The following is a 50,613-nucleotide window of genomic DNA, read 5'->3' on the forward strand; positions in this document are numbered from 1 at the left end:
CGCGTGACGGTCACCCGCTGTTCAGCGGCTTCGTCAAGGCAGCCCTGGCACAGAAGAACAAGGCCTGATCCATGACTCAGAAGATCATTCGCGTCGGTAACATCGAGATCGCCAACGACAAGCCGTTCGTCCTGTTCGGCGGCATGAACGTCCTGGAATCCCGTGACCTGGCCCTGAAGGTCTGCGAGGAGTACGTGCGGGTGACCGAGAAACTCGGCATCCCGTACGTGTTCAAGGCCAGCTTCGACAAGGCCAACCGCTCGTCGGTGACCTCGTACCGTGGCCCGGGCATGGAAGAAGGCCTGAAGATCTTCGAAGAGATCAAGCAGACCTTCAACGTGCCGGTGATCACCGACGTACACGAGCCCTACCAGTGCGAGCCGGTGGCCAAGGTGTGCGACATCATCCAGTTGCCGGCCTTCCTGTCGCGCCAGACCGACCTGGTGGTGGCGATGGCCAAGACCGGTGCGGTGATCAACATCAAGAAGGCGCAATTCCTTGCGCCCCACGAGATGAAGCACATCCTCGCCAAGTGCGTCGAAGCCGGCAACGACCAGCTCATCCTGTGTGAGCGCGGTTCGAGCTTCGGCTACAACAACCTGGTGGTCGACATGCTCGGCTTCGGCATCATGAAGCAGTTCGAGTACCCGGTGTTCTTCGACGTCACCCACTCGCTGCAGACGCCGGGCGGCCGTGCCGACTCCGCCGGCGGCCGCCGTGCCCAGGTCACCGACCTGGCCAAGGCCGGCATGAGCCAGGGCCTGGCCGGGCTGTTCCTCGAAGCCCACCCGGACCCGGACAACGCCAAGTGCGACGGCCCGTGTGCCCTGCGCCTGGACAAGCTGGAGCCGTTCCTCGCCCAGCTCAAGCAGCTGGACGACCTGGTGAAAAGTTTTCCGACGGTAGAAACCGCGTAAAGCTCATTTCTCGGGTAAAGTACCGCCCGTTCCACCCCCTGACCTATCGGTCAGGGGGCTCCCTTCATCAGGCCTGCCCGTGCCATGTCGCCTGGTGAACGGCAAGAATTCCCAAAAGTTGCGTTAGTTTCGTCAATTCTGGAGTGCTTACAACAATGGCAAAGATCGTCGACATCAAAGGTCGTGAAGTTCTCGATTCCCGTGGCAACCCCACCGTGGAAGCCGACGTGCTGCTCGACAACGGCATCATCGGCAGCGCCTGCGCGCCGTCGGGTGCTTCCACTGGCTCGCGCGAAGCGCTGGAGCTGCGTGATGGCGACAAGAGCCGTTACCTGGGCAAGGGCGTGCTGAAGGCCGTCGCCAACATCAACGGCCCGATCCGCGAGCTGCTGCTGGGCAAGGACCCATCGGACCAGAAAGCCCTGGACCGCGCCATGATCGAACTGGACGGTACCGAGAACAAGGCCAAGCTGGGCGCCAACGCCATCCTGGCCGTCTCGCTGGCTGCCGCCAAGGCCGCCGCCCAGGACCACGACCTGCCGCTGTATGCGCACATCGCCAACCTCAACGGCACCCCGGGCCAGTACTCCATGCCGGTCCCGATGATGAACATCATCAACGGCGGTGAGCACGCCGACAACAACGTCGACATCCAGGAGTTCATGGTGCAGCCGGTTGGCGCCAAGACCTTCTCCGACGGCCTGCGCATGGGCACCGAGATCTTCCACCACCTCAAAGCCGTGCTCAAGGCCCGTGGCCTGAACACCGCCGTCGGTGACGAAGGTGGCTTCGCGCCGAACCTGGCGTCCAACGAAGACGCCCTGGCCGCCATCGCCGAAGCCGTCGAGAAAGCCGGCTACAAGCTGGGCACCGACGTGACCCTGGCCCTGGACTGCGCCGCTTCCGAGTTCTACGAAGACGGCAAGTACAACCTGTCCGGTGAAGGCAAGTCGTTCGACGCCGAAGGTTTCGCCGAGTACCTCAAAGGCCTGACCGAGCGTTTCCCGATCATCTCGATCGAAGACGGCCTGGACGAGTCCGACTGGGCTGGCTGGAAAATCCTCACCGACAAGATCGGCAAGAAAGTCCAGCTGGTGGGCGACGACCTGTTCGTTACCAATACCAAGATCCTCAAGGAAGGCATCGAGAAGGGCATCGGTAACTCGATCCTGATCAAGTTCAACCAGATCGGCTCGCTGACCGAAACCCTGGAAGCCATCCAGATGGCCAAGGCCGCCGGCTACACCGCGGTGATCTCGCACCGTTCGGGTGAAACCGAGGACTCGACCATCGCCGACCTGGCCGTGGGTACTGCTGCTGGCCAGATCAAGACCGGCTCGCTGTGCCGCTCCGACCGCGTCAGCAAGTACAACCAGCTGCTGCGTATCGAAGAGCAACTGGGTGCCAAGGCCGTCTACCGTGGCCGCGCCGAGTTTCGCGGCTGAGCAAGAGATGGTAAAAAGGCAGCAGCCGAGGCAGCCTGAACATTCGTACTGAATGTTCAGATGCTTCACACGGGTTTCTGTCGACGAAGCCTGGCCTCGGCCAGGCTTCGTGCTATCGGAAGCTCGCTGCGGCGGCCTTATACCCTGGATATCTTCATGCGCAGTCCCTATTGGTTGTTTCTCGTTCTGCTCCTGCTGCTCGGCGGCCTGCAATATCGCCTTTGGGTGGGCAATGGCAGCCTGGCGCAAGTGACCGAGCTCAAGCAGCAGATTGACGAACAGCACGCCGAGAACGAACGGCTGCTGGAGCGTAATCGCGTGCTCGATGCGGAAGTCACGGAGTTGAAGAAAGGTATGGAGACCGTGGAAGAACGGGCTCGACATGAACTGGGGATGGTCAAGGAGGGCGAAACCCTCTACCAGCTGCCGCAAAAATGACCCAGCAATTGCCGGCCTTCTGGGCCGTGATTCCTGCCGCGGGCGTTGGTGCCCGCATGGCTGCCGACCGGCCCAAGCAGTATCTGCAATTGGGCGGGCAGACGATCCTCGAGCATAGCCTCGACTGTTTTCTAGGCCACCCCGCGCTCAAGGGCGTGGTGGTCAGCATTGCCGATCAAGACCCTTACTGGCCCGGCCTGCGCTGTGCCAGCGATGGGCGCATCCAGCGTGCCCCGGGCGGGCGCGAACGTGCCGACTCGGTGCTCAATGCCTTGCTGTTGCTGCATGCCCAGGGGGCGTCGGACGACGACTGGGTATTGGTGCACGATGCGGCGCGGCCGAACCTGGCACGTAGCGACCTGGACCGCCTGCTGGCTGAGCTTGCCGACGATCCGGTGGGCGGCCTGCTGGCGGTCCCGGCCCGAGATACCCTCAAGCGTGCCGGCGCCGATGGCCGGGTGAGCGCCACGGTGGATCGCAGTACCGTCTGGCAGGCGTATACGCCGCAGATGTTCCGTTTGGGCATGCTGCACCGGGCGCTGGCCGAGTGCCTGGTGTCGGATGTGGCGGTCACCGATGAGTCCTCCGCCATCGAGTGGGCCGGCTACGCACCACGGCTGATCGAAGGGCGCAGCGACAACATCAAGGTGACCCGGCCGGAAGACCTGGAGTGGTTGCGCCAGCGCTGGGCGACTCGCCGCTAAAGGTCATTTGCCTGTACCGGCCTCTTCGCGGGTAAACCCGCTCCCACAGGACCTTCGCTGACTTCAGGTGCGGTGAAATCCTGTGGGAGCGGGTTTACCCGCGAAGAGGCCAGCAAGGCCGCCACTGCACTTCAGTCCTGCCGATACTCCGGCAACTGCGCCAACCCTTCCTTGAGATAGTCCACCAACCGTCGCACCTTCGGCGACAGATGCCGCTGCTGCGGATAGAGCGCCCATACCGCCGTATTGGGCGGCTGGTGCGCCTCCAGCAACGACACTAGCGCGCCACTGTGCAGGTGCTCCAGCACGTAATAATCCGGTAGCTGACACAAGCCCATCCCCTGCAACGCCGCATCCAGCACCGCCTGCCCGCTGTTGCAACGCCAGTTGCCCTGCACTCGCTGGCTGAATTCACGCCCATCCTGCTGCAGCGCCCACAGGTCGGAGCTGCCGATCAGGCAATTGTGCCGCGCCAGTTCCGACAGGCTGTGGGGGCGGCCATAACGCTCAAGGTAGGCGGGCGAGGCGCACAGGTACATGCGCCGAGGCGCCAGGCGCGTGGCGACCAGCCGCGAGTCCTGCAGGCGGCCCAGGCGGATCGCCATGTCCATGCCTTCATGCAGCAGGTCGAGGGTGCGGTTGGTCAGTTCCACCTCGACCCGCAATTGCGGGTACTGCGCCATGAACCGCGTCACCAGCGGCACGATGAACCGTTCGCCGTAGGCAACGGCGCAGGTCATGCGCAGCAGGCCTTTGGGTTCGCTCGCCAGGTCGCCCATGGCGCGCAGCGCTTCCTCACGGCCATCCTGCAGGCGCTGGCAATGCTGCAGGAAAGTCTGCCCGGCTTCGCTCAGGGTCACCCGCCGGGTGCTGCGGTACAGCAGGCGGGTCTGCAGGCGTTCTTCAAGGCGGGCGATCTGCCGGCTGATATGGGACGAGGACACCCCCAGGCGCTCGGCGGCCGCGGTGAACTGGCCTGACTCGGCGACCGCGACGAACTCGTCGATGCCTTCCCAGCGACTGCTCATGGATTATCCCTGTATGGCAATAATGTTTTTTAGTTGGCCTGATTATTCATCAAATAGGCATGAATTACACTGCGAGACTGATATCGACACTCTGTCTGGAGACCCATGATGATCAAGTCCCGTGCTGCCGTAGCCTTCGAGGCCAAGAAACCCCTGGAAATCGTCGAAGTGGACGTGGCCATGCCCAAGGCCGGTGAAGTGCTGTTGCGCGTGGTCGCCTCCGGGGTCTGCCACACCGACGCCTACACCCTGTCCGGCGCCGACCCGGAGGGTATCTTCCCGTCGATCCTCGGCCATGAGGGCGGGGCGATCGTCGAGGCGGTTGGCGAGGGCGTCACCTCGGTAGCGGTCGGTGACCACGTGATCCCGCTGTACACCCCGGAATGCGGCAAGTGCAAATTCTGCCTGTCGGGCAAGACCAACCTGTGCCAGGCGATCCGCGCCACCCAAGGCAAGGGCCTGATGCCCGACGGCACCACCCGCTTCAGCTACAAGGGCCAGCAGCTGTTCCACTACATGGGTACCTCGACCTTCTCCGAGTACACCGTGCTGCCGGAAATCTCCGTGGCCAAGATCCAGAAGGAAGCGCCGCTGGAGAAGGTCTGCCTGCTCGGCTGCGGCGTGACCACCGGCATCGGTGCGGTGCTCAACACCGCCAAGGTCAAGCCGGGTGACACCGTGGCCATCTTCGGCCTGGGCGGCATTGGCTTGTCGGCGGTGATCGGTGCCGTCAAGGCCAAGGCCTCGCGCATCATCGCCATCGACATCAACCCGGCCAAGTTCGAGATCGCCCGCCAATTGGGCGCCACCGACTGCATCAACCCGAAGGACTACGACCGCCCGATCCAGGAGGTCATCGTCGACCTGACCGACGGCGGCGTGGACTTCTCCTTCGAGTGCATCGGCAACGTGCAGCTGATGCGTGCGGCGCTGGAGTGCTGCCACAAGGGCTGGGGCGAGTCGGTGATCATCGGCGTGGCCGGTGCCGGCCAGGAAATCGCCACCCGTCCGTTCCAGCTGGTCACCGGCCGCGTCTGGCGCGGTTCGGCGTTCGGTGGCGTGCGTGGCCGCAGCGAGCTGCCGAGCTACGTGGAGATGTCCGAGAAGGGCGAGATCCCGCTGGACACCTTCATTACCCACACCATGGGCCTGGAAGACATCAACAAGGCCTTCGACCTGATGCACGAAGGCAAGAGCATCCGTAGCGTTATCCACTTCTGAGGCCCCTGCCATGACGCTGGAAAACATCTCCTGCCAGAAAAGCTTCGGCGGCTGGCACAAGCGCTACCGGCACAGCTCCAAGGTGCTCGGCTGCGACATGGTGTTCGCCGTGTACCTGCCGCCCCAGGCCGAGCAGGGCGAGAAGCTGCCGGTGCTGTACTGGCTCAGCGGCCTGACCTGCACCGACGAGAACTTCATGCAGAAGGCCGGCGCCCAGCGTCTGGCCGCAGAGCTTGGGCTGATCATCGTCGCCCCTGATACCAGCCCGCGTGGCGAAGGTGTGCCGGGTGATCCGGAGGGCGCCTGGGACTTCGGCCTGGGTGCCGGCTTCTACCTCAACGCCACCCAGCAGCCCTGGGCCCAGCACTACCGCATGCACGACTATGTGGTGGACGAACTGCCGGCACTGATCGAGGCGCACTTCCCTGCGTCCGATCAGCGCAGCATCAGTGGCCACTCCATGGGCGGGCATGGCGCGCTGGTCTGCGCCCTGCGCAACCCGGGGCGTTACCGCTCGGTGTCGGCGTTCTCGCCCATCAGCAACCCGATGGATTGCCCTTGGGGCGAGAAGGCCTTCAGCCGCTACCTGGGCGAAGACCGGGCGCGCTGGCGCGAGTGGGATGCCAGCGTACTGCTGGCCGAGGCGGGTGAATGCCCGCCGTTGCTGGTGGACCAGGGGGATCGCGACGACTTCCTCGAAAAACAGCTCAAGCCAGAGGCGCTGGAGCAGGCCGCCCGCAAGGGCGGGCATGGGCTGATCCTGCGTTTGCAGCCGGGTTACGACCATAGCTACTACTTCATCGCCAGCTTCATCGATGAGCACCTGCGCCATCATGCGGTGGCACTGGGCAGGGTCTGAAAACCTCGCGGGGCAAGCCCGCTCCCACTCCGAGCGTGGGAGCGGGCTTGCCCCGCGATAGGCCTGCTCCAACCCCCCAATCCCCTGCAAAGCAGGTAGAATCACGCCCTGTCTCAATCAGGGCGTTTTTCTATGCGTATTGGCCATGGCTACGATGTCCACCGTTTCGCCGACGGTGATTTCATTACCCTGGGCGGGGTGCGTATCCCCCACAAATACGGCCTGTTGGCCCATTCCGATGGTGACGTGCTGCTGCACGCCCTGAGCGATGCCCTGCTTGGCGCTGCGGCGCTGGGCGACATCGGCAAGCACTTCCCCGACACCGACCCGCAGTTCAAGGGCGCCGACAGCCGCGTGCTGCTGCGCCATGTGCTGGGTGTCGTGCGCAACAAGGGCTGGAAGGTCGGCAACGTCGACGCCACCATCGTCGCCCAGGCGCCGAAAATGGCCCCGCATATCGAAACCATGCGCCAGCGCATCGCCGAAGACCTGCAGGTCGAGCTCGACCAGGTCAACGTCAAGGCCACCACCGAAGAAAAGCTGGGCTTCACCGGCCGTGAGGAGGGGATCGCCGTGCACGCGGTTGCCCTGTTGCTGCCAGTATGAACGAACTGCAACTGCTGGGGCCGCGCGCCTCGGGTGAGGCCCTGGGTACTGCGGTGCTCAAGGCGGTGGCCGAAGATTTCCAGGTCGACGAAGTGCTCGACATCCCGCTGTCCGGCCAGGGCGAGCACCTGTGGCTGTGGGTCGAGAAGCGTGACCTCAACACCGAAGAAGCCGCCCGCCGCCTGGCGCGCGCTGCCGGCGTGCCGGTGCGTTCGATCAGCTATGCCGGCCTCAAGGACCGTCAGGCCCTGACCCGCCAGTGGTTCAGCCTGCACCTGCCGGGCAAGTCTGACCCAGACCTGTCCCGTGCCGAAGACGAAACCCTGCGTGTGCTCAAGCAGGTACGCCACCAGCGCAAGCTGCAGCGTGGCGCCCATGCGGCCAACGGTTTCACCCTGCGCCTGACCGCGCTGCAGGCCGATCACCAGGCCCTCGATGCGCGCCTCGAGCAACTCAAGCAGCACGGTGTGCCCAACTATTTCGGTGGCCAACGTTTCGGCCATGCCGGAGGCAACGTATACGATGCCCAGGATTGGGCGGCGCGCCAGGCGTTGCCGGAGCAACGCAACGTCCGTTCGCGATTGCTCTCGGCGGCGCGCAGCTACCTGTTCAACCAGGTGCTGGCCGCGCGCGTGGCCGATGGCAGCTGGCAGCGCGCCCAGGTCGGCGATTTGCTGGCCTTCACCGACAAACGCAGCTTCTTCCCGGCAGGAGAGGCCGAATGCAGCGATCCGCGGCTGGCGATTCTCGACCTGCACCCAACCGGCCCTCTGTGGGGCGAAGGCGATGCCCCGAGCAGTGGCGCCACGCTGGCGCTCGAATCGGCCATCGCCGAAACGCACCCGGCACTGTGCCAATGGCTGGCGCGTGCCGGCATGGATCACGAACGACGCATTCTGCGGCTCCCTATTGGGCGGCTGACGTGGCATTATCCCGAGCCTGATATCCTGCAACTGGAATTCGTCCTTCCGGCCGGATGCTTCGCCACCGTGGTGGTGCGCGAACTCGTCGATCTGGTGCCGGCAGGGCAGACGGACAGCCCATGCGTATTCTGATTTCGAATGACGACGGTGTTACCGCACCCGGCCTCGCCGCGCTGCATGCTGCGCTGGCGGATTACGCCGAGTGCGCGGTGATTGCCCCGGATCAAGACAAGAGCGGCGCCGGCAGTTCGCTGACGCTGGACCGGCCCCTGCACCCGCAGACATTGGCCAATGGCTTCATCAGCCTCAACGGTACCCCGACCGACTGCGTGCACCTGGGGCTCAACGGCCTGTTGCCGCAAACCCCTGACATGGTGGTGTCCGGTATCAACCTGGGCGCCAACCTGGGCGATGACGTGCTGTATTCCGGCACGGTTGCCGCCGCGCTCGAAGGGCGCTTCCTGGGGGGCACGTCACTGGCCTTCTCGCTGCTCTCGCGGCAAACCGACAACCTGCCGACGGCGGCCTACATAGCCCGTCGCCTGGTCGAGGCGCAGGCACGCCTGGAGCTGCCGCCGCGCACCGTGCTCAACATCAACATCCCCAACTTGCCGTTGGAGCATATCCGCGGCATCCAGCTCACCCGGCTGGGGCATCGGGCACGCGCGGCGGCACCGACCAAGGTGGTCAACCCGCGGGGCAAGGAAGGCTACTGGATCGCCGTGGCCGGCGATGCCGAGGATGGCGGGCCGGGCACTGACTTCCACGCGGTGATGCAGGGTTATGTGTCGATCACCCCGTTGCAGCTGGACCGCACCTTCAATGACGCCTTCGAGCGCTTCGAGGGCTGGCTGGAGGGCGTGCTCTGATGCGCGAACAGGACGATCTGATGCGCCGAGGTATCGGCATGACCTCGCAGCGTACCCGGGAGCGGCTGATCCAGCGCTTGTGCGAGGAAGGCGTGTCGAACCCCAAGGTGCTCGACGCGATTCGCCGTACCCCGCGTCACCTGTTCGTCGACGAGGCCCTGGCGCACCGTGCCTATGAAGACACCGCGTTGCCGATCGGCCACAACCAGACCATCTCGCAGCCGTTCATGGTTGCGCACATGAGTGAACTGTTGCTGGAGGCCGGGCCGCTGGACAAGGTGCTGGAGATCGGCACCGGTTCCGGCTACCAGACCGCGATCCTGGCGCAGCTGGTGGAGCGGGTGTTCTCGGTGGAGCGCATCAAAGTCCTGCAGGACCGTGCCAAGGAGCGTCTGGTCGAGCTCAACCTGCGCAACGTGGTGTTCCGCTGGGGCGATGGCTGCGAAGGCTGGCCGGCGCTGGCACCGTACAACGGCATCATCGTCACCGCGGTGGCGCCGGAGGTGCCCCAGGCGCTGCTTGACCAACTGGCGCCCGGCGGGCGCATGGTCATCCCGGTCGGGCCGGCAGGAGAGGTGCAGCAGTTGATGCTGATCGTCCGCGAAGAGCACGGGTTCTCGCGCCGTGTGCTGGGGGCGGTGCGCTTCGTGCCGTTGCTCAACGGCCCGCTGGCCTGACAAAACACGGAATATTTGCGTCAGCAGCGAATTCCCGCGGTCGGGCCCTGTCTATCTGGCGGGGTATCTGGCGTTAGCCGGTTCACTACGGGCCACCCCAAGCGAGGCGGCTCGGTTATAATTGCAACATTATTGCATTTTGCATCGTCATCTTTCGGCACCATGAGGGGAGCGCGGGTGGGTCACACAGGCATTCGGCAGCGCAAGGAACGATCGGTTTTGAAGCTTGTGGTGATTGCGCTGGCCATGGGAACCCTGTTGGCCGGCTGCTCCAGTACCGGCTCGAGCGGCGCGCGCGTGGTCGACCGCAACAATGCTGCGCCCAAGCGCCCGGCCGTCACCTCTGGGCAGTACGTGGTCAAGCCCGGCGACACGCTGTTCTCCATCGCCTTCCGCTATGGCTGGGACTACAAGGAGTTGGCGGCGCGCAACAATATTCCCCCGCCCTATACCATTCGTCCGGGCCAGCCGATTCGCTTCAGCAGTGGTGCCGGTGGCAGCACCACGGTGGTCACCAGCGGCCCATCGTCGTCGAGCAAGACCACCGTCACTCGCCGCCCGGTCGGTACCCCGCCGCCGCCGGCGAACAATGGCAAATCGGCCACTTCGGCGGCTTCGTCTTCCTCGCAAACGGTTGCCCAGGTGCCCGCCGCAGAGCGCGCCGTTGGCGGCTGGACGTGGCCGGCGAACGGCGTGCTGATTGGAAAATTCGCTTCAAACGGCAGTTTGAATAAAGGCGTTGATATCGCCGGTGATTTGGGACAGCCTGTTTTTGCTGCCGCTGATGGTGCAGTGGTTTACGCGGGGAGTGGCTTGCGGGGCTACGGCGAGCTGATCATCATCAAGCACAGCGATACCTACGTCAGTGCCTACGGTCACAACCGCAGGCTTTTGGTTCGGGAGGGGCAGCAGGTCAAGGCAGGGCAGACGATCGCAGAGATGGGATCCACGGGCACTGATCGGGTGAAGCTGCATTTCGAGATTCGCCGCCAGGGCAAACCCGTCGACCCACTCCAGTTCCTGCCACGCCGTTGATCATTGTCCCAGCCTGTTCCTCCGACGTAGAGGGGACAGGCTCCAGCGCTACCACGGAAAGGTGACGCTCGAGTCTGAGTTCGAACTCAGCAAAGGACTATAACAATGGCTCTCAGTAAAGAAGTGCCGGAGTTTGACATCGACGACGACCTGCTCTTGATGGAGACAGGCATCGTTTTGGAAACGGATGTGGTGTCAGACGAACCTGCTGTACCTTCGGTTCGGACCAAGTCGAAACAGAGCACATCGCTAAAGCAGCACAAGTACATCGATTACAGCCGGGCGCTCGATGCCACCCAGCTGTATCTCAACGAAATCGGCTTCTCGCCTCTGCTCTCGCCGGAGGAAGAAGTGCATTTCGCGCGCCTGTCGCAGAAGGGCGACCCCGCAGGGCGCAAGCGCATGATCGAAAGCAACCTGCGCCTGGTGGTGAAGATCGCCCGTCGTTACGTCAATCGTGGCCTGTCGCTGCTCGACCTGATCGAGGAAGGCAACCTGGGCCTGATTCGTGCGGTGGAGAAGTTCGACCCCGAACGCGGCTTCCGCTTCTCGACCTATGCCACCTGGTGGATCCGCCAGACCATCGAGCGGGCGATCATGAACCAGACCCGCACCATCCGCCTGCCGATTCACGTGGTCAAGGAGCTCAACGTCTACCTGCGTGCTGCGCGGGAGCTGACGCAAAAGCTCGACCATGAGCCGTCGCCGGAAGAGATCGCCAACCTGCTGGAGAAACCGGTAGCCGAGGTCAAGCGCATGCTCGGTCTCAACGAGCGGGTCTCGTCGGTGGACGTCTCGCTGGGCCCGGACTCCGACAAGACCCTGCTGGACACGCTCACCGACGACCGCCCCACCGACCCTTGCGAGTTGCTGCAGGACGATGATCTGTCGCAAAGCATCGACCAGTGGCTGGGTGAGTTGACCGACAAGCAGCGTGAGGTCGTTGTGCGCCGTTTCGGTCTGCGAGGCCATGAAAGCAGTACCCTGGAGGACGTGGGGCTGGAGATCGGCCTGACCCGTGAGCGGGTGCGGCAGATCCAGGTCGAGGGCCTCAAGCGCCTGCGCGAAATCCTCGAGAAGAACGGTTTGTCCAGCGAGTCCTTGTTCCAGTAGCACTGACGCCGTTGCAAAAAACGCCCCGATAATTTCGGGGCGTTTTTGTTCGCGCAGGCGAAATGTTTAGTTATCTACCCTTGTGCTATCGCGTGTAAGCGATCGCTTACTCGTTATGTAAGTAATCGTTGTAGGGGTTGGTAAATCAATGTCGTTTTCACTGGCGTACATTTTCTAAGTTGCTGAATATAAAGCTATTTTATGGTGTTAACGATTGTTGCGCCTGAAATCTCTTGAGAGATTCGTCGCTTGCCGGCCCCGTGGGAATCGCTAGTATTCGAACTGTGCCGACGGACAGGCACAGGTGCTCAGGATGAGTGCCAGGACATCGCAGGAAGCGATTCATCAGGACGATGAGTGGGATATACAGGGACTACGGAAAAAATGTGGGCGGGTCAAACCGCCCCTTTTTTTTGCCCGCTGAAAATGAAAAAAGGCCCGTTACGGGCCTTTTTTGTATCTGGACGATCAGCGCTCCAGATCGGCGATCTTGCCGGTCTTGCCGTCCCACTCTTCAGCGTCGGGCAGGGCGTCCTTGCGCTCGGTGATGTTCGGCCAGATCTCTGCCAGCTCGGCGTTCAGCTCGATGAAGTTCTCCATGCCGGACGGCACTTCGTCTTCAGAGAAGATCGCCTGGGCCGGGCACTCTGGCTCGCACAGCGCACAGTCGATGCACTCGTCCGGGTGAATCACCAGGAAATTCGGGCCTTCGTAGAAGCAGTCCACCGGACAGACTTCCACGCAGTCGGTGTATTTGCATTTGATGCAGTTGTCGGTGACGACGAAGGTCATTTCTAATTCTCTCCTCAGGCGACGGCAGCTTGCCCTTCCTTCCAGGGCAGCACGGTTCACGGTGGTGGCTGCAGGCCAGGCTAATAACCTGCAGCGCTCGCGAACCGCGCCGGATTCTACCAGCTTGTTTGGGTGGCCGTTATAACAGGTTCTTCAGTTGATATAGCATTTCGATAGCTTGGCGCGGGGTCATGTCGTCCAGCTCCAGCTTGCCCAGCTTCTCGATGGCCGGGTGTGGCAGGCTGGCGAACAGGTCGCTCTGGTGCGGCACGCCCGGCTCGCCCTTGCTCTTGCTGGCAATCGGCGTTTCATGGGGCAGGCTGGCGGTTTCCAGCCGGCCCAGGTGCTCACGGGCACGCTGGATCACCGGCCCCGGCACGCCCGCCAGTTGCGCCACGGCCAGGCCATAGCTCTGGCTGGCAGGGCCAGGCAGCACGTGGTGCAGGAAGACGATGCGTTCATTGTGTTCGGTGGCGTTCAGGTGCACGTTGGCCACCAGCGGCTCGCTCTCCGGCAGCACGGTCAGCTCGAAGTAGTGCGTGGCGAACAGCGTGTAGGCACGCAACTGGGCCAGGCGCTCGGCGGCGGCCCAGGCCAGCGACAGGCCGTCGAAGGTACTGGTGCCGCGGCCCACTTCGTCCATCAGCACCAGGCTGCGGTCGGTGGCGTTGTGCAGGATGTTGGCGGTCTCGCTCATCTCGACCATGAAGGTCGAGCGCCCGCCGGCCAGGTCATCGCTGGAACCGATACGGGTGAAGATGCGGTCGACCAGCGACAGCTCGCAGCTGGCGGCGGGCACGAAGCTGCCGATATGGGCCATCAGCACGATCAGGGCGGTCTGGCGCATGTAGGTGGATTTACCGCCCATGTTCGGGCCGGTAATGATCAGCATGCGGGTACTGTTGTCGAGCCCCAGGTCGTTGGCCACGAACGGCGTGGTCAGTACCTGCTCGACCACCGGGTGACGGCCCTGCTCGATGCGCAGGCAGGGTTCGTCGACGAAGCTCGGGCAGTTCAGGTCAAGGTTCAGCGCGCGCTCCGCGAGGTTGCTCAGCACGTCCAGTTCAGCCAGGGCGGCAGCGCTGTCCTGCAGCGGTGCCAGGTGGCCGATCAGGGTTTCGAGCAGGGCGTCGTAGAGCATCTTCTCGCGGGCCAGGGCGCGGCTCTTGGCCGACAGCGCCTTGTCCTCGAAGGCCTTGAGCTCAGGGGTGATGAAGCGCTCGGCGCCTTTGAGCGTCTGGCGGCGAATGTAATCGCCCGGTGCCTGCTCGGCCTGCTTGGTCGGCAATTCGATGAAATAGCCGTGCACGCGGTTGTAGCCGACCTTGAGGTTGGCCAGGCCCGTACGGGCTTTCTCGCGGGCTTCCAGGTCGATGAGGAACTGGCCGGCGTTCTCGCTCATCGCCAGCAGCTCGTCGAGCTCGCTGTCGTAGCCGGTCTTGAGCACACCGCCATCGCGGATCACCGCGGGCGGGTTGTCGATGATCGCCCGCTCGAGCATGCCGGCCAGTTCGGGGTAGGTGCCGGTGATCGCGGCCAGGCGCGCCAGGTGCGGCGCTTCAAGCTCGGCCATGGCGTTCTGCAGCTCGGGCAGGGCGCCGAGGGCGTCGCGCAGGCGCGCCAGGTCCCGCGGGCGCGCATTGCGCAGGCCGATACGCGCCAGGATGCGTTCGAGGTCACCGATCTCCTTGAGCTGCGGTTGCAGCTTTTCGAAGCGGTAGCCGTCGAGCAGGCAGCGGATCGAGTCCTGGCGCGCCTTGAGTACCTTGAGGTCGCGCAGCGGGCGGTTCAGCCAGCGGGTCAGCAGGCGGCTGGCCATGGCGGTCTGGCAACGGTCCAGCACCGACTGCAGGGTGTTGTCGCGGCCACCGGCCAGGTTGATGTCCAGCTCCAGGTTGCGGCGGCTGGCGGCATCCAGGATGACCGTGTCGTCCATGCGCTCGTGGCGCAGGCTGCGCAGGTGGGGCAGGGCGGTGCGCTGGGTTTCCTTGGCGTAGGTCAGCAGGCAGCCGGCGGCGCCGATGGCCAGGGTCAGCTTGTCGCAGCCGAAACCTTTGAGGTCCTTGGTCGCAAACTGCTGGCACAGGCTCTTGCGCGCCGAGTCGCGGTCGAAGTCCCAGGGTGCACGGCGGCGAGCGCCCGGGCGCTTCTCGGCCGGCAGGCCCTGGGGCCAGTCATCGGGGATCAGCAGCTCGACCGGGTTGATGCGCTCGAGCTCTGCCAGCAGGTTCTCCCAGCCCTTGATTTCCTGCACGCTGAAGCTGCCGCTGGTGATGTCCAGCACCGCCAGGCCGAACAGGCGCTCATCGCCCAGCAGGGCGGCGATCAGGTTGTCGCGGCGCTCGTCGAGCAGGGCCTCGTCGCTGATCGTGCCGGGGGTGATGATGCGCACCACCTGGCGCTCCACCGGGCCCTTGCTGGTGGCCGGGTCACCGATCTGTTCGCAGATCACCACCGATTCGCCGAGCTTGACCAGCTTGGCCAGGTAGCCTTCCAGCGAATGGAACGGAATCCCGCACATGGGGATCGACTGGCCTGCCGACTGGCCGCGGGCGGTCAGGGTGATATCCAGCAGTTTCGCGGCTTTCTTCGCATCTTCGTAGAAGATCTCGTAGAAATCGCCCATGCGGTAGAACATCAGCTGGTCCAGGTGCTGGTTCTTCAGCTTCCAGTACTGCTGCATCATCGGGGTGTGTGCGGAGAGATCAGACATTCAGGGCCTTACAGCGGGTGGTCTGGTGGCAAATTGCGAAACGCGTAATGGTACAGGCTTTTTACGCCTGCTGCAGGGCGTATGGGTGGGGCAAAACTACGCGCCGCGGGGTGATTGCATTTACCTTGGCTGGGCGGCATTATGCACGCTATGCAAAAACGCAACGTAGCATCCACTCTCAAAGCGCTGCTCGAGCGCCACGGCCTGTCCCCGACAGAGCTGCACCGGCGCACGGGCATTCCGCAATCCACGCTTTCGCGCATTCTCAGCGAAAAGATCGCCGACCCTTCCGACAAGCACGTGTCGAAGATCGCCGAGTATTTCGGCGTGAGCACCGATCAGCTGCGCGGCCGTGCCGAGCTGGGCGACACCCGTGAAGCGGCGCCGCGCATAGAGGCGCATGCGGCGCTGAGCGATATCAGCCTGTGGGACGATGAAACCCCCGTCGAGGACGACGAGGTGTCTGTTCCTTTTCTTCGTGAGGTCGAGTTGGCAGCAGGATCAGGAAGATTCGTCATCGAAGAAAGCGAGCATGCACGCTTGCGCTTCGGCAAACGCAGCCTGCGCCACAACGGCGTGCAGTTCGACCATGCCAAATGCGTGACGGTGCGCGGCAACAGCATGCTGCCGGTGCTGCGTGACGGCGCTACGGTAGGGGTCAACACTGGCAGGTGCACCATCGGCGATATCATCGATGGCGATCTTTACGCCATCAACCACAACGGCCAACTGCGGGTGAAGCAGGTCTACCGGTTGCCCACCGGCATCCGTCTGCGCAGCTTCAACCGCGATGAGCACCCGGACGAGGACTACAGCTTCCAGCAGATGCAGGACGAACAGATCAGCCTGCTGGGCCACGTATTCTGGTGGGGCATGTACGCGCGCTGACCCACCTTGATCCCCGACGAAAACCCGCCCAGGCGGGTTTTTTTTCGTCTGCAGAAAAGCCCTACACCCCGCGTCCAGCAAGCCCTTCATGCATTTCAGCAAAATCCAACGCATAAACATTTGAATAAATGCATTGACTGCATATGCATTGATGCATAACCTGTGTCTCAAGCCGGTCAGCAACCGGTTGTTACACAGGCAGCGATGAACAGGCCTCAACTGTTCAGAGGGTTGGCAACTGGCCCGGGTGTGCAGCGTAAAGCACCACGATCAGTTATCCGGCGGGCAGGCGGCCGCGGTCGGAGACACCAAATTGAAGCGGAACCGCGCGGCGTCACCAGTCGTGGCCAGCGGTTCGCCAACGCATTACTGAAAAGCCTGCAAGCCGGGCTTTTTGGAATGCCGAAGGCAACAAACATCCGTTCGCCGGCATGTCGCCGGCGGGCATCACACAAGGAGTACAGGACAGTGACGAACGAGCAACAGACGTTGCTGGAAATGCCGCTCTGGCTGGTGATCGTCCTGGCATTGCTGGGCGGCCTCAGCGGCGAAATGTGGCGCGCCGACAAGGCCGGTGCCCGGGGCTGGTCGCTGATCAGGCGGCTGGCGCTGCGATCCGGGGCCTGCATGGTCTGCGGGGTGTCAACGGTCATGCTGCTGTATGCAACGGGCATGTCGATATGGAGCGCCAGCGCCTTTGGTTGCCTGACGGCGATGGCCGGCGCCGATGTGGCCATCGGCCTTTACGAACGATGGGCCGCCAGGCGCCTGGGTTTGCGCGAACCGATCAACGGTGATCAACCCTGGAAGGAGGATGCATGAGCCAGCTGGCGATGTTGCAAACGACGCTGACCCAGACCATTCGTGAGGCGATACCCAATCTTGCGTCGGTAGAGGCCCAAGCAACTGTAGGAAGCAACTCGGCGTTACCGGCCCTGCGCCACGGCATCGTCGCCATGGTCGCCGACACCGCCCCCCGGGATGGCCGTTCGGTACTGGCGGTGACTTTCGAGGCCGATATCACCCTTGACGCAGCCAGCACGGATGCTCGGTTGCAAGGCAGCGAACTGGCGGCGCAACTGATGGACCTGCTGCGCCAGCAACTCTGGGGCCTGGAATTCGTCGAAGCGACCCGCAACGTCCAGGCGCAGTACCTCGGGGCCCAGTGGAAGGTGCGCTGGGAGCAGCCGGTGCTGTTGGGCGAGCCACGCTGGGAGTGGCCTGACCAGCCGCCGGGCAGCCTGGTGCTGGGCTTCGAGCCGGATACCGGGCCGGGCAACGAAGGCCGCTATATCAACCCGGAGGATCTGGCATGAGCTACGCCAGTGCCATGCACGATCGCATGCTGGCCGCCCTAGTGATCCCGTGCCGGGTAGTGGCGGTGGACCTGGCCGCTGCCCGGGTACGTGTGAGTGACGGCGGAGGCTGGACCAGCACCTGGGTGCGCTGGCATGCACTCGCTGCCGGCAAGGCCCGCCACTGGCGGGTGCCCAGCCTGGATGAACAGGGGGTCCTGGTAAGCCCCAGTGGCGAACCCGCGCAAGGCACCTTCGTGCCGGGCCTGTATGGCAATGCCGGGGCTGCGCCGGACAACCGCGAACATGTCGAGATCTGGCGTTTCGACGATGGCGGCTCGCTGAGCTACGACTGGCAGGCCAGCCGCTACGAGATCCAGCTGCCCAATGGCAACGCCAGCATCAAGGTGGGCGCCAGCACACTGCAGGTCAGCGATGCCGGCATCACGCTCGAGACGACAGCCATCACGCTGGATGCCTCGTCCATCAACCTGGATGCCACGTCCATCACCCTCACTGGCAACGTCGCCATCGAGGGCCCGCTGCTGGTCAGCGGTGACATCAACGGCGGCGGTCGGATCATCGATACCGCCGGCAACACCGCCAATCACAAGCACTGAGCCCATCCAATCGGTGCCAGGGAGGCACGCCCATGCTCAAAGACCTGCGTTGCGGCCATTGCGCGCGACTGCTCGCCCGCACGGGCGATTTCACCGAACTGCAGATCAAGTGCCCGCGCTGCGGCACCTTGAATCATGCCAAGGCCTCGAGCCCTGCGCGATCGCCTGCGAGCGACCAGAGTGCGCAGCTTTGTGCACGCCATCACGCTCTTCTACAGGTAGAGAACGCCATGCATATTCATGAACGGGATGCGCCTGCGTCGGGAGGTGCCCCATGATCGGCCTGGACCGCCGTACGGGGCAGCCCCTGAGCGGCATCGCCCACCTTCGCCAATCCATCGAAGACATCCTCACCACCCCCCTCGGCAGCCGGCGCATGCGCCCCGACTATGGCAGCCAGTTGCGCCGCTACGTCGACCTGCCGGTCAACGACGGCTGGAAGAGCGCCGTGCAGGCCGAAGTTGCCCGGGCCCTCGGGCGCTGGGAGCCGCGCCTGGCACTTGAACGAGTCCGCGTGGTGGCGGTGCTCGATGGCCAGGTCAGCCTGGCCCTGAGCGGCCGTTATCTGGGCGACGACGCACTGCTGGAGGTGAGCGTATGAGCCAGGTCGACCTGTCCAGGCTGCCGGCACCCCAGGTGCTCGAAGACCTCGATTTCGAAGCGATCTACCAGGATGACCTGGACACCTTCCGCAGCCGTCTGGGCGACGGCTGGAACGCCTCGCTTGAGAGCGACCCGGTCACCAAGCTGCTGGAAGTCGGGGCTTACCGCAAGCTGCTCAACCGGGCGCGGATCAACGACGCGGCCAAGGCGCTGCTGCTGGCCTACGCCGAAGGCAACGACCTGGAGCAGTTGGCCGGCAACGTCGGCCTGCAACGTCTGGTCATCCAGACAGCGGACCCAACCGCCTCGCCACCTGTCGAGGCATTGCTCGAATCCGACGACGCCCTGCGCGAGCGGGTGCAGTTGGTCTACGAAGGCCTGACCACCGCCGGCCCGCGCAACAGCTACATCCTGCATGCCCGCAATGCCTCGGGGCAGGTTGCCGATGCCACGGCCGAAAGCGCGTCGCCGGCCGTGGTGGACATCACCGTACTGAGCCTGGACGGCGACGGTACGGCCAACCCGGCACTGCTGGCCGAAGTGGCCAGCTACCTCAACGACGATGACATCCGCCCGGTCGCCGACCGGGTGGTGGTGCGCAGTGCCGAGATACTGCCGTACCGCATCGATGCCGTGCTGCACATGGCCGGCAGCGGCCCGGAGTACGAAGCGATCCTCGCCGAGTGCCGACGGCGCCTTGAAGCTGCGATCAACCCACGGCGGCGCCTGGGCGTTGAGGTAGCGCGTTCGGCTATCGACGCGCTGCTGCACATCGATGGCGTCAGCCGGGTCGAGCTGATCGGCTGGGCCGACCTGCAGCCGAGCAAGGCGCAGGCGGCGTGGTGCAGCGGCTTCGACCTCAAGCGCGGAGGCTGACATGCAAAGCCTTCTGCCGCTCAACCGCACCCCCCTTGAACGCGCCCTCGAGGCGGCCGCCGACGAAGACCTCAAGGCGGGGCTGCGCACCTTGTACAACCCCGACAGCTGCCCGGCGCATCTGCTTTACCAACTGGCCTGGGCCTGGTCGGTCGACCGCTGGGACGACAGCTGGAGCGAGACCATCAAGCGCTCGGTGATCCGCTCGGCGTTCTTCGTGCATGCCCACAAGGGCACGCTCGGCGCGTTGCGGCGGGTGGTCGAGCCCTTCGGCTACCTGATCGAAGTGCGCGAATGGTGGCAACTCGAGCCGGCCGGCGTACCCGGCACCTTCGCCCTGAAGGTGGGGGTGGAAGAGGCCGGTATCGATGAGCAGACCTACCTGGAACTGAGCCGCCTGATCGACGACGCCAAACCGGTCAGCCGCCACCTCATCGGCCTCGACATCAGCCTCGAAAGCCTGCTGCCGGCCTATCAGGCGGTTGCCCTCAACGAGGGCGAACTGCTCGAGGTGTACCCCTGGGAAGCGGCGGACATCGACGTGCACCTGGGCGCTGCGCACTGGGTAAACGAAACCACTCTGGACATACTGGACATCTACCTCAATGGCTAACTCAACCACCCAATTCGGTGGGTTCCTGACCAACGTCGGCATCGCCCAGCAGGCCAACACCGCCGCGCTGGGGCTGCCCTGGAACATCACCCACATGCTGATCGGCGATGCCGGCGGCGAACCCTCGCAAACCCCCGACCCGACCCCGAAGCCAACCCAGAATGCGCTGGTACGCCAGGTCTATCGGGCGCAACTCAACGCGCTCTACCAGTCGCCTGCCGACCCCGGCGTGCTGGTGGCCGAGCTGGTGCTGCCGCCGGAGACCGGCGGCTGGTGGATCCGCGAACTGGCGCTGGAAGATGCCAACGGCAATTTCATTGCCGTGGCCAAGCCGGCGCCGAGCTACAAGCCACTGCTGGCGCAAGGTTCGGGGCGTACCCAGACCATCCGCATGCACGTGGTGTTCGGCAACCTGGCCAACGTCACCCTGAAGATCGACCCGAGCATCGTGCTGGCCACCCGCGACTACGTGGACAAGGCCCGTGAAGCGGCCGAGCTCTATGCACGCAATCAGCTCAAGGCCCATGTGGAGGCAGCCGATCCGCACCCGCAATACCTGCGCCGCGCCGATGTGGCCAAGGACGCCGGGCCGCTGGCCTGGCTCGGAGCCGCGGCTGGCACGGCTGATGCCTTGGTGCTGACGCTCAAGAGCAGCGAGGCGGCGCTACCTGCCTACGCGGCTGGCCAGCGCTTCCAGTTCCAGGCCGTCGCCACCAACACTGGTGCGGTAACGGCAAGCATCAATGGCCGGCCGGCGGTGGCGGTGAAGAAGGCCGGCACCGGCGGGCTGGTCGACCTGCTCGGCGGTGATGTGCGCGCCGGGGCGCTCTATGACCTGAACTACGACGGCACTTACTTCCAGCTGGGGGGCGGTGTCAGCAGCGGCAAGGCCTTCGAGCGTTTCTCGTTCGAAGCCTCGGTCGGGCAGAAAGCGTTCAGCGCCCCGCACACCGTGGGTAACCTGATCGTCATGCGCAACGGGCGTGAAATCATCGACTACAGCGCTGATGGACAAAAGGTCACCCTGCACACTGCCTGCAACCTGGGCGACACCGTCGTGATCCTGGCTTTCGGTGCATTCCGCTCGGTAGACGGCTACACCAAGGCCGAGGTAGATGCCCTGCTGCGAACCTCGTCCGGCTTGCCCGTCGGCTCCATGCTGCCGTTCCCGCGCGATGTTGTGCCTACTGGCTTCCTTGAAGTCGACGGTAGCGTCCACAGCATCGCGATGTACCCAGATCTTGCGGCTTACCTGGGCGGCGCCTTCAACAAAGGTGATGAGAAGGCTGGCGAGTTTCGTCTGCCGGATTCACGTGGCGAGTTCTTGCGTGGCTGGGACCATACGCGCGGTGTCGATGCCGGCCGAGGTCTCGGAACCAATCAGGCTGACGAGTACAAGGCGCATACGCATACTCAACAGGGTATTAATAACGTTGCAAGCGGCACCGGTGGGATCGGAGCCCTCAACGTTGCGGGCAACGGTGTGGACGGCGTGCAGACGCGGAGTGCAGGTGGAGGCGAAACCCGGCCGCGAAACATCGCCGTGATGTGGTGCATCAAGGCCTGGAATGCACCGGTTAATCAGGGGCAGATCGACGTAGCCGCCCTAGCCGCTGAGGTCGGGAAGCAGAAGGCCGTATCTGTGATCGGTGGACACAAAGGGCTGAAAGTCTCGGCGACGGGGGCGTCGTCGCTGGTGTCGGTGATGGCGAATCAGCTGGTGCTGGGCAGCGCAGCCGAAGCAAAGAGGCTGACGGCTATCAGCCTTAGCATTGACTCTTCAAGGGTCGGCGCGGGTGGCCTTGATGCGGGCATTCTCACCGCTTCTGCTTGGTACAGCATCTGGGTTATCTGGGGTGATACGCCTGGAGTTGCTGGGCTGCTTTCCCTGAGTGATACAGCGCCCACGCTGCCGGCTGGTTACACGCACAAAGTGCGAATTGGTTGGACTCGCACCGATGCTACCGCCAACAAGTTCCCCCTCGGATTCGTGCAGAACGGTCGGGATGTTCAGCTTCTCGTGTTGCGTGACATGGCGGCTGGCGTGCTTTCTCAGTGGACGGCTATCGCGACCGGCAATTTCGTGCCGACTACAGCTGTTGCTGTTACAGGTCGTGTCCAGAACTCGAACCTGATTGCTGCCGTGGCGCCCAATGCGTCTTACGACCCTTACGGGGTTGCGTACGTCTACCTGCCGTCGGGGAACGGCTCGGCGGCGCAGCAATTCAGGGTTCAGCTGGAGTCCGCAAATATTTATGGGTCCAGCACTGCGAGCGGTAGCAGGATTTCGGTGCTGGGTTGGGAGGACGATCTATGAGCTTTGCAGTGAGAAACGACCTGCGCGGATGGCGGGCGGTTGGTGGGGTCGAGGATGTTGCCCAAGACGAACACTATTGCGAGGAGCGGCCCGAACTGCCCGTAGATGTCGAAGCCGAGCGCGCTTGGCGCGACGGGGCGCTGACTGCGCTGGTCTGGCTGCGTGATCGCCACCGCGATCAGCTGGAGATTGGCGCGGCCACCACGGTGACGCCCGAGCAGTTCACCGAGCTGCTGGAGTACATGCAGCAACTGCGCGACTGGCCCCAGTCCGAGGCCTTCCCAGACTCGTCGGCGCGTCCCGTACCGCCAGCATTCCTTAAGACTGTAGGGGGTGAGCAATGAGCCGTGCCAACGATCTCGCCGCAATGGAAAGCGGTTTGCTCGCAATGCGCGGGCTCAATAACGCGGCCATCACCGCGAATAAGGTACTGACTGCTGACGAAACCGGCGTGCTCCTGGTCGACGCCTCGGCTGGGGCTGTGACCATCACGTTGCCGCCGTCCAGTCGGCCAATGGATGTGCGTGTTCAACGCGTCGACAACAGCGGGAATCGCCTTGTGGTGCAGGCCGCCGGTGATGAGGCGATCAAGTTCCACACCCGCCTGCGTGCATCGGGGTACGCCTTCTTCGTGCTGATGGGGGCCGGTGATTACTGGCACCTGCGCAGCGATGGTGCCGGTGCCTGGCTACCGTTGGACCGACTCGACCGCGCCGCCCTTGGCCGGCCGATTTTTGAGACATCGACCACGATCAGCCCAGGTGGATGGGGGTTGGCCAACGGTGCCTTGCTGAATCGAGTCGAATGGCCCTGGCTGTGGGACTACGCCCAGCAATCCGGACTGTTCATAGGTGAGGCCGAGCGCGTTGGTATGGAAGGTGCTTGGACCAGCGGTGACGGTGCTACCACGTTCCGCACGCCGGAGCTGCGGGGTGAGTTCTTGCGAGCACTGGATGAAGGGCGCGGCATTGACAGTGGCCGGGTCGGCGGCGGTAGCCAGAAAGGTTCGCTGATGATGTCCGACTACCCAAGCTCCGGACAGGGAGCCACTACCCTGGCCCCGACTGCATCCCAGGCTGCAGCGGATTATGGGCAGGATCCTTCGGTGCATACCGAATGGCCGACAGCCTGGGGGGTCAACACGGCCTCGTTGACGCCGTTCAAGCCGAGCACCAGCTTCATGCTGGGCACTTCCAGGCCGCGCAACCTGGCGTACCCCGCGCGTATCAAACTGATCTGAGGGCAGTTATGTATATCTACTTGATTGAATCATCCGGCGCCCTGTGCGGCCCGGTGGATGTCCCGAACGTGCCAGGTATTGGTCTGCAACTGCCGGGCAATGCCATTGCTCTCGACGAAGCATTGGCGAAACCGAACGCGGGACAGGTTTGGGCCAAGATTGATAGCCAGGCGCCGGTACAGGTCGAGGATCGCCGGGGTTTGTACTTCCGTACGGACTCTGGCGAGCAGGTAAACCATTTCGAATTGGGGCCGTTGCCTCGAGAGCTGACCGAGATGCCACGTCCCGATTCGTTCCATTTCTGGGAGGGTCAGGCCTGGACACTGAATAAGGCCGCCAAGGCGGCGCATGATGCCGCAACCGAGCGCGATTGGCGCGATGCGCAAATCCTGGGCCACGAATGGTTCATCTCACGTCATCGCGCCGAGCGCGACTTGCAGCGCGCGACCACCCTGAGCACTGAGCGCTTCAATGAATTGCTCGCCTATGTGCAAACCCTGCGCGACTGGCCCGCCAGCGAAGCCTTCCCATCCATCGATAACCGCCCTGTGGCACCGCCGTGGGTCGCCGAATACATCCAATGAAGCCCCGCACCGCCGGGGCTTTTTTTCACCTGTAACAACCTCTCAAGGCCCTGCACCCGCAGGGCCTTTTCATACCCGAACCTGGAGTAAACCTGTATGAGTGGATTCTTCCACGGCGTCACCGTGACCAACGTCGACACCGGTGCGCGCAGCATTGCGCTGCCGTCTTCCTCGATCATCGGCCTGGTCGATACCTTCACCGAAGGCCCGAACGTCAGCGCCAAGGCCAACGACCTGGTGCTGATCACCAGCGAGCGCGACGCGGTCGCGGCGTTCGGCCTGAATGCGCCGATCACCAAGGCCTGTCGCGCCATCTACAGCCGCGCCAAGGCGGTCATCGTTGCCTGCGGCGTGGCCAAGGTCGAGGACGCCGCCGAGCAGACCTCGGCGATCATCGGCAACGTGCTGGCCGACGGCAAACGTACCGGCCTGCAGGCGCTGCTCGACGGCAAGAGCCGCTTCAACGCCCAGCCGCGCCTGCTGGTTGCGCCGAAACACAGCGGGACCCAGGCCGTCGGCACCGCGCTGGTGGCCCTGGCCGACAAGCTGCGCGCCATCGCCATCATTGACGGCCCCAACAGCACCGATGAGGCGGCCATCGCCTACGCCAAGAACTTCGGTGCCAAGCGCGCATTCCTGGTCGACCCGGGCGTGCGCTACTGGGACAACGACGCAGAGGCCACTGTCGACGCGCCCGGCTCGGCCTGGGTCGCCGGCCTGTTCGCCTGGACCGACCGTGAATACGGTTTCTGGGCTTCGCCGTCGAACAAGGAGTTCGTCGGCATCACCGGCACCACCCGCGCGGTGGAGTTCCTCGATGGCGACGACAGCTGCCGCGCCAACCTGCTGAACAACGCCAACATCGCCACCATCATCCGTGACGACGGCTTCCGTCTGTGGGGCAACCGCACCCTGTCCAGCGATCCGAAGTGGGCCTTCGTCACCCGCGTACGGACTATGGACATCGTCATGGACGCGATCCTCTATGGCCACAAATGGGCCGTCGACCGCTCCATCACCGCCACCTACGTCAAGGACGTCACCGAGGGCCTGCAGGCCTTCATGCGCGACCTGAAGAACCAGGGCGCGATCATCAACTTCGAGGTCTACGCCGACCCGCAGTTGAACACCGCCAGCCAGCTCGAGCAGGGCAAGGTGTACTGGAACATCCGCTTCACCGACGTGCCGCCTGCCGAAAACCCCAATTTCCGCGTTGAAGTCACCAACCAGTGGCTGACCGAAGTCCTCGATTCCGCCGCTTAAGGAGCGCATTTACATGGCAATGATTCCCGAAACCCTGGCCAACCTGAACCTGTTCGTCGATGGCGTCAGCTTCCAGGGCGATGTACCCAGCCTGACCCTGCCCAAGCTCACCCTGAAGATGGAGGAGTATCGCCCTGGTGGCATGGACATGGCGGTCGAGATGGACCAGGGCATGGAAAAACAGGAAGCGGCCTTCACCACCACCGGTGTGCGCCGCGAGTCGCTGAAGTTCTTCGGCCTGGCCGACGGCAACGGCTTCAACGGCACCTTCCGCGGCGCCTTCAAGGGCCTCAAGGGGCAGATCAACCCGGTGGTGGTCACCCTGCGCGGCACCCTCAAGGAAGTCGACATGGGCGACTGGAAGTCCGGCGACAAGGCCGAGATCAAGCACAGTGTCGGCGTCACCTACTACAAGCTCGAAGTCGACGGTCGCCTGGTCTACGAGATCGACGCTCTGGGCATGAAGCGGGTGATCGACGGCGTCGACCAACTGGCCGCCCAGCGCGCCGCCCTTGGCTTGTAAGGAGAACCTGCAATGGCTCAAACGAAGAAATTGCCGCAATGGATGATGCTTAGCGCCGAGCGCGTGACCGTGCGCCTGTCGCGCCCCAGCGAGGCCAATGGCCTGCAGGTGGACAGCCTGTCGCTGCGGGCGCCGACCGTACGTGACATTCGTAACGCGCAACTCGGTGGGGCAGGGGACGACGAGCAGCGAGAGCTGAACCTGTTCGCCTCCCTCGCCGAAGTTGGCGTCAAGGACCTCGAAGGCCTGGCACTGAAGGACTACAGCCGCTTGCAGAGTGGCTACTTTCGCCTGGTGCAGGACGACGAGGTTTGATCCAGCCCGGCAGAAGGCCGCCGCACGGCGGCTGGCCAAGGAGCTGAACTTTTCCGCCAGCGAGATCATGGGCATGTCGTTCAGCGACATGCTCTGGTGGCTGGCGGAGTGACAAGGAGGAACGCATGGCGAATACATCGGTATTCACCCTCGGCGTCACCGCCCCCCAGCCGCTGGGCAGCGTTGTCGATGCGCTGCGCCAGTCGCTCGAACGGCTGCGCAGCCAAGCTGATGACACCCGTCTCGGGCGACTGATCGGCGAGGTCATTCGCCTGGGGCTGGAGCTGGACAAGGTGCGCTTGGTGGAGCGGCAGCTCACCACCGAGCAGGCGTGGGCGCATGAAGAACAGATTGACCGACTGCGCCGGGAGGGTGATGAGGTCGAGCGTTTGCGCAGGCGCTATTTGTCGCTCGGGCGCAAGCCGATAGTGCTGACCACGATTTACCTGAGGGTGGGCTTCAACGACGGGGCCGGATCTGCGCCGCAGACGGCCAGCCCCGTCACGCCTGAAAACGAAAGCCCGTCACCTGATGCATCAGGCTCCGAGCCTGGGGCCGAACCGTCGGAACCGACAGGTTCAGGGCGGCAGCCCAAGACTTGGGTACTCCTCGGGTCGATAGGCAGCGTATTTGCCGGCGCAATGGCCTACGGTGGTTACCGCAAGTTGCCTGGCCATCTTAAGACAAGTGTCCGTGAGGCAGCCGATGAGGGGGCGCCCACAGCGATTGGCAAGGGATTGCTGGCGCTGGGTGAGGAGAAGGGCGAAGACAAGGCCAAAGGCCTTGGCGCTGCTTTTGGAGAACTGGCCGGGGGTGTGTTGGGCACGCTTCTTGGCGCAGTGACCAAGAACGAACGGGCCAAGAAATATGGAGGCAAGATTGGAGAGCTGCTAGGGGAGAACCTCGGTGGTGCGTTCGGTACCTTCCTCTATGACGAGGTTTACGCCGAGCCTGCTGGCAAGGACAAGCCCGCCGATGGCAGTAAGGCTTCCGGGGCATCCACCGCTGAGGTCAAGGCAAAGCGCACTGCGGCGTCGGGGGGTAAACAGGAGCAAGTAGAGGAAGAAGAGGAAGAGGAAGAAGAAGAGGAAGAAGAGGAGCAGCTTGAAGCAAAAGACAGCGTTTCGAGCAGGCCATCGGAAAGCGCAGGCTTGGTGTCGACGGCCAGCTCGGCCGCGCTTGGCGCCACCTCGCTTCTTGGGATGATGGGCAAGGCTGGGGCGAGCCCTGCCGGTGCCTCTTTAACGGGTCGGGTTTTGCGGCGCCTACCGGGAATGAGCCAGCTCACTACTGGGCTACAACTGGCCGAAACCTACAACAGCGACGCCACGGCTGAGCAGAAACTCGAAGGTTACGGAACAGCCGTAGGTGGTCTGGGCGGTGGCCTGGCCGGTGCTGCCGTGGGCGCGGCGGTCGGTTCGGTGGTGCCTGTGATTGGTACTGCGATCGGCGGCCTGATCGGTGGTGTGCTCGGCAGCATGGGCGGGGAAAGCCTGGGTGGCTTGCTGGGTAAGGCACTGGGGGCTGGAAAGGATGATCCCCCCACCCAGCCGGCAATGGGCAATGCGGCCCGGGCTCTGGATACTCCGGCAGCGCCGGCGAACGCTCAGGTGCAACCGGCGCAGACCGCTGCACCTGCGCCCCCGGTCAATCAGCAGTTCACCTTCAACGCCAACTTGCCAGTGACTTTCACCAACAGCCTGGGCGACCCGAGTGTGGTGCAGCAGCTGGAGGCCATGATGCGCCGGCAGTTGGACGAGCTCATGCGTCAAGCCCGCTCGGTGCAGATGACCGACACCTCACATATCGCACTTTAAGGAGCATGCATGACCTATCTGGAGCAGCTGCAAGCCACGCTGCACGCCCTGGTCAAGGCGGGAGAGGCAGGGCGTCGGCGTGCCGACGCCATGCTCGACCCAATGAACGAGGCGATCGACCATATCCAAGGCGCGGTCGTCGAGCTGGAAGGGTTGCCGGTGGTCGGTCCGATCATCGGCGCCAAGTTGCAGCGCACGATGCGCGCCATCGAAACCGCCCAGGCACGGGTGGCCAAGGTAGTGGCGAAGTATGACCAGGCCGTGGCCGTGGTGCGCCAGGTGCGTGACCGCATCGACGGGTTCGCCGGCCATGTGGCCAAGGCCGGTGCGGCCATTCGGCGGATGGTGGGGGAGGTACGTTCGACCGTCAACGGCGTGCTGTCGACCTTGGGCTTCGCGCCCCAGGCGACGCCGGCGGCCGAGGCGATCAAGCCGTTCCCTCATCTGCTGGTGCTGCAACCCCTGAAACCCGGGGCTGCACCTTACTACTTCAACCTCGACACCGCCGCCTTCGACCAGTTGCGCCGGCAAACACGCTTCCGTTGGGCCGGGCAGGAACGCCTGAGCCGCGAAAGCGCGCAGCAGGCCGTCAGCCTGGGCGAAGAAAGCATCAGCATCCGCGGGGCGATCTTCCCCGGCTTCAAGGGCGGCCTTGGCCAGTTGCAGACGCTGCGCAGCATTGGCCGCCAGCTGTTGCCGCTGTCGTTGACCAGCGGTTATGGCGAAGTACTTGGCACCTGGTGCCTGACCAGTATCGAAGAGGAGCAAAGCCTGCTGCAGGCCGGCGGCATTCCTCGCAAACAAGGCTTTTCACTGGAGTTCGTGAGCTATGGCCAGGATCTGCATAACGTCTGAAGGCGATCTGCTCGACACCCTCTGCCAGCACTACTACGGGCAGCTCGAGGGGATGGTCGAGGCGGTGCTGGATGCCAATCAGGGGCTCGCGGACGAGGCCCAGCCGTTTCGCGCCGGGGTAAGGATCGCGCTGCCGGAACGGCCTGTGGTAGCGAGCAATACCCTTCAACTGTGGGACTGACAGGAGGCTACGCTGCCGTTTGCGCAGCGCAGCCTCCAGGGAGGCAGAATCATGAAACCTGTGTTCAGCATCCAGGCCGATGGCAAGGACATCACCACGCTGATCAACGATCGCCTGTTGCTGATGCGTACCACCGACAAACCGGGCCTTGAGTCGGACGAGTTCGAACTGCGCATCGATGCCCGTGATGGCGCCGTTGCGTTGCCGGCCCGGGGGGCGGTGCTCGAGGTGTTGCTTGGCTATGCCGGGCAGCCCATGAGCCGCCTGGGCCGTTACACCGTCGATGAGGTGGAGCTGTCCGGCCCGCCCGACGCCTTGGTGATCCGTGGCAAGGCCTGCGACCTGCGCGGCAGTGGCAAGACCATCCGCAGTGGCAGTTGGGAGAATGTGACGCTGCAGCGTATCGTCGCCGAAATCGCTGCCCGCAACGGCTGGCAGGCGGTATGCCCGGTGACGGTGCAGATACCGCGTGCCGACCAGTACAGCGAGTCGGATTTCAACTTCATCACCCGCCTGGCCCGGCTGCACGATTGCACCGGAAAACTCGCCAATGGTCAGTTGTTGGTGCTCCCGCGTCAGGGGCGACAGAGCGCCAGCGGCAAGGCCTTGGGGGTGGTCACCATTGCTCGCGACGAGGTCAGCCAGTGGCAGTTCCGCCTGGCTGACAGGAGCACCCACAAGGCCGTCCGCACCCGTCATCTGGACAGTGCCAGCGGTCGCTTGCAGGCTGTGGAGCTGCCCAATGGCGATGCCCCGGATGGCCTGCAAGCGGTGTACACCGACCGCCATCTGTACCCCAACCGGGCCGCAGCCGAACAGGCCGCGAAGGCGCGCCTGGCCAGCTTCAACCGCGATACCGGCAGCGTGCGCCTGGACATGCCCGGGCGTACCGACTTGTTCGCCGAACGCGAAATCGAGGCCCGAGGGTTTCTGGCCGGGCTCGATGGGCCGTACCTGATCGAGTCGGTGGAGCAGGTGTTCACCAGCAGTGGCTGGCGCACCACCGTGCAGTGCAGCGGTGGCCGGCAGGGCAAGGCCAGGGCCAAGGGGGCGGCGCCGCGCCGCGCGACGTCGCTCAAGGCCCAGGGTACAGGGTGAAGGTTTCCTGATGCCTGTGGGGCGGCAGGCTTTCTATAGTCGGCGCAGGCGTGGCTTTGAATTCAAGGCCGCCCAAGCCGACATCAGGGGCCAACTCGCCAGGACCTGCGCCTATGTTCATCGATTTTCGTTGTGGCCAGTGCCGCAAGCTGCTGGTCCGCATCACGCCCGCTTCCGAGCTCCAGATCAAATGTGGCCGCTGCCGCACCTTGAATCATGTGAAAGCCACGCGCTTCGAGCCATCGCCCCTGAGCGAATCACCGGCGGCACTGGCCGCCATTCGATCAGACCGTAATGGAGCCGCTATCGATGGTGTTAACCGAACCGCAATTGAAAGAAATCTATCCCGCAGCCGGCCAACGGGTCACGGCCTTCCTGCCGTCTCTCAACGAGGCCATGGCCCGTTGGGAAATCGACCACCCAAAGCGCGCCGCCGCGTTTCTTGCCCAGGTCGGCCATGAGTCCGGCCAACTGCGCCACGTCAAGGAACTGGGTGGCGATAGTTATCTGGCACGCTATGACACCGGCAGCCTGGCCCTGCGCCTGGGCAACACGCCCGAGGCCGATGGTGACGGCCAACGCTATTGTGGCCGTGGCCTGATCCAGGTGACCGGGCGCAACAACTACCAGGCCTGCAGCCGCGCCTTGTTCGGTGACGAACGCTTGCTGGCGCAGCCGCAGATGCTCGAGCAACCACGCTGGGCCTGCGAATCGGCAGCCTGGTTCTGGCACTCGCGGGGGCTGAACGCGCTGGCCGACCAAGGTGAGTTCAATCGCATCACCCGCCACATCAATGGTGGCCTCAATGGCCTTTCCGATCGTCTGCTGCTGTGGCAGCGAGCCCGTGAGGTGCTGTGTTGAGCCGCTGGCAGCTCGGGCTTTGCGCGCTGCTCCTGCTGTTGGGGGCGGCGCTGGCCTGGCAACTGCAGGCCTGGCGCTATGGGCGGTTGCTGGCCCAGCAGGAGCAGCAGCTGGTGCAGCAACGGCTGGATCAGGCCGAGGCGCTGCATGGCCTGCTGCTCGCCGAGCGTGAACAGCGCCAGGGGGTGGAGCAACGGCTGCACGAGAGTGAATCGAGACATTTCCAGGAGCTTACCGATGCGCAACAGACTCAGGCTCGCTTGCGTGACCGCCTTGCTACTGCCGATCTGCGCCTGTCAGTCCTGGTCGAGCGCGGCGCCAGCTGTAGCGCAGTGCCTGCCGCCACCGCCGCCAGCGGCCTGGATCATGGCCCCGTACGCGCCCGACTTGACCCAGCGCATGCTCGACGAATTATCGCCATCACCGACACCGGCGACCGCGGACTGATCGCCCTGCGCGCCTGCCAGGACTATGTTCGTGCCCTGTCGCAGTGAGCCCTTGCCGGGTGTTAGGGTAGGGCGCAATTCACTCAGGAGCCCGTCATGGATCCGATCACCGCGCTATCCACCCGCCTGGGCGAGCACCTGCGACGCCTCAATGCCCAGGTGACCACCGCCGAATCCTGCACCGGGGGTGGCATCGCCGAAGCCATCACTCGCATCCCCGGCAGTTCGGCCTGGTTCGAGGCGGGCTATGTCACCTATTCCAATACTCAGAAGACCCGTCAGTTGGGCGTCCCGCAACCCTTGTTCGCCGAGGTGGGCGCGGTCAGCCGGGAGGTGGTCGAGGCGATGGCGCGCGGGGCCCAGCAGGCCAGCGGTGCACGCTTTGCCGTAGCGGTCAGTGGTGTGGCCGGGCCTGATGGTGGCTCGCCGGCCAAACCGGTGGGCACGGTGTGGCTGGCCTGGGCCGATGGAGCCCATGTCAGCAGCGAACGGCGTCACTTCGACGGAGACCGCGAAGCGGTGCGCCGACAGACGGTGATCGCCGCGTTAGACGGCTTGTTACAGCTTGGCGTGGAGTAAATCGCCAAGCGGGGGTTTGCGGAAACGAATCCCTGTGGAATAATACTGGCTACTTATACAGTTATTCCGGCCGTCAGGGCCAAGTCGAACACGTGAGGATTTCAATGGACGACAACAAGAAGCGCGCCTTGGCTGCGGCCCTGGGTCAGATCGAACGCCAATTCGGCAAGGGCGCCGTCATGCGCATGGGCGACCACGAGCGCCAAGGCATCCCCGCCATCTCCACCGGTTCCCTGGGCCTGGATATCGCCCTTGGCATCGGCGGCCTGCCCAAGGGCCGTATCGTCGAGATCTACGGTCCGGAATCCTCCGGTAAAACTACGCTGACCTTGTCGGTCATTGCCGAAGCCCAGAAGAACGGCGCCACCTGCGCCTTCGTCGACGCCGAACACGCCCTCGACCCGGAATACGCTGGCAAGCTGGGCGTCAACGTTGACGACCTGCTGGTTTCGCAGCCGGACACTGGCGAGCAGGCTCTGGAAATCACCGACATGCTGGTGCGCTCCAACGCGGTCGACGTGATCATCGTCGACTCCGTGGCTGCACTGGTACCCAAGGCCGAGATCGAAGGCGAGATGGGCGACATGCACGTCGGCCTGCAGGCGCGTCTGATGTCCCAGGCGCTGCGCAAGATCACCGGTAACATCAAGAACGCCAACTGCCTGGTCATCTTCATCAACCAGATCCGTATGAAGATCGGCGTGATGTTCGGTAGCCCGGAAACCACCACCGGCGGTAACGCCCTGAAGTTCTATGCTTCGGTACGTCTGGACATTCGCCGCACTGGCGCTGTCAAGGAAGGCGACGAGGTGGTTGGTAGCGAAACCCGCGTCAAGATCGTCAAGAACAAGGTCTCGCCGCCGTTCCGTCAGGCCGAATTCCAGATTCTTTACGGCAAGGGTATCTACCGTAACGGCGAGATCATCGATCTGGGTGTTTCGCAGGGGCTGGTGGAAAAGTCCGGTGCCTGGTATGCCTACCAAGGCAACAAAATCGGCCAGGGCAAAGCCAACGCTGCCAAGTACCTGCAAGAGAACCCGGCCATCGGCGCCGAGATCGAGAAGCAAATCCGCGATAAGCTGCTCGCCACCAGCGCTGTCGCTGCTGCTGGCAAGACCGCTGCCGCTGAGGCCGATGCCGACGACATGGCTGACGCCGACGCCGGTTATTGATCTGCCCCATGTCCGCCGTACTCGACAACCCGGTCGCCGTGCGGCGGACAGCCATGGACCTGCTTGCACGCCGCGAGCATGGTCGCGTGGAACTGACGCGCAAATTGCGTCAGCGCGGCGCAACGGATGAGCTGATCGAGCCCGCGCTCGATCGGCTTGCCGAAGAAGGGCTGCTCAGTGAGGCCCGCTATCTCGAAAGCTTTATCCGCTACCGATCCAATGCAGGCTACGGCCCCGCGCGTATTCGCGAGGAGCTGGGGCAGCGTGGACTCGCCCGCAGTGATATTGACCAGGCCCTGCGTGAAAGTGAGGTGGACTGGGCGGCGCAGTTGCAAGATGTCTGGCAGCGCAAGTTCGCCGGTCAGCGCCCACATGACCCACGCAGCCGTGGGCAGCAGACACGTTTTCTTGCCTACCGTGGTTTTTCCATGGAAATGATCGGGCGGCTGCTCAGCGGCCGGGATCTCGACGACTACTGATGCCCCGCATGGCCTTCCGAAAGGAGGGCCATGCGGGGCATTTTGCGTTCAGCTCACCTTCAAAGCTTCCCGTGCCCGTTGGGTGGTGTGCATCGGCTGGGGCTTGGCCCAGTTTTCCGGCAAGTTGATAAAGTCCACCAGCTCACGCAGGCGCCCCTGGTCGCGGCCATTGAACGCGAAGGTCAGGCGTGTCAGGTGGCTGAAATTCCCCTCCTCATGTTCGGCGCCACTGTCCGGTTGCTGGTGGTAACGGCCACTCAGGCGCAAGTCGGCGAAACCTTCCTCGACGTCATGCAATGCCGCTTCGCTGAGCGGATGGTGCATGCGAATGACGAACTGGTTCTTCAGCCAGCGGCTGGAGTGGTAGTTGCTGTAGAACTGATTGATCTCATCCACGGCCTCGTCGGCACTGTGCACCAGGCGCACCAGCTTGAGGTCGCTGGGCAGGATGTAGCGGTTCTCTTCCAGCTGGCGGCTGATGAAATCAAGGCAGTCGCGCCAGAAGCTGCCACCGGGCGAATCCAGCAGCACCACAGGCACCAGCGGGCTTTTGCCGGTCTGGATCAGGGTCAACACTTCCAGGGCTTCGTCGAGGGTGCCGAAACCACCGGGGCACAGCACCAGCGCGTCGGCTTCCTTGACGAAGAACAGCTTGCGAATGAAGAAGAAGTGGAACGGCAGCAGTTTGTCGGTGCCACCGACCGTGGGGTTGGCGTGCTGCTCGAAGGGCAGGGTGATGTTGAAACCCAGGCTGTGGTCGGCGCCGGCGCCTTCGTGGGCAGCGGCCATGATGCCGCCCCCGGCACCGGTGATGACCATTAGATCGGAGCGTGCCAGCGTAGCGCCCAGCTCCCTGGCCAGGGCGTACATCGGGTGTTCCAGCGGGGTGCGCGCCGAGCCGAAGACTGTCACCTTGCGCCTTCCTTTGTAGCGTTCGAGGGTGCGGAACGACTGGTCGAGCTCGCGCAGGGCCTGCAAGGTGATCTTGGCGTTCCAGCGGTTGCGGTCGTCATGCGCCATGCGCAGGATGGTCAGCATCATGTCGCGGTACAGCGGCAGGTTGGGGCTGTTCGGGGCGACCAGCTGCAGTTGCTTGTCGATGTTGCCCAGGTCGATACCCTGGTCTCTGAAATGGTTGAACAGAAGCTCATTCGGTTGGTAAGGCATTCAACGTCTCCTTCTGCAGCAAAACCTCTGACCGGGTCGATGGTGTGTCCCGGCCGCGGCACTGCGTGTGCCGCTGGCTGCTATGGCTCGAGTGTGCACCCCGAGCATTGCAGTAGGCCTTCAAGGCCATGATGCAGTGGCAATTCCATCTTGTTGTCGTTGTTGTGGGTCTCGCTATCAATCTAGACGCTGGCGCGCCATTGCGCCGCTTACCCTGCAAGCGGGCCGTCGGTCAGGTCAGGCCCAGCCTTTACGGGGCTTTGGTTTACTGGAGGGGTGAAAAAGCGCGACACGGGAGGTGGCGGTATGCATCGACTGGTGATCGAGGTGGATGGGCAACTGTTTCAGTTGCTGGCGCGTGAGGCGCAGGCCCATCACCTGAGCCTTGAAGGTGAATGCCTGCGTCGTCTGCAAGGTACAGAGCGGCAATCACGCTATCTACAGGCCTTGCTGGCCGAATTGCGCGCCGAGGAGGAGCAACGGCGCGCCAGCGATCAGGTGGCCTGAATCACTTCTTCTTGTTGCCGGCCACGCAACTGGCGGCGTCGAAGGCCTGATCCATGATGGGCTGGTTGGTCTTGTAGACGGTGAAACGATAGACCAGCACCGCGCCCTTGGACATCAGCTGGCGGTAGCCGGTATTGCGGCAAACGCTGTCGCCCAGCTGGCTGCGGACCTGCTGCGGGTTGGCGCGCATGCGTTCGGCATGGCTTTCTCGCACGCTGAGGTGGTTGACCAACGCCTTGCCTTTTTCGACGGTGTAGCCTTGGTCGAGGATATCTTCGTTGATGGCGCGTGGAGTGCCGACGCTGCTTTCCTTGGCGACCTTCTCCAGCGTCTGTTTCAGCTCGTATTCCTGCTTGGAAGCGGCCTGGGCGGCCAGCGGCAGGGCGAGCAGCAGGCTCAGGGTCGGGGCAATTACACGCAGCATGGATCTCTCCTGGTTCGATGACTGGCGCTTTGACCTGCGCCGGCAGGCGGCGTTCCCTGAAACTCGGTGTTTCCGGCCGCCACAACCGGCGATTATAAAGGAGCCGTAGGCGGGGCTGCACGGCAAATGACGCGGCCTCTGGTAGACTGGCGCCTTGTCATCCGTAGAGTCGTTTTTTTGTGTTCGTCCCTTCTCAACGCCAAGGCTTGCAGCCATGAGCCATGCGGTAGCGCGGCTGCGCGCCGAGCGCCTGGCACGCAGCATCAAACCGTTCGTCGCCCGCGGCTCGCGTGCCGAACGCTGCCCGCAGTGCCGGGTCATCGCCACGCATTGCCTGTGTGCCTGGAAGCCCAGGGTGCAGGCCGAATCCGGCATGTGCCTGCTGATGCATGATACCGAGCCACTCAAACCCACCAATACTGGCTGGCTGATCGCCGACCTGATCGAGGATACCTCGGCCTTTGGCTGGCTGCGCACCTCGGTGGACGAGGCTTTGCTGGCGCTGCTGGAACATCCGCAGTGGCAGCCCTATATCGTGTTCCCCGGTGAATTCGTCGCCCAGGAGCGGGTGGTCAGCGAGGTCGCCTGCGCACCAGGCAAGCGCCCGCTGTTCATCCTGCTGGATGCCACCTGGACCGAAGCGCGCAAGATGTTCCGCAAGAGCCCGTACCTCGACAAATTCCCGGTACTGAGCCTGCAGGCCGAACAGATGTCGCGCTATCGCCTGCGCCGCTCCAAGCGCGACGACCATTTCTGCACTGCGGAAGTGGCGGCCATGTGCCTGGACCTGGCCGGCGACAGCCAGGCTTCGCAGGCCCTGGATGCCTATCTGGATGTGTTCAGCCTGCATTACCTCAGTGGCAAGCGGCGCCTGCCGCTCGATGAGCAGGATGAGGTACACCGGCGTTTGCATACCTTCCTATAGTCCAAGGGGCGGGCGCGGCGGATTGGTTCATACTGACGGAGCTGGCAGCCAGGGAGGTGGGTACGACCGGGCAATTGGCTTGACCACTCGGTGCGTGCTCGTCATCCTTGGCGCCGATTCGGGCACGACGAAGCTGCTGTTACCCCGGACTTCGCCGTGCCGTCCCGGCCGGCGGCCCTGCCGTTCGCGCCTTGAGTTGCCTGCCAGGCATATCCCGTATCCCCGCGCCTGGCACAGAACAGGATCCATAGATCGATGGCCACATACGAAATCCTGATTGCCGATGACCACCCGTTGTTTCGCAGCGCACTGCGCCAGGCCGTTACCCTCGGCCTCGGGCCGGACGTGCGGCTGGTTGAAGTGGCGAGCATCGCCGAACTGGAAGCCAGTCTGACGGAGAAGTCCGACTGGGACCTGGTCCTGCTGGACTTGAACATGCCCGGTGCCTATGGCTTCTCTGGCCTGGTCCTGTTGCGTGGGCAGTACCCGCAAATCCCGGTGGTAATGGTATCGGCGCAGGAAGAAGCGGCGGTCGTGGTTAAATCCCGTGAATTCGGTGCCAGCGGTTTCATTCCCAAGTCCAGCGAGCTGAGCAAGATCCAGGAAGCGGTGCGCAACGTGCTCGATGGCGATGTCTGGTGGCCACCCCAGGCATTCGAGAAGGTCGATGTATCGGCTGAGGCCAAGGCCGCCAGCGAGGGGCTCGCCAGCCTCACGCCCCAGCAGTTCCGGGTGCTGACCATGGTCTGCGAAGGCCTGCTGAACAAACAGATCGCCTACGAGCTGAGCGTGTCGGAAGCGACCATCAAGGCCCATGTGACTGCAATCTTCCGTAAGCTCGGGGTGCGCACGCGCACGCAGGCCGCGTTGCTGCTGCAACAACTTGAATCGGTTTCGGCCAGCTAAGTCCCTGCGCCTTCACGCTTTTTTGACCAGTGTCGGATTAGCCTGCCAGGCTTTCATCGATGAAGTGAGTGACACATGTCGCCATTCAAGGGCCAGACCGGCCTCAAACGGATCGTAAATGCTGCCGGCTACTCGCTGGATGGTTTGCGTACCGCCTTCAAGGGCGAAGCCGCTTTCCGCCAACTGGTGTTGCTCAATGTGCTGCTGATCCCGACGGCTTTCTGGCTGCCGGTGAGCCGCGTCGAGCGGGCGATCCTGATTGCCGTGTGCCTGCTGGGGCTGATCGTCGAACTGCTCAATTCGGCGGTGGAGGCGGCCATCGACCGTATTTCGCTGGAGCGTCATCCACTGTCGAAAAACGCCAAGGACATGGGCAGCGCCGCGCAACTGGTGGCGATGTCCATGGTGGCGGTGGTGTGGGGCGTGATCCTGCTGGGTTGACCTTCAGGCGATCGGCGGCAGGACGATTTCGTCGCTACGCTGCACGCCTGCGGTGAAGCTGCGGCACAGTTCGAGGAACTCGCGCATGGCCGAGGTCTGGTACTTCTGCTTGTGCCAGATGAAATAGAACTGCCGGGCCAGGTCCAGGGCCGGGGTTTCCACCGCTACCAGGCTGCCGCGGCGGAAGGCGTCGCGCAGGGCCAGGCGCGAGATGCAGCCGATCCCCAGGCCTGACTCCACCGCGCGCTTTATCGCTTCGGTGTGTTCCAGCTCAAGTCGAATATTGAGGTTGGCGCGATGGTGGCGCATAGCCTGGTCGAAGGTCAGGCGCGTGCCTGAACCCTGCTCACGGAGAATCCAGGCCTCGTGGGAGAGCTGCTCGATGCTGGCGTGGCCGACTTTGGCCAGCGGGTGCTGCGGGGCGCAGAACACCACCAGCTCATCTTCCACCCAGGGCTGCACTTCCAGGTCTGGGTGGTTGCAATCACCTTCGATTAGACCCAGGTCAATTTCATAGTGGGCGACCTGTTGCACGATATGCGCAGTGTTCTGCACGTGCAGTTTGACTTGGCTCTCCGGGTGTACCTGCATGAAACTGCCGATCAGCAGGGTGGCCAGGTAGTTGCCGATGGTCAGGGTGGCTCCGACCGCCAGCGAGCCGAAACCGGACTTGCCATTGAGCAGGTCCTCGATCTCTTTGGCCTGGTCGAGCAGGGCCACTGCCTGGGGCAGTAGCTGATGGCCCAGGGCGTTGAGGCTCAGGCGCTTGCCAGCGCGGTCGAACAGTTGGCAACTGGATTGGCGCTCCAGTTCGGTGATCGAGGTGCTGGCGGCTGACTGCGACAAGGCCAGCACGCCCGCAGCCCGGGACACGCTCTGGTGCTGGGCGACGGCGACGAAGACCTGAAGTTGACGAAGTGTAAATCGCATATCTATATAACCGATAACACATATCTTGATAATTCAGTTAACAGATATTGTCGCTGCCCCTAAACTATCGCGCAACTGTGCGCCTTGTGCGCGCTGCGTTTTTCTTCAGGAGCCCCATCAATGAGCAACATGAACCACGAACGTGTCCTCAGTGTTCACCACTGGAACGACACCCTGTTCAGCTTCAAGTGCACCCGTGACCCGGGCCTGCGCTTCGAGAACGGTCAGTTCGTGATGATCGGCCTGCAGCAGGAAAGCGGCCGCCCGCTCATGCGCGCCTACTCCATCGCGTCGCCGAACTGGGAAGAGCACCTGGAATTCTTCAGCATCAAGGTGCCGGACGGTCCGTTGACCTCGCAGCTGCAACACCTGAAGGAAGGCGATGAGATCATCATCAGCAAGAAGCCTACCGGCACGCTGGTACTTGACGACCTGAACCCGGGCAAGCACCTGTACCTGCTGAGCACCGGCACTGGCCTGGCGCCATTCATGAGCGTCATCCAGGACCCCGAGACCTACGAGCGTTTCGAGAAGGTGATCCTGGTCCACGGCGTGCGCTACGTGAACGAAGTCGCCTACCGCGAGTTCATCACCGAGCACCTGCCGCAGAACGAGTTCTTCGGCGAGTCCGTGCGTGACAAGCTGATCTACTACCCGACCGTGACCCGTGAGCCGTTCGAGAACCAGGGCCGTCTGACCGATCTGATGCGCAGCGGCAAGCTGTTCAGCGATATCGGCCTGCCACCGATCAACCCGCAGGACGACCGCGCGATGATCTGCGGCAGCCCGAGCATGCTCGACGAGACCAGCGAAGTGCTGGACAGCTTCGGCCTGAAGATCTCGGCGCGCATGCGCGAGCCGGGTGATTACCTGATCGAGCGCGCCTTCGTCGAGAAGTAAGGCGAGCGCGGTAAACGAAAAACGCAGGCCTTGGCCTGCGTTTTTTTATGTCTGGATAGAGCAAAGCCATTGAAGGCTCAACTATCCCGCACGACCTCCAGCACCCGGATCTGATCGGGCTGAGGGTAGTGCCAGCGCACCTGCACATCCCAGAACTTCACCCCGTACACCCGCTCGACGGGCGGTACCTGATAGGCGGGCCGCGGGTCCTGTGCCAGGCATTGCTCGATCAACGCCACCAGCGGCTCATCCAGGCGCAGCGCATGTTCGCGAGCCTGGGGCAGGGCGCTGTCACTCCACTGTACGGCGATGGGCGCCGGTGCCGCGCCAGCCATCTGGTTGGTCGCCTCAAGGATGCTGTCGGCATAGGGCACGTAGGGTTTGATATCCAGCACCGGCGTGCCGTCGAGCAGGTCGATGCCTGAAAGCAGCAGGCGCCCGGGCTCGACGCCTTCCAGGCGCACCACCGACTGACCGATGCCGTTGGGGCGGTGGGTGGCGCGGGTGGCGAACACCCCCATGCTCTTGTTGCCTCCCAGGCGCGGCGGGCGCACCTTCAGCCGTGGCTTGTCTTCCAGCGCCTCGTGGAACAGGAACAACAGCCAGACGTGGCTGACCTGCTCCAGCCCCTCTACCGCGTCCCCCTGGTCGAACGGCGGCAGCAGTTCGAGCACGCCCCGCGCTGCTGGCGCCAGTTGTGGCTGGCGCGGGATGGCGAACTTCTCCTTGAAGCAGGAGCGGACGATGCCGACCGGCGAGACCGTGTGTTGCATCAGCCACGCACGCGCTGGGTGAGGCCCTTGAGGAAGTTGCGCAGCAACTGGTCGCCGCAAGGGCGGTAGTTGTCATGGCCGACCTTGCGGAACAGCGCGCTCAGTTCGGGCTTGGACACCGGGAAGTTGACCGCCTTGAGCACCGCGTGCAGGTCGTCTTCCTTCAGCTCGAAGGCCACTCGCAGCTTCTTGAGAATGGTGTTGTTGGTCACCGGCAGCTCGACAGGCTGTGGCGGGCGGCTGTCGTCGCGGCCGCGGCGGTGGATCACCAGACCGTCGAGGAAATAGGCCATGACCTTGTCCGGGCATTGTACGAAGCCGGGCTCTTCTTCTTTCTTCACATAGCCGGCAATCGCCTCTGCGGTTACCTGCAGGCCGGCCAGGCCGATGATCTCGGCCATTTTCTGGTCGTTGGCTTTGATCATGTAGCGCAGGCTACGCATGACGTCGTTGTGGTTCATTGCAGCAAATCCTGTTCAAGAGCCGCACCTGTGCGCGCGGCAGTAATGCTAGAAACGTTCGGTGGCGGCGACATAGCGCCATTGCCCCGCAGGCAGCTTGCCCATCGACACGCCGCCCAGGCGGATGCGGCGCATGCCCAGCACCTTAAGGCCCGCGGTTTCGCACAATGCCTCGATCTGCCCGCGTTGCGGGTTCTTCAGCACCATGCGCAGGTGCTGCTCGTTCTGCCAGCTGGCCTTGGCCTTGGGCAACTCCACGCCCTTGCGCTCCACGCCGCGGGCCAGGCGTTCCAGCGCACCAGGCTTGGCTTCGCCGCTGACCTGGACGATGTATTCCTGCTCGAGGCGACGCAGGTCGGCGTCGATCTTGCGGCTGACGCGCCAGTCCTGGGTGAACACCTGCAGGCCACTGGCGCCCGGCAGCAGTGGGGCAATGCAATCCTGGCGGTTGAAATGGCCGTGCAGCGGGCGCAGGCCTTCGCGGTGGGCTTCGCTGAGGTTGGCCATGGACATGCCTGCCTGGGCGATTGCCACGCTCTGGCCAGCTTGCTGGTTGAGCAGCAAGGTCACCGGCTCCAGGGTCTCGGCGCGGGCGCCAGGCAGCAGTTCCACGCGCTGGTCGAGGATCTTGAATTGCGGCTGTTCGACCACTTCGCCATCGACCGTGACCCAGCCTCCTTCGATGTACAGTTCGGCCTCTCGGCGCGAGCAGCCAAGCTGTTCGATGAGGCGTTTGGACAGGCGGATAGGCTCGGACATGGACAATGAGTTCGCAGGGCAGGGAAAGCGCTCATTGTACCTGCCCCGGTAGGTTTGGGGCTGCAAATTGGTGTCATTTGCGCCATTTCGGCAAAGGACTGCTACCTCGTAGGCAGCGCCTCACGGCGCCGTTGCATGTGCAGCAATGGATAAGGCTGCCCCAGGCCGTCCGTTGCCGAGCGGCCAATCACCTCGAAGCCTTCGTGCAAGTAGAAGCCAAGGGCCTCGGAGTTCTGTTCGTTTACGTCCAGGCGTTCGGCATTCAATTCCGCCACTGCATAACGCAGTAGCCGTTGGCCAACGCCCCGGCCGAAATGTTCGGGCGCGACGAACAGGAGGTCGACGCGACCATTGGCCACGCCGGCAAAGCCAAGGATGCGCCGCTCACGGTCCTTGCAGCAGACCAGCATCACGGCATCCAGGTACTTGGCCAGCACATGCTCACGCAACAGTTGGATGTAGGCGTCGGGGAGGAAATCATGGGTAGCCCGTACCGATGCCTCCCAGATCCGCACCAGTTCCGGGTAGTCGGCATAGCGGGGTGTGTGCAGGGTCAGCGTCGGCTTCATCCTCGGCGGCTCCGGTGTACGTTGGCCTCTGCACAAACATAGATGCAAAAAAATACCCCGCCAGTGGGCGGGGTATTTTCAGTGCAGGGGGCTGTCAGACAGGCTCTGCCCACATGTCGTATTCATCGGCATCGACGATGCGGCAACGCACTTTGTCGCCCGGCTTGAAGCCGTGATCGCCATCGATGAACACGCTGCCGTCGATTTCCGGCGCGTCGAAGAAGCTACGGCCTACCGAGCCTTGCTCTTCGACTTCGTCGATCAGCACTTCGATTTCCTTGCCGATGCGCAGTTGCAGGCGGGCGGTGCTGATGGCCTGCTGGTGGGCCATGAAACGGTCCCAACGTTCCTGCTTGACGTCATCCGGTACTTCGTCCAGGCCCAGGTCGTTGGCCGGGGCGCCTTCCACCGGCGAGTACTGGAAGCAGCCGACGCGGTCGAGCTGGGCTTCGGTCAGCCAGTCCAGCAGGTACTGGAAGTCTTCCTCGGTCTCGCCAGGGAAGCCGACGATGAAGGTCGAACGGATCACCAGCTCGGGGCACTGTTCGCGCCAGTTCTTGATACGGGCCAGGGTGCGGTCTTCGAAGGCCGGGCGCTTCATTGACTTGAGCACCTTGGGGCTGGCGTGCTGGAACGGGATGTCCAGGTACGGCAGGATCTTGCCGGCGGCCATCAGCGGAATCACGTCGTCCACGTTCGGGTACGGATAGACGTAGTGCAGGCGCACCCAGGCGCCCAGGCTGCTCAGCGCTTCGCACAGTTCGAGCATGCGGGTCTTGACCGGGCGGCCGTTCCAGAAGTCGGTCTTGTACTTGACGTCGACGCCGTAGGCGCTGGTGTCCTGGGAAATCACCAGGATTTCCTTGACGCCGGCCTTGACCAGGCGCTCGGCCTCGCTCAGCACTTCACCGACCGGGCGGCTGACCAGCTTGCCGCGCATCGACGGAATGATGCAGAAGCTGCAGCTGTGGTTGCAGCCTTCGGAAATCTTCAGGTAGGCGTAGTGGCGCGGGGTCAGTTTCACGCCTTGCGGCGGCACCAGGTCGATCAGCGGGTTGTGGTCCTGGCGTGGCGGTACCACTTCGTGCACGGCGTTGACCACCTGCTCGTACTGCTGGGGGCCGGTGACCGACAGCACACTCGGGTGCACGTCACGGATGCTGCCCTCTTCGACACCCATGCAGCCGGTGACGATGACCTTGCCGTTTTCCTTGATGGCTTCGCCGATCACTTCCAGCGACTCGGCCTTGGCGCTGTCGATGAAGCCGCAGGTGTTGACCACCACCACGTCGGCGTCCTCGTAGGTCGGCACGACTTCATAGCCTTCCATGCGCAGCTGGGTCAGGATGCGCTCGGAATCGACCAGGGCCTTTGGGCAACCCAGGGAAACGAAGCCGACCTTAGGGGTGGCGGGAGTGGTGGACATGGCTAACCTCGGTATTGAATACAGGTCGCCCGGCCGGTAACGGGGGCGATCCTGGCGGGCGCTTTTCGCGCCTCTGATCAAAAAGTGCGCAATTCTAGCGAGCGCAAGGTCGCTTGACCAGCAGAAATACGACGAACGCTGCGCTATGCTTCGCGCCGTTGCGCGGGGGCCTGTGGGATGCCCCGACGCGGATGGGAATTCAATCGGTCTAACAGGCCTTCTGCGGGAGTGGTCGATGGTTCAGGCAAGCAGTCACGCCGAGGGCGGGCACGAAGGAAAGCAGGGCGCGACGCGGTCGCTGGGCCTGCTCGTGGCAGCTGTTGGGGTGGTCTATGGAGATATCGGCACCAGCCCGCTGTACACCCTCAAAGAGGTCTTCAGCGGTGGTTATGGCGTACCGGTCAACCACGATGGGGTGCTGGGCATCCTGTCGCTGATCCTCTGGTCGCTGCTGTGGGTGGTGTCGTTCAAGTACGTGATGTTCATCCTGCGCGCCGACAACCAGGGCGAGGGCGGCACCATGGCGCTGACCGCGCTGGCGCGGCGGGCCACGGCCAGCCATCCCAAGCTGCGTGCGTTGATGGTCATCTGCGGCCTGATCGGCGCCTCGTTGTTCTATGGCGACAGCATGATCACCCCGGCGGTGTCGGTGCTGTCGGCGGTGGAGGGCATGGGCCTGGCGTTCGACGGTATCGATCACTGGGTGGTGCCGATCTCGCTTGTGGTGCTGGTGGCGCTGTTCCTGGTGCAGAAGCACGGCACCGAGACCATCGGCAAGCTGTTCGGCCCGATCATGGTCACCTGGTTCCTGGTGCTGGGGGCGCTCGGCGTGCATGGCATCTCGCAGAGCCCGGAAGTGCTCAAGGCCTTTAACCCGGGCTGGGCGTTGAATTTCTTCATCGTTCACCCGGGCATGGGCGTGGCGATCCTCGGTGCCGTGGTGCTGGCGCTGACGGGGGCCGAGGCGCTGTATGCCGACATGGGCCACTTCGGCCGCAAGCCGATCGCCCGCGCCTGGTTCATCCTGGTGCTGCCGGCGCTGGTGCTCAACTACTTTGGCCAGGGGGCAATGCTGCTGCAGAACCCCGAAGCCGCCCGTAACCCCTTCTACCTGCTGGCACCGAGCTGGGCATTGCTGCCGTTGGTGGGCCTGGCCACCATGGCCACGGTGATCGCCTCGCAGGCGGTCATCTCGGGTGCCTTCTCCCTGACCCGCCAAGCCATCCAGCTCGGTTACATCCCGCGCATGCAGATCCAGCACACCTCCAGCGACGAGCAGGGGCAGATCTACATCGGTGCGGTGAACTGGACGCTGATGGTCGGCGTGGTGCTGCTGGTGATCGGCTTCGAATCGTCCGGCGCCCTGGCTGCGGCCTATGGGGTGGCGGTGACCGGCACCATGTTGATGACCACCATCCTGGTGTCGGCGGTGATGCTGCTGCTGTGGAAATGGCCACCGGTGCTGGCGGTACCGATTCTGGTGGGCTTCCTGTTCGTCGATGGGCTGTTCTTCGCCGCCAACGTGCCGAAGATCGTCCAGGGCGGTGCTTTCCCGGTATTGGCGGGGATCGTGCTGTTCGTGCTGATGAGCACCTGGAAGCGCGGCAAGCAGATCCTGGTCGACCGCATCGACGAAGGCGCGTTGCCGCTGCCGCTGTTCATCGGCAGCATCCGTGTGCAGCCACCGCACCGGGTCGAGGGCACGGCGGTGTTCCTTACCGCGCGATCGGACGCCGTGCCCCACGCGCTGTTGCACAACATGCTGCACAACCAGGTACTGCACAGCCAGGTGGTGTTGTTGACCGTGGTCAGCGAGGATCGGCCGCGGGTGCCGGAGAGCGAGCGTTTTGAAGTGGAGGCCTATGGCGACGGGTTCTTCCGCGTGCTGCTGCATTTCGGCTTCATGGATGAGCCTGATGTACCGGCAGCATTGAAGCTGTGCCACCTGGACGAGCTGGATTTCAGCCCGATGCGCACCACCTATTTCCTCAGCCGGGAAACGGTGATCGCATCGCGCCTGGAGGGGATGTCGCGCTGGCGCGGCAACCTGTTCGCGTTCCTGCTCAAGAACGCCAACGGTAACCTGCGCTTCTTCAACCTGCCGTTGAACCGGGTGATCGAGCTGGGAACCCAGGTCGAGATCTAGAAACAGCAAGGGGCCGCATAGCGGCCCCTTTTCACATCACTTCTCAGCGACGCTGGACTTCCCCTGGCGGGTCTCGATCTCGTTGATCAGACGCTTGGCCAGTGCCGGGTAGTTCTCGTCGAAGTGGTGACCGCCGGGCAGCTTCATGCGCTCGCCCACGGCAGTCTTGTCGGTGCAGCCGCTTTCGTCGGTTTCCTCGACACCGTACACGCACACCACCTTGGCGGCGGGCAGCTTGGCCATTTCCTGACCGGTCGGGGCTTCCTGGCCTTCCTTGCCCAACCAGCCCTCGACTTCGATCTCGAAGCTGCCGCTGCGGGCGAAGGCCAGCAGGATCACCGCATCGACGCGCTTCTGGTCCTCTTCGGGCAGGCGGTTGTAGATGGCCGGCAGTACGTCGGCGCCGAACGAGTAGCCGGTCAGCACGAAGCGCTTGGTGCCCCATTTCTGGCGGTAGTGCTGCATCAGCTCGGACAGGTCGGCGGCGCTTTGTTCCGGCGTCTTGTGCTGCCAGTAGTAGCGCAGGGTATCGATGCCCACGACTGGGAAGCCGAGCTTGGCCATCTCGCCGGCGACGTCACGGTCCAGGTCGCGCCAGCCGCCGTCACCGGAGAGGAACAGGGTGACGGTGTCGGTGGTCTGCCCGGCTGGCACTTCCACTACCGGGATCGCCAGGGCATTGCCGTCCTGGCCAACCAGGGCTTGGGTGAGCTGGGCCTTGAGTACCTGGGGCAGGTGGATGTCGTAGTCGGCAATGCTGGTCTCGGCGTTGGCCTGGTCGCGCACGAAGGCGGCGCTGGCATCGTCCGGGTTGTCGTTCCAGGCCACGTTCCAGTGGCCGTGGGCGGCGGATTTGGGCAATTCAACCTGGCAGCCCGGTTGTTCAAGGGTGAAGTCCACCGAGATGGCGCGGGCCTTGTCGTCGCTTTGTGTAGCCAGCCAGCGCCAGGCCTGGGCGGCGCCAGGGCCGATGCCGGCGACCACGGTGGGTTTGTCGGACAACTGCGCCAGTGCCTCAGTCATGGCCGCCTGCTGTTTGCCGCAGTCGGCCGGCGGCAGGATCACCTGCACCAATTGAGCTTCGCCGGCCTGGCTCAGGTCCAGCAGCTGCTTGTCGCTCAAGGCCTGCTCCTGCGGCACGCCGATGGCTACCCGGGCCTTGGCATGCACGCCAGGGGTGGCCCGGGTCAGGCTGCTGCCGTCGCCCAGGGTCAGGTGGTCCAGGCGCGCCTCCGGCGCAGGGCGAGTCCACAGCCAGAAGGCCGCGCCGCCGGCCAGGGCGGCCAGCAGCAGGGGAATCAGTACGTACAGCCAATAGCGTCGGATCATCAACGTTTCACCAATCCAGTCAGGCCACCAGCAATCAGGGCGGCGGTATCAGCCAGTGCCACCAGCGGGTCGAGCCCGGCCGGCACGGCCATGTAACGGGGTTCCCAGTCCGGCTGGAACTTGTCCTTGAAGCGCCGCAGGCCCTGGAAGTTGTACAGCTGCTCGCCACGCTGGAACACCATCGAACCCAGGCGTTGGGTCAAGGGTGCGCCGCGCCGCGGCTGCAAGCCGGAAAGGGGGACCATCCCCAGGCTGAAACGGCCATAGTCATGGCTCTTGTAGTGGAGGATCAGGCCAACCATCATGAATTCCATGGTCAGCTTCGGCGCGTCCGGGTGGGCGCGCATCAGGTCCAGGCTGGCCAGCTCGTTGCTGTGGGTTTCCAGCAGGTTGGCAAAGGCCACCGGGCGGCCCTGGAAGCGGATCAGCGCGATGCGAAAGTGCTGCAGGTATTCAGGGCTGAAGCGGCCGAGCGAGAAGCCTTTCTCGCGCACGTTCTTGCCTTCGAGCCAGGCGTCGGAGATTTCCTTGAGCTCCGCCAGCGGCGCATGGCCAGGCTCGTGGACCTCAAGGGTCAGGCCGTCGCGTCCACCGCGGTTCCAGGTGTAGCGCAGGTCCTTCATCTCCTTGCCCTTGGCTTCGAGGTCGAAGCGGCGCAGGTCGACGCGGGCTTCTTCGCCCAGCTTGATCGCGGTCAGGCCGATGTCCATGTAGAACGGCAGGTTCTCCGCGCGTACCTGGTAGAACACCGGGCGCGCGTGGTGCAGGTCGCACAGGTCGCGGAACTGCCAGATCATCTCGGCGCGCTCCTGAGCCGGCCCGATCGGGTCGTACAAAGCCACCAGGCTGCGACCACGGCGGGCGTACATGAGGAAGGCGTTGCCACTGGGATGGAACAGCAGGGCCTTGTCGCCGGTCAGCGCCAGGCCTCCGTCGGGCTGGTCCGAGGCCAGCAGGATGCGGTTGGCGCGTTGCAGTTCGTCTTCGCTGGGCAGGTGGATCACCGGGCGCGCGGTGCGCAGCAGCCAGGTCAGGGCGACGATCACCAGCAGCACGGCGCTGCCCATGGCCGCGCGCAGGCCGCGTGGGGCATCGGCATCAAGGGTGAACTGCCACCACAGTTTGTGGGTGTAGGGTACGTCCTGGTAGGCAAACAGCAGCAGCCAGATCGACGCACCGACCACGCAGGCGCTGGCCACCAGGTACACCGGCGAGAACGGCAGCTCGAGCAGCCTGCTGGGGCGATAGAACGAACGGCGGAACAGTGCCAGCAGGGCAGCGGTGAGGCACATGAGCGTGGCTTCTTCCCAGTCGAAGCCCTTGAGCAGCGACAGGACTGCGCCTACCAGCAGCAGCACGGTGGTCAGTAGCCAGGCGGCTGACAGACGGCGGCGCAGGCCCTGGGCCAGCAGCAGGCACAGCACGCCGATGAGGCTGGCGCCGAAGTGAGACGCATCGATCAGTCGGTGCGGAATCAGGAAACCCATGTGTTCCAGGCGGCTGTCGATCTCGGGGGTGGCGCCGGAGAACAGCAGCACCACGCCGGAGAGGAACACCAGGATTGCCAGGACCGGTGCCGCCAGCCCGGAAGCCGCGCGGATGGCTTGTTGGGCGAACAGCAGGCGGCGCGCTTCGTTGGCCAGCAGCAGTACGCACGCCAGCAGCAGCGGCAGCACAACGTAAATGAGTCGGTACAGCAGCAGGGCGGCGGCCAGTGGTGCGGCGCCCAGCTGGTTGGCAAAGGCGGCCAGCAGGATCGCCTCGAACACACCGACACCGCCGGGTACGTGGCTCAGCACACCGGCAGCCAGTGCCAGCAGGTAGACCAGTACAAAGGCCCCGAATGGCGGCGCTTCCGGCAGCAGCAGGTACAGCACGGTGGCGGCGGCGGCTACGTCCAGCGCGGTGATCAGCAGTTGCAGGCCGGCCAGGCGAGCGCTTGGCAGGCGCAGGGTGCGGCGGCCGAACTGAACCAGCAGGCTGTCCTTGAGCGGTTGTTCCGCCAGGCGGCGACGGTACAGGCCCATTACCAATGCTGCGGTCATGACCAGTACTGCCACGGCAATCCCACCCAGCAGCGGCGCGGGCAGGCGCAGTGCAGTGGCTGCTGCCGGCAGGTCGCTGAGGGTGGCCAGGGCCGCCAGCGGCGGCAGCGCGCAGCCCAGTGACAGGCTGGCGAACACGGTCATGCGTGCGACTTCCGCGGCGCTCAGGCCCTGGCGGGCATACAGGCGATAACGTACCGAACCACCGGAGAGCATCGACAGGCCGATGGCATTACCAATCGCGAAGGCGCTGAAACCACCTAGCACCAGGGTTCGCGGCGGTAACTGCACCGCCGCGAAACGGCTGGCCGACCATTCGTAGCCCAGCAGGATCAGGAAGCCGACTGCGGTAGCCAGCAGTGCTCCCAGCAACGCGTTGGACGGCACGCTGAGCATGGCGTCATGCAGCGCGTAGATGTCCAGCTCGCTTAACAGGTGGCGGCAGGCAATCAGGCCCATGGTGAACAGCACCAGGGTCAGCGCGAGGCCCAGGGGTTGGCGGTACTTGCTCAGGCGTTCCAGCCAGGGCAGGCGTTGCGCAGCCGTAGGCAAGGCCGCAGTCAGCGGTGCCTGGGTTTCGGGGGTGGGGGCGGTCATGGGGTACCCCGTGCGGTCAGCGCGAGGTGCAAGCGAGCTACGGCCAAGTGAAAATCCCTTTGGAAAAACGTGTCCAGATATTACTCCGGCCCATGTAGTTAATCTGTTTCAGGATAGTTAAAGATAGTTCATTCAGCTATGTGGATCAGCGGCGGGGGCGAGGCGGGAGGCGCACTGCGCCTGGTCTGCATGGCTCAAAGCGATGGGCCGGAATGCAACAAGCCCCGCACTATCTTTCGATAGGCGGGGCTTGCTCTGACGAATATGGTTGCGGGAGCCGGATTTGAACCGACGACCTTCGGGTTATGAGCCCGACGAGCTACCAGGCTGCTCCATCCCGCGT

55 protein-coding genes, 1 tRNA gene and 2 pseudogenes (1 of these 58 running past the window's edge) are annotated in these 50,613 nt (G+C 63.8%); 44 read left to right on the plus strand and 14 right to left on the minus strand.

Translation table 11 applies throughout. From position 1 onward, the window contains the following. The 5 genes from F6X61_RS16915 to ispD all read left to right on the plus strand — a co-directional run. Positions 1-68 carry the final stretch of a CTP synthase gene (locus F6X61_RS16915; protein ID WP_110992406.1) on the plus strand. Its footprint begins 1,561 nt before the window's first position, so 68 of the gene's 1,629 nt are visible here — the last part of the coding sequence; its start codon lies off the left edge, out of view; the stop codon is at positions 66-68. Positions 69-71: 3 nt separating this feature from the next. Further along, the gene (gene kdsA / locus F6X61_RS16920; protein ID WP_125859890.1) at positions 72-917 is read left to right on the plus strand and encodes a 3-deoxy-8-phosphooctulonate synthase; all 846 of its coding nucleotides are present in this window, start codon (positions 72-74) and stop codon (positions 915-917) included. Between the two features lie 155 nt (positions 918-1,072). Further along, entirely contained in the window at positions 1,073-2,362 is a 1,290-nt protein-coding gene (gene eno, locus F6X61_RS16925) for a phosphopyruvate hydratase (RefSeq protein WP_153787578.1), read from the plus strand. 156 nt (positions 2,363-2,518) lie between these two features. Continuing rightward, positions 2,519-2,800, plus strand: coding sequence for a cell division protein FtsB (gene ftsB, locus F6X61_RS16930; RefSeq protein ID WP_153787579.1), 282 nt, complete (start codon positions 2,519-2,521; stop codon positions 2,798-2,800). Further along, a complete protein-coding gene (gene ispD, locus F6X61_RS16935; RefSeq protein ID WP_153787580.1) occupies positions 2,797-3,504 on the plus strand; it encodes a 2-C-methyl-D-erythritol 4-phosphate cytidylyltransferase in 708 nt (235 codons plus the stop codon). Before ftsB ends, ispD begins: the two co-directional genes overlap by 4 nt. A gap of 131 nt (positions 3,505-3,635) precedes the next feature. Here the strand turns inward: ispD and F6X61_RS16940 are convergent, their stop codons facing one another. Further along, positions 3,636-4,532 (minus strand): LysR substrate-binding domain-containing protein, encoded by an 897-nt coding sequence (locus F6X61_RS16940; protein WP_153787581.1) that lies wholly within the window; start codon positions 4,530-4,532, stop codon positions 3,636-3,638. Between the two features lie 108 nt (positions 4,533-4,640). Here F6X61_RS16940 and F6X61_RS16945 point away from each other — a divergent pair, with 108 nt between their 5' ends. From F6X61_RS16945 to rpoS, 8 genes are all read left to right on the plus strand, one after another. Further along, a complete protein-coding gene (locus F6X61_RS16945; protein ID WP_016712915.1) occupies positions 4,641-5,753 on the plus strand; it encodes an S-(hydroxymethyl)glutathione dehydrogenase/class III alcohol dehydrogenase in 1,113 nt (370 codons plus the stop codon). 10 nt (positions 5,754-5,763) lie between these two features. Continuing rightward, complete coding sequence (gene fghA, locus F6X61_RS16950) at positions 5,764-6,612, plus strand: S-formylglutathione hydrolase (RefSeq protein ID WP_153787582.1); 849 nt, start codon at positions 5,764-5,766, stop codon at positions 6,610-6,612. 132 nt (positions 6,613-6,744) lie between these two features. Continuing rightward, positions 6,745-7,218, plus strand: a complete 474-nt coding sequence (gene ispF / locus F6X61_RS16955) for a 2-C-methyl-D-erythritol 2,4-cyclodiphosphate synthase (RefSeq protein ID WP_125465197.1) — start codon at positions 6,745-6,747, stop codon at positions 7,216-7,218. After that, positions 7,215-8,273: a tRNA pseudouridine(13) synthase TruD gene (gene truD, locus F6X61_RS16960; RefSeq protein WP_153787583.1), complete on the plus strand. Its 1,059-nt coding sequence runs from the start codon at positions 7,215-7,217 to the stop codon at positions 8,271-8,273. The genes ispF and truD overlap by 4 nt, the downstream gene beginning before the upstream one ends. Then, positions 8,261-9,010, plus strand: coding sequence for a 5'/3'-nucleotidase SurE (gene surE, locus F6X61_RS16965; RefSeq protein ID WP_153787584.1), 750 nt, complete (start codon positions 8,261-8,263; stop codon positions 9,008-9,010). The genes truD and surE overlap by 13 nt, the downstream gene beginning before the upstream one ends. Before the next feature lie 38 nt (positions 9,011-9,048). Beyond that, positions 9,049-9,687, plus strand: a complete 639-nt coding sequence (locus tag F6X61_RS16970) for a protein-L-isoaspartate(D-aspartate) O-methyltransferase (protein WP_178125836.1) — start codon at positions 9,049-9,051, stop codon at positions 9,685-9,687. Between the two features lie 177 nt (positions 9,688-9,864). Beyond that, on the plus strand, positions 9,865-10,722 hold the full coding sequence (locus F6X61_RS16975) for a peptidoglycan DD-metalloendopeptidase family protein (protein WP_153787586.1): 858 nt from the start codon (positions 9,865-9,867) through the stop codon (positions 10,720-10,722). A gap of 105 nt (positions 10,723-10,827) precedes the next feature. Then, entirely contained in the window at positions 10,828-11,835 is a 1,008-nt protein-coding gene (gene rpoS / locus F6X61_RS16980) for an RNA polymerase sigma factor RpoS (protein ID WP_153787587.1), read from the plus strand. A 468-nt stretch (positions 11,836-12,303) separates the two neighbouring features. On the opposite strand, the gene fdxA is transcribed toward rpoS, so the two are convergent. Together fdxA and mutS are read right to left on the minus strand one after the other, a co-directional pair. Further along, the gene (gene fdxA / locus F6X61_RS16985; RefSeq protein WP_027595821.1) at positions 12,304-12,627 is read right to left on the minus strand and encodes a ferredoxin FdxA; all 324 of its coding nucleotides are present in this window, start codon (positions 12,625-12,627) and stop codon (positions 12,304-12,306) included. 139 nt (positions 12,628-12,766) lie between these two features. Further along, entirely contained in the window at positions 12,767-15,340 is a 2,574-nt protein-coding gene (gene mutS, locus F6X61_RS16990; RefSeq protein ID WP_153787588.1) for a DNA mismatch repair protein MutS, read from the minus strand. Positions 15,341-15,481: 141 nt separating this feature from the next. On the opposite strand from mutS, the gene F6X61_RS16995 reads away from it, so the two are divergent. The 25 genes and pseudogenes from F6X61_RS16995 (at position 15,482) to recX (ending at position 33,965) form a co-directional block, all read left to right on the plus strand. Then, on the plus strand, positions 15,482-16,228 hold the full coding sequence (locus F6X61_RS16995; protein ID WP_153787589.1) for a helix-turn-helix transcriptional regulator: 747 nt from the start codon (positions 15,482-15,484) through the stop codon (positions 16,226-16,228). A gap of 468 nt (positions 16,229-16,696) precedes the next feature. Continuing rightward, positions 16,697-17,050: a phage holin family protein gene (locus tag F6X61_RS17000; protein WP_153787590.1), complete on the plus strand. Its 354-nt coding sequence runs from the start codon at positions 16,697-16,699 to the stop codon at positions 17,048-17,050. Beyond that, the gene (locus F6X61_RS17005) at positions 17,047-17,544 is read left to right on the plus strand and encodes a hypothetical protein (RefSeq protein WP_153787591.1); all 498 of its coding nucleotides are present in this window, start codon (positions 17,047-17,049) and stop codon (positions 17,542-17,544) included. The genes F6X61_RS17000 and F6X61_RS17005 overlap by 4 nt, the downstream gene beginning before the upstream one ends. Further along, on the plus strand, positions 17,541-18,143 hold the full coding sequence (locus F6X61_RS17010) for a phage baseplate assembly protein V (protein ID WP_153787592.1): 603 nt from the start codon (positions 17,541-17,543) through the stop codon (positions 18,141-18,143). Before F6X61_RS17005 ends, F6X61_RS17010 begins: the two co-directional genes overlap by 4 nt. A gap of 32 nt (positions 18,144-18,175) precedes the next feature. Further along, a pseudogene (locus F6X61_RS27280) lies at positions 18,176-18,322 on the plus strand (Com family DNA-binding transcriptional regulator); the annotation flags it as partial. Positions 18,323-18,417: 95 nt separating this feature from the next. After that, complete coding sequence (locus tag F6X61_RS17020) at positions 18,418-18,744, plus strand: GPW/gp25 family protein (protein ID WP_110992385.1); 327 nt, start codon at positions 18,418-18,420, stop codon at positions 18,742-18,744. Then, positions 18,741-19,622, plus strand: coding sequence for a baseplate J/gp47 family protein (locus tag F6X61_RS17025; protein ID WP_153787593.1), 882 nt, complete (start codon positions 18,741-18,743; stop codon positions 19,620-19,622). Before F6X61_RS17020 ends, F6X61_RS17025 begins: the two co-directional genes overlap by 4 nt. Before the next feature lies 1 nt (position 19,623). Further along, positions 19,624-20,235: a phage tail protein I gene (locus F6X61_RS17030; RefSeq protein WP_153787594.1), complete on the plus strand. Its 612-nt coding sequence runs from the start codon at positions 19,624-19,626 to the stop codon at positions 20,233-20,235. Beyond that, positions 20,228-22,552, plus strand: a complete 2,325-nt coding sequence (locus F6X61_RS17035; RefSeq protein WP_153787595.1) for a phage tail protein — start codon at positions 20,228-20,230, stop codon at positions 22,550-22,552. Before F6X61_RS17030 ends, F6X61_RS17035 begins: the two co-directional genes overlap by 8 nt. After that, entirely contained in the window at positions 22,549-22,896 is a 348-nt protein-coding gene (locus tag F6X61_RS17040) for a phage tail assembly chaperone (protein ID WP_153787596.1), read from the plus strand. The genes F6X61_RS17035 and F6X61_RS17040 overlap by 4 nt, the downstream gene beginning before the upstream one ends. After that, a complete protein-coding gene (locus F6X61_RS17045) occupies positions 22,893-23,792 on the plus strand; it encodes a phage tail protein (RefSeq protein WP_153787597.1) in 900 nt (299 codons plus the stop codon). Before F6X61_RS17040 ends, F6X61_RS17045 begins: the two co-directional genes overlap by 4 nt. 8 nt (positions 23,793-23,800) lie before the next feature. After that, positions 23,801-24,376, plus strand: a complete 576-nt coding sequence (locus F6X61_RS17050; RefSeq protein ID WP_153787598.1) for a phage tail assembly chaperone — start codon at positions 23,801-23,803, stop codon at positions 24,374-24,376. Positions 24,377-24,472: 96 nt separating this feature from the next. Continuing rightward, positions 24,473-25,639, plus strand: coding sequence for a phage tail sheath family protein (locus tag F6X61_RS17055; RefSeq protein WP_153787599.1), 1,167 nt, complete (start codon positions 24,473-24,475; stop codon positions 25,637-25,639). A gap of 13 nt (positions 25,640-25,652) precedes the next feature. Then, positions 25,653-26,162 (plus strand): phage major tail tube protein, encoded by a 510-nt coding sequence (locus F6X61_RS17060; protein ID WP_110992379.1) that lies wholly within the window; start codon positions 25,653-25,655, stop codon positions 26,160-26,162. A gap of 12 nt (positions 26,163-26,174) precedes the next feature. After that, entirely contained in the window at positions 26,175-26,477 is a 303-nt protein-coding gene (locus F6X61_RS17065) for a phage tail assembly protein (RefSeq protein WP_153787600.1), read from the plus strand. 125 nt (positions 26,478-26,602) lie between these two features. Then, positions 26,603-28,294: a hypothetical protein gene (locus F6X61_RS17070; RefSeq protein WP_153787601.1), complete on the plus strand. Its 1,692-nt coding sequence runs from the start codon at positions 26,603-26,605 to the stop codon at positions 28,292-28,294. Between the two features lie 9 nt (positions 28,295-28,303). Beyond that, positions 28,304-29,149 (plus strand): phage tail protein, encoded by an 846-nt coding sequence (locus F6X61_RS17075; protein WP_153787602.1) that lies wholly within the window; start codon positions 28,304-28,306, stop codon positions 29,147-29,149. Then, complete coding sequence (locus tag F6X61_RS17080) at positions 29,124-29,330, plus strand: tail protein X (RefSeq protein WP_153787603.1); 207 nt, start codon at positions 29,124-29,126, stop codon at positions 29,328-29,330. The genes F6X61_RS17075 and F6X61_RS17080 overlap by 26 nt, the downstream gene beginning before the upstream one ends. A 51-nt stretch (positions 29,331-29,381) precedes the next feature. Further along, entirely contained in the window at positions 29,382-30,428 is a 1,047-nt protein-coding gene (locus F6X61_RS17085) for a phage late control D family protein (protein WP_153787604.1), read from the plus strand. Between the two features lie 113 nt (positions 30,429-30,541). Continuing rightward, positions 30,542-30,709 (plus strand): annotated as a pseudogene (locus F6X61_RS17090) (Com family DNA-binding transcriptional regulator); the annotation flags it as partial. Positions 30,710-30,737: 28 nt separating this feature from the next. Then, complete coding sequence (locus F6X61_RS17095; RefSeq protein WP_153787605.1) at positions 30,738-31,289, plus strand: glycoside hydrolase family 19 protein; 552 nt, start codon at positions 30,738-30,740, stop codon at positions 31,287-31,289. Further along, positions 31,286-31,783, plus strand: a complete 498-nt coding sequence (locus F6X61_RS17100) for a lysis system i-spanin subunit Rz (protein ID WP_153787606.1) — start codon at positions 31,286-31,288, stop codon at positions 31,781-31,783. The genes F6X61_RS17095 and F6X61_RS17100 overlap by 4 nt, the downstream gene beginning before the upstream one ends. A 48-nt stretch (positions 31,784-31,831) precedes the next feature. Further along, complete coding sequence (locus F6X61_RS17105; protein ID WP_153787607.1) at positions 31,832-32,314, plus strand: CinA family protein; 483 nt, start codon at positions 31,832-31,834, stop codon at positions 32,312-32,314. A 104-nt stretch (positions 32,315-32,418) separates the two neighbouring features. Next, positions 32,419-33,486 (plus strand): recombinase RecA, encoded by a 1,068-nt coding sequence (recA, locus tag F6X61_RS17110; protein ID WP_153787608.1) that lies wholly within the window; start codon positions 32,419-32,421, stop codon positions 33,484-33,486. A gap of 8 nt (positions 33,487-33,494) precedes the next feature. Beyond that, a complete protein-coding gene (gene recX / locus F6X61_RS17115) occupies positions 33,495-33,965 on the plus strand; it encodes a recombination regulator RecX (RefSeq protein WP_153787609.1) in 471 nt (156 codons plus the stop codon). Between the two features lie 48 nt (positions 33,966-34,013). Here recX and F6X61_RS17120 read toward each other — a convergent pair whose 3' ends face one another. Then, on the minus strand, positions 34,014-35,132 hold the full coding sequence (locus F6X61_RS17120) for an LOG family protein (RefSeq protein ID WP_153787610.1): 1,119 nt from the start codon (positions 35,130-35,132) through the stop codon (positions 34,014-34,016). Between the two features lie 306 nt (positions 35,133-35,438). Between F6X61_RS17120 and F6X61_RS17125 the strand changes: the two genes are divergently transcribed. After that, positions 35,439-35,639 carry a hypothetical protein gene (locus tag F6X61_RS17125; protein ID WP_153787611.1) on the plus strand — a complete coding sequence of 67 codons (201 nt, stop codon included), beginning with the start codon at positions 35,439-35,441 and terminating at the stop codon, positions 35,637-35,639. A gap of 1 nt (position 35,640) precedes the next feature. On the opposite strand, the gene F6X61_RS17130 is transcribed toward F6X61_RS17125, so the two are convergent. Continuing rightward, on the minus strand, positions 35,641-36,063 hold the full coding sequence (locus tag F6X61_RS17130) for a quorum-sensing-regulated virulence factor family protein (protein WP_153787612.1): 423 nt from the start codon (positions 36,061-36,063) through the stop codon (positions 35,641-35,643). Between the two features lie 214 nt (positions 36,064-36,277). Between F6X61_RS17130 and F6X61_RS17135 the strand changes: the two genes are divergently transcribed. From F6X61_RS17135 to F6X61_RS17145, 3 genes are all read left to right on the plus strand, one after another. Then, positions 36,278-36,988: a tRNA-uridine aminocarboxypropyltransferase gene (locus F6X61_RS17135; protein ID WP_153787613.1), complete on the plus strand. Its 711-nt coding sequence runs from the start codon at positions 36,278-36,280 to the stop codon at positions 36,986-36,988. Positions 36,989-37,243: 255 nt separating this feature from the next. After that, positions 37,244-37,894: a response regulator transcription factor ErdR gene (gene erdR / locus F6X61_RS17140; RefSeq protein WP_125465164.1), complete on the plus strand. Its 651-nt coding sequence runs from the start codon at positions 37,244-37,246 to the stop codon at positions 37,892-37,894. A gap of 75 nt (positions 37,895-37,969) precedes the next feature. Continuing rightward, positions 37,970-38,335, plus strand: coding sequence for a diacylglycerol kinase (locus F6X61_RS17145; RefSeq protein ID WP_153787614.1), 366 nt, complete (start codon positions 37,970-37,972; stop codon positions 38,333-38,335). A 3-nt stretch (positions 38,336-38,338) separates the two neighbouring features. Here the strand turns inward: F6X61_RS17145 and finR are convergent, their stop codons facing one another. Further along, positions 38,339-39,265, minus strand: coding sequence for a LysR family transcriptional regulator FinR (finR, locus tag F6X61_RS17150; RefSeq protein WP_153787615.1), 927 nt, complete (start codon positions 39,263-39,265; stop codon positions 38,339-38,341). A gap of 120 nt (positions 39,266-39,385) precedes the next feature. Here finR and fpr point away from each other — a divergent pair, with 120 nt between their 5' ends. Next, the gene (fpr, locus tag F6X61_RS17155; RefSeq protein WP_110738446.1) at positions 39,386-40,165 is read left to right on the plus strand and encodes a ferredoxin-NADP reductase; all 780 of its coding nucleotides are present in this window, start codon (positions 39,386-39,388) and stop codon (positions 40,163-40,165) included. A 77-nt stretch (positions 40,166-40,242) separates the two neighbouring features. On the opposite strand, the gene tsaA is transcribed toward fpr, so the two are convergent. The 5 genes from tsaA to rimO all read right to left on the minus strand — a co-directional run bounded on the left by tsaA (position 40,243) and on the right by rimO (position 44,153). Further along, the gene (tsaA, locus tag F6X61_RS17160) at positions 40,243-40,938 is read right to left on the minus strand and encodes a tRNA (N6-threonylcarbamoyladenosine(37)-N6)-methyltransferase TrmO (protein WP_153787616.1); all 696 of its coding nucleotides are present in this window, start codon (positions 40,936-40,938) and stop codon (positions 40,243-40,245) included. After that, positions 40,938-41,399 (minus strand): DUF1456 family protein, encoded by a 462-nt coding sequence (locus F6X61_RS17165; protein WP_153787617.1) that lies wholly within the window; start codon positions 41,397-41,399, stop codon positions 40,938-40,940. Before F6X61_RS17165 ends, tsaA begins: the two co-directional genes overlap by 1 nt. 48 nt (positions 41,400-41,447) lie before the next feature. Continuing rightward, complete coding sequence (locus F6X61_RS17170; protein WP_153787618.1) at positions 41,448-42,158, minus strand: rRNA pseudouridine synthase; 711 nt, start codon at positions 42,156-42,158, stop codon at positions 41,448-41,450. Positions 42,159-42,259: 101 nt separating this feature from the next. Then, entirely contained in the window at positions 42,260-42,727 is a 468-nt protein-coding gene (locus tag F6X61_RS17175; RefSeq protein WP_153787619.1) for a GNAT family N-acetyltransferase, read from the minus strand. Between the two features lie 94 nt (positions 42,728-42,821). Then, complete coding sequence (rimO, locus tag F6X61_RS17180) at positions 42,822-44,153, minus strand: 30S ribosomal protein S12 methylthiotransferase RimO (protein WP_153787620.1); 1,332 nt, start codon at positions 44,151-44,153, stop codon at positions 42,822-42,824. Positions 44,154-44,388: 235 nt separating this feature from the next. On the opposite strand from rimO, the gene F6X61_RS17185 reads away from it, so the two are divergent. Then, the gene (locus F6X61_RS17185; RefSeq protein ID WP_153787621.1) at positions 44,389-46,299 is read left to right on the plus strand and encodes a potassium transporter Kup; all 1,911 of its coding nucleotides are present in this window, start codon (positions 44,389-44,391) and stop codon (positions 46,297-46,299) included. A gap of 36 nt (positions 46,300-46,335) precedes the next feature. Here F6X61_RS17185 and F6X61_RS17190 read toward each other — a convergent pair whose 3' ends face one another. From F6X61_RS17190 to F6X61_RS17200, 3 genes are all read right to left on the minus strand, one after another. Next, positions 46,336-47,628 (minus strand): virulence factor family protein, encoded by a 1,293-nt coding sequence (locus tag F6X61_RS17190; RefSeq protein WP_153787622.1) that lies wholly within the window; start codon positions 47,626-47,628, stop codon positions 46,336-46,338. Next, the gene (gene mprF / locus F6X61_RS17195) at positions 47,628-50,270 is read right to left on the minus strand and encodes a bifunctional lysylphosphatidylglycerol flippase/synthetase MprF (RefSeq protein ID WP_153787623.1); all 2,643 of its coding nucleotides are present in this window, start codon (positions 50,268-50,270) and stop codon (positions 47,628-47,630) included. The genes F6X61_RS17190 and mprF overlap by 1 nt, the downstream gene beginning before the upstream one ends. A gap of 265 nt (positions 50,271-50,535) precedes the next feature. Next, positions 50,536-50,612, minus strand: a tRNA-Met gene (locus F6X61_RS17200). Position 50,613: the final 1 nt, after the last annotated feature.

It is taken from the genome of Pseudomonas sp. EMN2 (assembly GCF_009650555.1).
Classification (GTDB): domain Bacteria; phylum Pseudomonadota; class Gammaproteobacteria; order Pseudomonadales; family Pseudomonadaceae; genus Aquipseudomonas; species Aquipseudomonas sichuanensis.

What these genes read in the sequence shown, in the direction of transcription:
- F6X61_RS17075 (WP_153787602.1), top strand. Translation starts at nt 28,304, where the DNA reads ATGACCTATCTGGAGCAGCTGCAAGCCACGCTGCACGCCCTGGTCAAG.
- F6X61_RS17025 (WP_153787593.1), top strand. Translation starts at nt 18,741, where the DNA reads ATGAGCCAGGTCGACCTGTCCAGGCTGCCGGCACCCCAGGTGCTCGAA.
- F6X61_RS17030 (WP_153787594.1), top strand. Translation starts at nt 19,624, where the DNA reads ATGCAAAGCCTTCTGCCGCTCAACCGCACCCCCCTTGAACGCGCCCTC.
- F6X61_RS17130 (WP_153787612.1), bottom strand. Translation starts at nt 36,063, where the DNA reads ATGCTGCGTGTAATTGCCCCGACCCTGAGCCTGCTGCTCGCCCTGCCG.
- F6X61_RS17040 (WP_153787596.1), top strand. Translation starts at nt 22,549, where the DNA reads ATGAGCTTTGCAGTGAGAAACGACCTGCGCGGATGGCGGGCGGTTGGT.
- truD (WP_153787583.1), top strand. Translation starts at nt 7,215, where the DNA reads ATGAACGAACTGCAACTGCTGGGGCCGCGCGCCTCGGGTGAGGCCCTG.
- eno (WP_153787578.1), top strand. Translation starts at nt 1,073, where the DNA reads ATGGCAAAGATCGTCGACATCAAAGGTCGTGAAGTTCTCGATTCCCGT.
- F6X61_RS17175 (WP_153787619.1), bottom strand. Translation starts at nt 42,727, where the DNA reads ATGAAGCCGACGCTGACCCTGCACACACCCCGCTATGCCGACTACCCG.
- tsaA (WP_153787616.1), bottom strand. Translation starts at nt 40,938, where the DNA reads ATGCAACACACGGTCTCGCCGGTCGGCATCGTCCGCTCCTGCTTCAAG.
- F6X61_RS17035 (WP_153787595.1), top strand. Translation starts at nt 20,228, where the DNA reads ATGGCTAACTCAACCACCCAATTCGGTGGGTTCCTGACCAACGTCGGC.
- rimO (WP_153787620.1), bottom strand. Translation starts at nt 44,153, where the DNA reads ATGTCCACCACTCCCGCCACCCCTAAGGTCGGCTTCGTTTCCCTGGGT.
- F6X61_RS17190 (WP_153787622.1), bottom strand. Translation starts at nt 47,628, where the DNA reads ATGATCCGACGCTATTGGCTGTACGTACTGATTCCCCTGCTGCTGGCC.
- finR (WP_153787615.1), bottom strand. Translation starts at nt 39,265, where the DNA reads ATGCGATTTACACTTCGTCAACTTCAGGTCTTCGTCGCCGTCGCCCAG.
- F6X61_RS17020 (WP_110992385.1), top strand. Translation starts at nt 18,418, where the DNA reads ATGATCGGCCTGGACCGCCGTACGGGGCAGCCCCTGAGCGGCATCGCC.
- F6X61_RS16970 (WP_178125836.1), top strand. Translation starts at nt 9,049, where the DNA reads ATGACCTCGCAGCGTACCCGGGAGCGGCTGATCCAGCGCTTGTGCGAG.
- F6X61_RS17050 (WP_153787598.1), top strand. Translation starts at nt 23,801, where the DNA reads ATGTATATCTACTTGATTGAATCATCCGGCGCCCTGTGCGGCCCGGTG.
- ftsB (WP_153787579.1), top strand. Translation starts at nt 2,519, where the DNA reads ATGCGCAGTCCCTATTGGTTGTTTCTCGTTCTGCTCCTGCTGCTCGGC.
- F6X61_RS17010 (WP_153787592.1), top strand. Translation starts at nt 17,541, where the DNA reads ATGAGCTACGCCAGTGCCATGCACGATCGCATGCTGGCCGCCCTAGTG.
- recA (WP_153787608.1), top strand. Translation starts at nt 32,419, where the DNA reads ATGGACGACAACAAGAAGCGCGCCTTGGCTGCGGCCCTGGGTCAGATC.
- mprF (WP_153787623.1), bottom strand. Translation starts at nt 50,270, where the DNA reads ATGACCGCCCCCACCCCCGAAACCCAGGCACCGCTGACTGCGGCCTTG.
- F6X61_RS17005 (WP_153787591.1), top strand. Translation starts at nt 17,047, where the DNA reads ATGAGCCAGCTGGCGATGTTGCAAACGACGCTGACCCAGACCATTCGT.
- surE (WP_153787584.1), top strand. Translation starts at nt 8,261, where the DNA reads ATGCGTATTCTGATTTCGAATGACGACGGTGTTACCGCACCCGGCCTC.
- F6X61_RS17135 (WP_153787613.1), top strand. Translation starts at nt 36,278, where the DNA reads ATGAGCCATGCGGTAGCGCGGCTGCGCGCCGAGCGCCTGGCACGCAGC.
- rpoS (WP_153787587.1), top strand. Translation starts at nt 10,828, where the DNA reads ATGGCTCTCAGTAAAGAAGTGCCGGAGTTTGACATCGACGACGACCTG.
- F6X61_RS17055 (WP_153787599.1), top strand. Translation starts at nt 24,473, where the DNA reads ATGAGTGGATTCTTCCACGGCGTCACCGTGACCAACGTCGACACCGGT.
- F6X61_RS17080 (WP_153787603.1), top strand. Translation starts at nt 29,124, where the DNA reads ATGGCCAGGATCTGCATAACGTCTGAAGGCGATCTGCTCGACACCCTC.
- fdxA (WP_027595821.1), bottom strand. Translation starts at nt 12,627, where the DNA reads ATGACCTTCGTCGTCACCGACAACTGCATCAAATGCAAATACACCGAC.
- erdR (WP_125465164.1), top strand. Translation starts at nt 37,244, where the DNA reads ATGGCCACATACGAAATCCTGATTGCCGATGACCACCCGTTGTTTCGC.
- F6X61_RS17045 (WP_153787597.1), top strand. Translation starts at nt 22,893, where the DNA reads ATGAGCCGTGCCAACGATCTCGCCGCAATGGAAAGCGGTTTGCTCGCA.
- F6X61_RS17120 (WP_153787610.1), bottom strand. Translation starts at nt 35,132, where the DNA reads ATGCCTTACCAACCGAATGAGCTTCTGTTCAACCATTTCAGAGACCAG.
- kdsA (WP_125859890.1), top strand. Translation starts at nt 72, where the DNA reads ATGACTCAGAAGATCATTCGCGTCGGTAACATCGAGATCGCCAACGAC.
- F6X61_RS17165 (WP_153787617.1), bottom strand. Translation starts at nt 41,399, where the DNA reads ATGAACCACAACGACGTCATGCGTAGCCTGCGCTACATGATCAAAGCC.
- F6X61_RS17185 (WP_153787621.1), top strand. Translation starts at nt 44,389, where the DNA reads ATGGTTCAGGCAAGCAGTCACGCCGAGGGCGGGCACGAAGGAAAGCAG.
- F6X61_RS17085 (WP_153787604.1), top strand. Translation starts at nt 29,382, where the DNA reads ATGAAACCTGTGTTCAGCATCCAGGCCGATGGCAAGGACATCACCACG.
- F6X61_RS16940 (WP_153787581.1), bottom strand. Translation starts at nt 4,532, where the DNA reads ATGAGCAGTCGCTGGGAAGGCATCGACGAGTTCGTCGCGGTCGCCGAG.
- F6X61_RS17125 (WP_153787611.1), top strand. Translation starts at nt 35,439, where the DNA reads ATGCATCGACTGGTGATCGAGGTGGATGGGCAACTGTTTCAGTTGCTG.
- F6X61_RS16945 (WP_016712915.1), top strand. Translation starts at nt 4,641, where the DNA reads ATGATCAAGTCCCGTGCTGCCGTAGCCTTCGAGGCCAAGAAACCCCTG.
- fpr (WP_110738446.1), top strand. Translation starts at nt 39,386, where the DNA reads ATGAGCAACATGAACCACGAACGTGTCCTCAGTGTTCACCACTGGAAC.
- F6X61_RS17145 (WP_153787614.1), top strand. Translation starts at nt 37,970, where the DNA reads ATGTCGCCATTCAAGGGCCAGACCGGCCTCAAACGGATCGTAAATGCT.
- ispF (WP_125465197.1), top strand. Translation starts at nt 6,745, where the DNA reads ATGCGTATTGGCCATGGCTACGATGTCCACCGTTTCGCCGACGGTGAT.
- fghA (WP_153787582.1), top strand. Translation starts at nt 5,764, where the DNA reads ATGACGCTGGAAAACATCTCCTGCCAGAAAAGCTTCGGCGGCTGGCAC.
- recX (WP_153787609.1), top strand. Translation starts at nt 33,495, where the DNA reads ATGTCCGCCGTACTCGACAACCCGGTCGCCGTGCGGCGGACAGCCATG.
- F6X61_RS17170 (WP_153787618.1), bottom strand. Translation starts at nt 42,158, where the DNA reads ATGTCCGAGCCTATCCGCCTGTCCAAACGCCTCATCGAACAGCTTGGC.
- ispD (WP_153787580.1), top strand. Translation starts at nt 2,797, where the DNA reads ATGACCCAGCAATTGCCGGCCTTCTGGGCCGTGATTCCTGCCGCGGGC.
- F6X61_RS17065 (WP_153787600.1), top strand. Translation starts at nt 26,175, where the DNA reads ATGGCTCAAACGAAGAAATTGCCGCAATGGATGATGCTTAGCGCCGAG.
- F6X61_RS16995 (WP_153787589.1), top strand. Translation starts at nt 15,482, where the DNA reads ATGCACGCTATGCAAAAACGCAACGTAGCATCCACTCTCAAAGCGCTG.
- F6X61_RS17070 (WP_153787601.1), top strand. Translation starts at nt 26,603, where the DNA reads ATGGCGAATACATCGGTATTCACCCTCGGCGTCACCGCCCCCCAGCCG.
- F6X61_RS17105 (WP_153787607.1), top strand. Translation starts at nt 31,832, where the DNA reads ATGGATCCGATCACCGCGCTATCCACCCGCCTGGGCGAGCACCTGCGA.
- mutS (WP_153787588.1), bottom strand. Translation starts at nt 15,340, where the DNA reads ATGTCTGATCTCTCCGCACACACCCCGATGATGCAGCAGTACTGGAAG.
- F6X61_RS17060 (WP_110992379.1), top strand. Translation starts at nt 25,653, where the DNA reads ATGGCAATGATTCCCGAAACCCTGGCCAACCTGAACCTGTTCGTCGAT.
- F6X61_RS17095 (WP_153787605.1), top strand. Translation starts at nt 30,738, where the DNA reads ATGGTGTTAACCGAACCGCAATTGAAAGAAATCTATCCCGCAGCCGGC.